General features: G+C 65.2%; 53 protein-coding genes (1 of these 53 cut by a window edge). 27 read left to right on the forward strand and 26 right to left on the reverse strand.

The window, feature by feature from the left end; genetic code table 11:
- Nucleotides 1–100 precede the first annotated feature (100 nt).
- From dnaA to JN302_RS00035, 7 genes are all read left to right on the forward strand, one after another.
- The gene (gene dnaA / locus JN302_RS00005; RefSeq protein WP_202309508.1) at nt 101–1,639 is read left to right on the forward strand and encodes a chromosomal replication initiator protein DnaA; all 1,539 of its coding nucleotides are present in this window, start codon (nt 101–103) and stop codon (nt 1,637–1,639) included.
- Between the two features lie 179 nt (nt 1,640–1,818).
- Nucleotides 1,819–2,937, forward strand: a complete 1,119-nt coding sequence (dnaN, locus tag JN302_RS00010; RefSeq protein WP_202309509.1) for a DNA polymerase III subunit beta — start codon at nt 1,819–1,821, stop codon at nt 2,935–2,937.
- 31 nt (nt 2,938–2,968) lie between these two features.
- The gene (recF, locus tag JN302_RS00015) at nt 2,969–4,102 is read left to right on the forward strand and encodes a DNA replication/repair protein RecF (protein ID WP_202309510.1); all 1,134 of its coding nucleotides are present in this window, start codon (nt 2,969–2,971) and stop codon (nt 4,100–4,102) included.
- A gap of 97 nt (nt 4,103–4,199) precedes the next feature.
- Nucleotides 4,200–4,961, forward strand: a complete 762-nt coding sequence (locus JN302_RS00020; RefSeq protein ID WP_202331175.1) for a molybdopterin-synthase adenylyltransferase MoeB — start codon at nt 4,200–4,202, stop codon at nt 4,959–4,961.
- A gap of 9 nt (nt 4,962–4,970) precedes the next feature.
- Nucleotides 4,971–5,456: a GNAT family N-acetyltransferase gene (locus JN302_RS00025; RefSeq protein WP_202331176.1), complete on the forward strand. Its 486-nt coding sequence runs from the start codon at nt 4,971–4,973 to the stop codon at nt 5,454–5,456.
- Nucleotides 5,453–6,712 (forward strand): aconitase X, encoded by a 1,260-nt coding sequence (locus JN302_RS00030; protein WP_202331177.1) that lies wholly within the window; start codon nt 5,453–5,455, stop codon nt 6,710–6,712. The genes JN302_RS00025 and JN302_RS00030 overlap by 4 nt, the downstream gene beginning before the upstream one ends.
- Nucleotides 6,713–6,717: 5 nt before the next feature.
- A complete protein-coding gene (locus JN302_RS00035) occupies nt 6,718–7,128 on the forward strand; it encodes an aconitase X swivel domain-containing protein (RefSeq protein ID WP_202334132.1) in 411 nt (136 codons plus the stop codon).
- A gap of 321 nt (nt 7,129–7,449) precedes the next feature.
- Here the strand turns inward: JN302_RS00035 and JN302_RS00040 are convergent, their stop codons facing one another.
- Entirely contained in the window at nt 7,450–8,451 is a 1,002-nt protein-coding gene (locus tag JN302_RS00040) for a 2-hydroxyacid dehydrogenase (protein ID WP_202309513.1), read from the reverse strand.
- 161 nt (nt 8,452–8,612) lie between these two features.
- On the opposite strand from JN302_RS00040, the gene JN302_RS00045 reads away from it, so the two are divergent.
- Entirely contained in the window at nt 8,613–9,221 is a 609-nt protein-coding gene (locus JN302_RS00045; protein ID WP_202331178.1) for an SH3 domain-containing protein, read from the forward strand.
- Between the two features lie 66 nt (nt 9,222–9,287).
- Here JN302_RS00045 and irrA read toward each other — a convergent pair whose 3' ends face one another.
- Nucleotides 9,288–9,713: an iron response transcriptional regulator IrrA gene (gene irrA, locus JN302_RS00050; protein ID WP_202309515.1), complete on the reverse strand. Its 426-nt coding sequence runs from the start codon at nt 9,711–9,713 to the stop codon at nt 9,288–9,290.
- A 229-nt stretch (nt 9,714–9,942) separates the two neighbouring features.
- Between irrA and fabA the strand changes: the two genes are divergently transcribed.
- The 4 genes from fabA (at nt 9,943) to JN302_RS00070 (ending at nt 14,181) form a co-directional block, all read left to right on the forward strand.
- A complete protein-coding gene (gene fabA, locus JN302_RS00055) occupies nt 9,943–10,458 on the forward strand; it encodes a 3-hydroxyacyl-[acyl-carrier-protein] dehydratase FabA (RefSeq protein WP_202331179.1) in 516 nt (171 codons plus the stop codon).
- Nucleotides 10,459–10,501: 43 nt separating this feature from the next.
- The gene (gene fabB, locus JN302_RS00060; RefSeq protein ID WP_202331180.1) at nt 10,502–11,722 is read left to right on the forward strand and encodes a beta-ketoacyl-ACP synthase I; all 1,221 of its coding nucleotides are present in this window, start codon (nt 10,502–10,504) and stop codon (nt 11,720–11,722) included.
- A gap of 12 nt (nt 11,723–11,734) precedes the next feature.
- A complete protein-coding gene (fabI, locus tag JN302_RS00065; RefSeq protein ID WP_202309518.1) occupies nt 11,735–12,547 on the forward strand; it encodes an enoyl-ACP reductase FabI in 813 nt (270 codons plus the stop codon).
- A 107-nt stretch (nt 12,548–12,654) separates the two neighbouring features.
- Nucleotides 12,655–14,181, forward strand: coding sequence for a putative bifunctional diguanylate cyclase/phosphodiesterase (locus JN302_RS00070; RefSeq protein WP_202331181.1), 1,527 nt, complete (start codon nt 12,655–12,657; stop codon nt 14,179–14,181).
- 12 nt (nt 14,182–14,193) lie between these two features.
- Here JN302_RS00070 and JN302_RS00075 read toward each other — a convergent pair whose 3' ends face one another.
- From JN302_RS00075 to rimP, 10 genes are all read right to left on the reverse strand, one after another.
- Entirely contained in the window at nt 14,194–15,210 is a 1,017-nt protein-coding gene (locus JN302_RS00075) for a class I SAM-dependent methyltransferase (protein WP_202309520.1), read from the reverse strand.
- Between the two features lie 318 nt (nt 15,211–15,528).
- Complete coding sequence (gene pnp / locus JN302_RS00080) at nt 15,529–17,676, reverse strand: polyribonucleotide nucleotidyltransferase (protein ID WP_202309521.1); 2,148 nt, start codon at nt 17,674–17,676, stop codon at nt 15,529–15,531.
- A 374-nt stretch (nt 17,677–18,050) separates the two neighbouring features.
- A complete protein-coding gene (gene rpsO, locus JN302_RS00085; protein WP_202309522.1) occupies nt 18,051–18,320 on the reverse strand; it encodes a 30S ribosomal protein S15 in 270 nt (89 codons plus the stop codon).
- 163 nt (nt 18,321–18,483) lie between these two features.
- The gene (gene corA, locus JN302_RS00090) at nt 18,484–19,578 is read right to left on the reverse strand and encodes a magnesium/cobalt transporter CorA (protein WP_202309523.1); all 1,095 of its coding nucleotides are present in this window, start codon (nt 19,576–19,578) and stop codon (nt 18,484–18,486) included.
- A 260-nt stretch (nt 19,579–19,838) separates the two neighbouring features.
- Nucleotides 19,839–20,795 (reverse strand): tRNA pseudouridine(55) synthase TruB, encoded by a 957-nt coding sequence (gene truB / locus JN302_RS00095; RefSeq protein WP_202314410.1) that lies wholly within the window; start codon nt 20,793–20,795, stop codon nt 19,839–19,841.
- A complete protein-coding gene (gene rbfA / locus JN302_RS00100; protein ID WP_202331182.1) occupies nt 20,795–21,205 on the reverse strand; it encodes a 30S ribosome-binding factor RbfA in 411 nt (136 codons plus the stop codon). The genes truB and rbfA overlap by 1 nt, the downstream gene beginning before the upstream one ends.
- A 351-nt stretch (nt 21,206–21,556) precedes the next feature.
- Nucleotides 21,557–24,103, reverse strand: coding sequence for a translation initiation factor IF-2 (gene infB, locus JN302_RS00105; RefSeq protein WP_202331183.1), 2,547 nt, complete (start codon nt 24,101–24,103; stop codon nt 21,557–21,559).
- A complete protein-coding gene (locus tag JN302_RS00110) occupies nt 24,100–24,750 on the reverse strand; it encodes an RNA-binding protein (RefSeq protein WP_202334133.1) in 651 nt (216 codons plus the stop codon). The genes infB and JN302_RS00110 overlap by 4 nt, the downstream gene beginning before the upstream one ends.
- Before the next feature lie 38 nt (nt 24,751–24,788).
- Nucleotides 24,789–26,381, reverse strand: a complete 1,593-nt coding sequence (gene nusA, locus JN302_RS00115) for a transcription termination factor NusA (protein WP_202309527.1) — start codon at nt 26,379–26,381, stop codon at nt 24,789–24,791.
- 51 nt (nt 26,382–26,432) lie between these two features.
- Nucleotides 26,433–27,068 carry a ribosome maturation factor RimP gene (gene rimP, locus JN302_RS00120; protein WP_202331184.1) on the reverse strand — a complete coding sequence of 212 codons (636 nt, stop codon included), beginning with the start codon at nt 27,066–27,068 and terminating at the stop codon, nt 26,433–26,435.
- 279 nt (nt 27,069–27,347) lie between these two features.
- Here rimP and JN302_RS00125 point away from each other — a divergent pair, with 279 nt between their 5' ends.
- Nucleotides 27,348–27,512: a hypothetical protein gene (locus JN302_RS00125; protein ID WP_202309529.1), complete on the forward strand. Its 165-nt coding sequence runs from the start codon at nt 27,348–27,350 to the stop codon at nt 27,510–27,512.
- A gap of 152 nt (nt 27,513–27,664) precedes the next feature.
- Here the strand turns inward: JN302_RS00125 and JN302_RS00130 are convergent, their stop codons facing one another.
- From JN302_RS00130 to JN302_RS00140, 3 genes are read right to left on the reverse strand one after another with little or no spacing between them, the layout of a single operon-like run.
- Nucleotides 27,665–29,182 carry a tripartite tricarboxylate transporter permease gene (locus tag JN302_RS00130; protein WP_202331185.1) on the reverse strand — a complete coding sequence of 506 codons (1,518 nt, stop codon included), beginning with the start codon at nt 29,180–29,182 and terminating at the stop codon, nt 27,665–27,667.
- The gene (locus tag JN302_RS00135; RefSeq protein WP_202331186.1) at nt 29,182–29,712 is read right to left on the reverse strand and encodes a tripartite tricarboxylate transporter TctB family protein; all 531 of its coding nucleotides are present in this window, start codon (nt 29,710–29,712) and stop codon (nt 29,182–29,184) included. Before JN302_RS00135 ends, JN302_RS00130 begins: the two co-directional genes overlap by 1 nt.
- Nucleotides 29,709–30,659, reverse strand: coding sequence for a Bug family tripartite tricarboxylate transporter substrate binding protein (locus tag JN302_RS00140; protein WP_202331187.1), 951 nt, complete (start codon nt 30,657–30,659; stop codon nt 29,709–29,711). The genes JN302_RS00135 and JN302_RS00140 overlap by 4 nt, the downstream gene beginning before the upstream one ends.
- A 466-nt stretch (nt 30,660–31,125) precedes the next feature.
- Here JN302_RS00140 and JN302_RS00145 point away from each other — a divergent pair, with 466 nt between their 5' ends.
- The 14 genes from JN302_RS00145 (at nt 31,126) to nuoG (ending at nt 45,509) form a co-directional block, all read left to right on the forward strand.
- On the forward strand, nt 31,126–31,626 hold the full coding sequence (locus JN302_RS00145) for an NADH-quinone oxidoreductase subunit J (RefSeq protein ID WP_202331188.1): 501 nt from the start codon (nt 31,126–31,128) through the stop codon (nt 31,624–31,626).
- Nucleotides 31,626–31,928 (forward strand): NADH-quinone oxidoreductase subunit NuoK, encoded by a 303-nt coding sequence (gene nuoK, locus JN302_RS00150; RefSeq protein WP_202331189.1) that lies wholly within the window; start codon nt 31,626–31,628, stop codon nt 31,926–31,928. The genes JN302_RS00145 and nuoK overlap by 1 nt, the downstream gene beginning before the upstream one ends.
- 4 nt (nt 31,929–31,932) lie before the next feature.
- Complete coding sequence (locus JN302_RS00155) at nt 31,933–33,396, forward strand: monovalent cation/H+ antiporter subunit D family protein (protein WP_202331190.1); 1,464 nt, start codon at nt 31,933–31,935, stop codon at nt 33,394–33,396.
- The gene (locus tag JN302_RS00160) at nt 33,393–33,647 is read left to right on the forward strand and encodes a hypothetical protein (protein ID WP_202331191.1); all 255 of its coding nucleotides are present in this window, start codon (nt 33,393–33,395) and stop codon (nt 33,645–33,647) included. Before JN302_RS00155 ends, JN302_RS00160 begins: the two co-directional genes overlap by 4 nt.
- The gene (locus JN302_RS00165) at nt 33,640–35,400 is read left to right on the forward strand and encodes a Na(+)/H(+) antiporter subunit D (protein WP_202331192.1); all 1,761 of its coding nucleotides are present in this window, start codon (nt 33,640–33,642) and stop codon (nt 35,398–35,400) included. The genes JN302_RS00160 and JN302_RS00165 overlap by 8 nt, the downstream gene beginning before the upstream one ends.
- Before the next feature lie 8 nt (nt 35,401–35,408).
- Nucleotides 35,409–36,884, forward strand: coding sequence for an NADH-quinone oxidoreductase subunit M (locus JN302_RS00170; RefSeq protein WP_202331193.1), 1,476 nt, complete (start codon nt 35,409–35,411; stop codon nt 36,882–36,884).
- Nucleotides 36,881–38,320 (forward strand): NADH-quinone oxidoreductase subunit N, encoded by a 1,440-nt coding sequence (locus JN302_RS00175; protein WP_202331194.1) that lies wholly within the window; start codon nt 36,881–36,883, stop codon nt 38,318–38,320. The genes JN302_RS00170 and JN302_RS00175 overlap by 4 nt, the downstream gene beginning before the upstream one ends.
- 155 nt (nt 38,321–38,475) lie before the next feature.
- Nucleotides 38,476–38,841, forward strand: a complete 366-nt coding sequence (locus tag JN302_RS00180) for an NADH-quinone oxidoreductase subunit A (RefSeq protein ID WP_202309540.1) — start codon at nt 38,476–38,478, stop codon at nt 38,839–38,841.
- Nucleotides 38,829–39,332, forward strand: coding sequence for a NuoB/complex I 20 kDa subunit family protein (locus tag JN302_RS00185; protein WP_202309541.1), 504 nt, complete (start codon nt 38,829–38,831; stop codon nt 39,330–39,332). The genes JN302_RS00180 and JN302_RS00185 overlap by 13 nt, the downstream gene beginning before the upstream one ends.
- A complete protein-coding gene (locus JN302_RS00190) occupies nt 39,329–39,892 on the forward strand; it encodes an NADH-quinone oxidoreductase subunit C (protein ID WP_202331195.1) in 564 nt (187 codons plus the stop codon). Before JN302_RS00185 ends, JN302_RS00190 begins: the two co-directional genes overlap by 4 nt.
- Nucleotide 39,893: 1 nt before the next feature.
- The gene (nuoD, locus tag JN302_RS00195; protein ID WP_202309543.1) at nt 39,894–41,108 is read left to right on the forward strand and encodes an NADH dehydrogenase (quinone) subunit D; all 1,215 of its coding nucleotides are present in this window, start codon (nt 39,894–39,896) and stop codon (nt 41,106–41,108) included.
- 17 nt (nt 41,109–41,125) lie between these two features.
- Nucleotides 41,126–41,638, forward strand: coding sequence for an NADH-quinone oxidoreductase subunit NuoE (gene nuoE, locus JN302_RS00200; RefSeq protein WP_202334134.1), 513 nt, complete (start codon nt 41,126–41,128; stop codon nt 41,636–41,638).
- Between the two features lie 4 nt (nt 41,639–41,642).
- Complete coding sequence (gene nuoF, locus JN302_RS00205; RefSeq protein WP_202309544.1) at nt 41,643–42,908, forward strand: NADH-quinone oxidoreductase subunit NuoF; 1,266 nt, start codon at nt 41,643–41,645, stop codon at nt 42,906–42,908.
- Nucleotides 42,909–42,938: 30 nt separating this feature from the next.
- Complete coding sequence (nuoG, locus tag JN302_RS00210) at nt 42,939–45,509, forward strand: NADH-quinone oxidoreductase subunit NuoG (RefSeq protein ID WP_202331196.1); 2,571 nt, start codon at nt 42,939–42,941, stop codon at nt 45,507–45,509.
- A 40-nt stretch (nt 45,510–45,549) separates the two neighbouring features.
- Here the strand turns inward: nuoG and JN302_RS00215 are convergent, their stop codons facing one another.
- The 11 genes from JN302_RS00215 to miaB all read right to left on the reverse strand — a co-directional run.
- Nucleotides 45,550–45,990 (reverse strand): CBS domain-containing protein, encoded by a 441-nt coding sequence (locus JN302_RS00215; RefSeq protein WP_202309546.1) that lies wholly within the window; start codon nt 45,988–45,990, stop codon nt 45,550–45,552.
- Nucleotides 45,991–46,035: 45 nt separating this feature from the next.
- The gene (locus JN302_RS00220; RefSeq protein ID WP_202309547.1) at nt 46,036–46,602 is read right to left on the reverse strand and encodes an NADH-quinone oxidoreductase subunit I; all 567 of its coding nucleotides are present in this window, start codon (nt 46,600–46,602) and stop codon (nt 46,036–46,038) included.
- A 30-nt stretch (nt 46,603–46,632) separates the two neighbouring features.
- Nucleotides 46,633–47,619 carry an NADH-quinone oxidoreductase subunit NuoH gene (gene nuoH, locus JN302_RS00225; RefSeq protein WP_202309548.1) on the reverse strand — a complete coding sequence of 329 codons (987 nt, stop codon included), beginning with the start codon at nt 47,617–47,619 and terminating at the stop codon, nt 46,633–46,635.
- Between the two features lie 305 nt (nt 47,620–47,924).
- Nucleotides 47,925–48,623, reverse strand: coding sequence for a tRNA (guanine(46)-N(7))-methyltransferase TrmB (gene trmB, locus JN302_RS00230; protein ID WP_202331197.1), 699 nt, complete (start codon nt 48,621–48,623; stop codon nt 47,925–47,927).
- An 18-nt stretch (nt 48,624–48,641) separates the two neighbouring features.
- Nucleotides 48,642–49,919, reverse strand: coding sequence for a methionine adenosyltransferase (gene metK / locus JN302_RS00235; protein WP_202331198.1), 1,278 nt, complete (start codon nt 49,917–49,919; stop codon nt 48,642–48,644).
- Nucleotides 49,920–50,130: 211 nt separating this feature from the next.
- On the reverse strand, nt 50,131–50,541 hold the full coding sequence (locus JN302_RS00240; RefSeq protein WP_202309551.1) for a helix-turn-helix domain-containing protein: 411 nt from the start codon (nt 50,539–50,541) through the stop codon (nt 50,131–50,133).
- Between the two features lie 136 nt (nt 50,542–50,677).
- Complete coding sequence (lnt, locus tag JN302_RS00245) at nt 50,678–52,270, reverse strand: apolipoprotein N-acyltransferase (protein WP_202331199.1); 1,593 nt, start codon at nt 52,268–52,270, stop codon at nt 50,678–50,680.
- A gap of 209 nt (nt 52,271–52,479) precedes the next feature.
- Entirely contained in the window at nt 52,480–53,538 is a 1,059-nt protein-coding gene (locus JN302_RS00250) for a hemolysin family protein (protein WP_202309553.1), read from the reverse strand.
- A gap of 29 nt (nt 53,539–53,567) precedes the next feature.
- Complete coding sequence (gene ybeY, locus JN302_RS00255) at nt 53,568–54,074, reverse strand: rRNA maturation RNase YbeY (RefSeq protein ID WP_202309554.1); 507 nt, start codon at nt 54,072–54,074, stop codon at nt 53,568–53,570.
- Nucleotides 54,075–54,086: 12 nt separating this feature from the next.
- Nucleotides 54,087–55,082: a PhoH family protein gene (locus JN302_RS00260; RefSeq protein WP_446720782.1), complete on the reverse strand. Its 996-nt coding sequence runs from the start codon at nt 55,080–55,082 to the stop codon at nt 54,087–54,089.
- 59 nt (nt 55,083–55,141) lie between these two features.
- On the reverse strand, nt 55,142–56,059 hold the 3' portion of the coding sequence (miaB, locus tag JN302_RS00265) for a tRNA (N6-isopentenyl adenosine(37)-C2)-methylthiotransferase MiaB (RefSeq protein WP_202309556.1). It continues 507 nt past the right edge of the window; only the last 918 of its 1,425 coding nucleotides appear in the window; the start codon falls outside the window, past its right edge; it ends in the stop codon at nt 55,142–55,144.

Genomic DNA, 56,059 nt, shown 5'->3' on the forward strand with positions numbered 1-56,059 from the left:
AAAGCGACGGCGGGCCAAGGTCTTGCGAGGAAAAAAGCCGGATACGCGCGGCGGAAGCGCCAAGCCGGCACGAAATGGTACCAACAACGGGGATTGCCAGATGCAGAGCGGCATTGAAAGGGAAGCCAAGGCGGCCTTTCCTTTTGAACGGGAATTTGTCGGAGAGTTCGATGCGGCGAACTCCGAAGCGGCCGAAAAGATCTTCGAACGCGTGAAGACCCAGTTGCGGGCCCGCCTCGGCGGCGAGGTCTATTCGAGCTGGTTTGCGCGCATGAAGCTCGCCGAAGCGTCCAAAGGGCTAGTCAGGGTCTCGGTTCCGACGGCGTTTCTGCGCTCCTGGATCAACGGCCACTATCTCGATCTCGTCACGGAAATCTGGAAGCAGGAACGGCCCGACGTCCTGAAGGTGGAGTTCGTCGTCCGCTCGGCCACGCGCGGCGCTCGGCCCGCGCCCGACGCCGAGGACACAGCGGCCCGCAAGGCGGCGAAGCCCCACACGGCCCTGGGATCGGGGACCCTGGCGAGCGCCCGGCCCGAACGGCCCACGGGCATGCGCCCGAATGCAGCCGAGACCGATGCGCGCCAGCGGCTGCTCGGCTCGCCCCTCGACGCCCGCTATACATTCCAGTCCTTCATCGAGGGCTCGTCTAACCGGGTCGCCTTCGCCGCCGCCCGAGCCGTGGCGGAGCAGGCGCCGAACGCGGTGCGCTTCAACCCGCTCTTCCTCCACGCCACCGTCGGCCTCGGCAAGACGCATCTGTTGCAGGCGATCGCGGCCGAGTCGCTGAAGCGCAACCCGCAGTCCCGGGTCGTCTACCTGACGGCGGAGTATTTCATGTGGCGCTTCGCCACCGCCATCCGCGACAATAACGCGCTGACGCTCAAGGAGCAGCTTCGCGACATCGACCTCCTGATCATCGACGACATGCAGTTCCTGCAGGGCAAGTCGATCCAGCACGAGTTCTGCCACCTGATCAACATGCTGCTCGACAGCGCCAAGCAGGTGGTGGTGGCGGCCGACCGGCCACCGGCGGAGCTGGAATCGCTCGAGCCCAGGGTTCGTTCGCGGCTCAACGGCGGCGTGTCGCTGGAGATGTCCACGCCCGACTTCCCCATGCGGCTGGCGATGCTCCAGCAGCGCCTGGCCGGCGCCAAGGCCGAGGACCAGTCGCTCGATATTTCCGACGAGATCCTGGGCCATGTCGCGCGCACCGTAACCGGATCGGGCCGCGAACTGGAGGGAGCCTTCAACCAGCTCCTCTTCCGCCAGTCCTTCGAGCCGCAGATCACGATCGAGCGGATCGACGAGATCCTCGGCCATATCTACCGTTCGGGCGAACCCAAGCGCGTCCGCATCGAAGACATCCAGCGCATCGTCGCGCGCCACTACAACGTCTCCAAGACCGAGCTTCTGTCCAACCGGCGCACGCGCACCATCGTCAAGCCGCGGCAGGTGGCCATGTACCTGTCGAAGGTCATGACGCCGCGCTCGCTGCCCGAGATCGGCAGGCGCTTCGGCGGCCGCGACCATACGACCGTGCTCCATGCCGTGCGCAAGATCGAAGACCTTTCAGGCGCCGACAACACTCTCGCGCAGGAGCTCGAGCTGTTGCGCCGGTTGATCACGGACCAGGCCTGACGACGACCGAAACTCCGTTATCCCCAGAAAGCCCGCGGAACGGCCTCAAGCCTATCCGCGGGCTTGCGTTCGGGGATGTTTTGCTGTCATTTTGCTTCGATTCTGTGCCATTCGCAGCCTTTCTCGGCATGGCCTATGTCCGGAAATGAAATGTCAGTCTGAAGCGAGATCGGCCCGTCATGCGTGTGGTCCTTGAACGTTCGAACCTCCTGAAGTCCTTGAACCACGTCCACCGCGTGGTCGAGCGGCGGAACACCATTCCGATCCTGTCGAACGTGCTGCTCGCGGCATCGGGCGCCAGCCTGGAAATGAAGGCCACCGACCTCGATCTCGAGATCACCGAGGCGACCGCGGCGGTCGTCGAACAGGCCGGCGCCACGACCGTGCCGGCGCATCTGCTCTACGAGATCGTGCGCAAGCTGCCCGATGGGGCGGAGGTGATGCTCAAGACCGACGAAGACGGCAACGCAATGTCGGTCGTTTCGGGCCGTTCGAGCTTCCGTCTGCAGTGCCTGCCGCAGTCGGACTTCCCGGAGCTCTCGGCCGGATCCTTCTCGCACATCTTCCGGCTCGAATCGCCCGCCCTGAAGGGCCTGATCGAGAAGACCCAGTTCGCGATCTCGACCGAGGAGACGCGTTATTATCTGAACGGTATCTACCTGCACACGCACGAGGCCGGCGGCAAGCTGAAGCTGCGCTCGGTGGCGACGGACGGCCACCGGCTGGCCCGCGCCGAAACCGACGCCCCGGCCGGCTCGGAAGGCATGCCGGGCATCATCATCCCGCGCAAAACCGTCAGCGAGCTGCAGAAACTGGTCGATGATCCGGATGTGCCGGTGACGGTGGAACTCTCCGAAACCAAGATCCGCCTCACGGTCGGCAGCGTCGTGCTCACCTCCAAGCTGATCGACGGCACATTCCCCGACTACCAGCGCGTCATCCCGACGGGCAACGACAAGCAGCTCGTCATCGACCGGCAGAGCTTCGCCGCGGCCGTCGACCGCGTCTCCACCATCTCCTCCGAACGCGGCCGCGCCGTGAAGCTGTCGATCGACGACGGCCAGGTGACCCTGGCCGTCAACAATCCGGACTCCGGCAGCGCGACCGAAGAGCTCGCGGCCGACTATTCCGCCGATGCGATCGAGATCGGCTTCAACGCCAAATATCTGCTCGACGTCACCGCCCAGCTCTCGGGCAGCGAGGCGAAATTCATGCTGGCCGATGCGGGCTCGCCCACCCTCATCTACGATACGGCTGACGACAATACGCTCTACGTGCTGATGCCGATGCGCGTCTAGGGCACACGCAACGTGACCGGCGGTCCGGCCCATGCCGGAACAACAGACCCATATAAGTAAGCTATCGCTTACGAATTTCCGGAACTATTCCGCCGTCACCCTGGCCTTGCGGCCTGGCGCGGTCGTGTTTACCGGCGACAACGGCGCCGGCAAGACCAATCTGCTCGAAGCGATCTCGCTGCTGACGCCCGGAAAGGGCATGCGGCGTGCCTCCTATGCGGAGGTCGCACGCGAAGGCGGCGGCAACGGCTTCGCCGTGCATGCCACGATCGAAGGACCGCTCGGCGCCTGCGATATCGGCACCGGTACGGCGACCGGGCAGGAATCCGGACGCAAGGTGCGTATCAACGGCGCGACGGCGAAATCGGCCGAGGAAATGCTGGACTGGTTGCGGGTGACATGGCTGACGCCGGCGATGGACCAGCTTTTCACCGGACCGCCGGGAGATCGCCGCCGCTTCCTCGACCGGCTCGTCCTGGCCACGGACCCCGGCCATGCGCAGCGCGCCATCGACTACGAGAAGGCGATGCGAGGACGCAACCGGCTGCTTGCCGAGGACGCGCGCGACGGCAGCTGGTTCGAGGCGATCGAAGCGCAGATGGCCGAGATCGGCACGGCCATCGCCGCGGCGCGAGCCGAGGCCGTGCGCCTGCTGTCGGCCATGATGGAGCGCCTGCCTGACTCAGGTCCGTTTCCGCGCGCTTCCGTTGCGGTTTCGGGCATCCTGGAAGACCGGCTCGGCGTCAAGCCGGCGGTCGAGGTCGAGGAAGAGTACCGTGCCTTGCTCCGCGAGGGCAGGTGGCGAGACCGCGCCGCCGGGCGCACGCTCGACGGGCCTCACCGTTCGGACCTGATCGTGCGCCATGCGCCGAAGGACATGCCGGCCGAACTGTGCTCCACCGGCGAGCAGAAGGCCCTGCTGATCGGCATCGTGCTGTCGCATGCGCGTCTGTGCGGCGAGGTCTTCGGCTCAGTGCCGATCCTGCTCCTGGACGAGGTCGCGGCGCATCTCGACGCCGGCAGGCGCGCCGCGCTCTTCGCCATACTGGAAGAACTCGACTGCCAGGCCTTCATGACCGGCACCGACCCCGTGCTGTTCTCCAGCCTGGAGGACAAGGGCCAGTTCCTGACGGTCGCCGGCGGCACCGTGTCCGAAACACGCTGACACATACATCAACGTCCTGAAAGGCGTCGCGTCGAATCGGATGTCGTTGTCCCGAAACCGGTTCCCACGTTCGGGCGACATGCTCTATGTTCGCCACATGAACAGCCCGACCGTCCTGTCATCAGAGGAACTCGAACGTTATGCGCGCCATATCGTGCTGCCGGAGATCGGCGGCCCGGGCCAGCAGCGCCTCAAACGCGCCCGGGTCCTGGTGATAGGCGCTGGAGGCCTCGGCGCGCCGGTGCTCCAGTATCTCGCTGCCGCCGGTGTCGGCACGCTCGGTGTGATCGACGACGACACGGTGTCGCTGTCCAACCTGCAGCGGCAGGTGATTCACGACACCGAAGCGCTGGGGGCGGCAAAGACGCAAAGCGCGGCAGCCGCGCTTCGGCGCATCAACCCCAACACGACGGTCGAGACGCATGAGATGCGGCTCGATGCGGCAAACGCCACGGGGCTCGTCGCGGCCTATGATCTCGTCGTCGACGGCTCCGACAATTTCGAAACCCGCTATCTGGTCGCGGACGCCTGCGCTGAGGCGCAGCGGCCGCTGGTCCATGCCGCCGTCGGGCGCTTCGACGGCTCGGTCACCGTGCTCAAGCCGTACGAAACCGATGCGACCGGCCGCCGGAACCCTTCCTATCGCGACCTCTTCCCCGAACCGCCGCCTGCCGGACTCGTCCCGTCCTGCGCCGAAGCCGGTGTGCTTGGTGCACTAACCGGCGTGATCGGCAGCCTGCAGGCCGTGGAGGCGATCAAGCTGATCACCGGCATCGGCGAACCGCTGATCGGGCGGCTGCTCCTCTATGACGGGCTCGGTGCCCGCTTCGACATCGTCCGCTACAAGAGCCCGGCCTGAGTGTCCGCCATGCAGACCGACGAGATCTCGATCGTTCCCCTGCCCGCGGGCTTCGAGCGCTGGGACGAACTGCTCGGCCTCATTCGCCGGTCCTTCGCCCCGATGGATGGGGTCATCGATCCGCCATCCTCCGCCCATCGGCTGACATCCCTGTCGCTCGAAGCCAAGGCGCGCGAGGAAACAGCCTTCCTCGCCACGGTCGCGGACAGGCTGGCAGGGTGTGTCTTCCTCGCCGATAAGGGCAGCCATCTCTATCTCGGCAAGCTCGCGATCGATCCGGCATTCCAGGGCCAAGGCGTCGGCCGGCGCCTGGTCGAGGCCGCGGAGGATCACGCCCGCAAGCTCGGCCGGACCGCGGTCGAGCTCCAGACCCGGATCGAGCTTGCCGCCAATCACACCGTCTTCGGCAGACTCGGCTTTCGCGAGACCGCGCGCACCGCGCATCCGGGCTACCGGCGGCCGACCACCATCACCATGCGCAAGGAACTCGGGTGAGCGTTGTCCTGACGGCGCAAGAGCAGGAAATCGCCGCCGGCCGCGACGGACCGGGAGCGGCCATGGCCATGCGCATCGTCGCCGACAGCGCCAGTCTTCTGGGTGCGCCGCGGCTGATTCCGATCGTATCGGCGCATATCGACGGTGCCCTCTATCACGGCGATTCGGGCACGCTCATCGCCGAGAAGCTGGTCGAAGGCGGCGCCAGGGTCGTGGTGCGTGCAACCCTCAATGTCGGGGCGCTCGACCTGACGGGCTGTTCCATGGTGCGGCTCGCCGAACCCGCGCGCGGCATGGCGCGCCGCATGATAGACGCCTACCGGGCCCTCGGCTGCGAGCCGAGCTGGACCTGCGCACCTTACCAGGCCGGGCATCGCCCTGCCCGCGGGAGCGACGTCGCCTGGGGCGAATCCAACGCCGTCGTCTTCTGCAACTCCGTGCTCGGCGCACGCACCAACCGCTACGGCGATTTTCTCGACATCGCCTGCGCGATAAGCGGACGCGCGCCCGACCACGGGCTGCACAAGCCCGAGAACCGGCGGGCGACGCTGGCCGTCGACGTCGGCGCCCTGCCCGCCGGATTCCTGCAGTCCGAGATCGCATGGCCCGTGCTCGGCAGCCTGTACGGCCGCGAGGTCGGCAACGCGGTTGGCGTGGTGACCGGGATCGGCCATGATCCGGGCGAGGACGCGCTCAAGGCCTTCGGCGCGGCGGCCGCGTCATCCGGCGCGGTCGGGCTCTTCCACATCGCCGGCGTAACGCCCGAGGCTCCCGACCTGGCCACGGCGCTGGGTGGCATGCCCCCCGAGGCCACGATCACGGTCACGCCGGCCATGGTCCTGGAGGCGCAGTCCAGGCTCTCGACCGCCGGACGCCCCGACAAGATCGATGCCGTCGCCATCGGCAGCCCGCATCTGTCGCTGACCGAATTCGACCGGCTCGAGGCGCAGATCGCGGGCCGGCGCCTCGCCGTGCCGCTCTATGCCTGTACCGGCCGGCACGTGGTGGCGCATCTCGACGCCGAAGGCCGCCGGCGGCGCCTCGAAGCGGCCGGCGTGATCGTCGTTGCCGACACTTGCGTCGTGGTGACCCCGATCCTCGCGGACCATCCCGGCGGCGTGCTGATGACCAATTCGGGCAAGTTCGCGCATTATGCGCCGGGGAATACGGGCTACGAGGTTCTTTACGGATCGCTCGCCGACTGCGTGGAGAGCGCCGTCTCCGGCCGGCCGGTGATCTCGGAGCGTTTCTCGTGACCGCCATGCGCGCCGATATCCTCGTGCCGGGGCCGCCCGCGGAAGGCGAAGGGCTCGCGCTTTCCGCGCCGATCAGCTTCTGGGGTGGGGTCGACCCGAAGTCCGGGCGGATCGTCGACGTGCGCCATCCGCAACATGGTGCGTCGATCGGGGGCTCCGTGCTCTTTCTGCCTGACACGATCGGCTCGTCATCGGCCTCGGCCGTGCTGCTGGAACTCGTCCATTCCGGCAAGGCTCCGGCCGCGATCGTCATGCATAAACCAGATGCGATCCTGCTTCTCGGGCTGATCGTGGCGCGCGAGATGGGATGGGCCGGACCGATCGCGCTCCGCCTCGATCGCGATGCCCATGGCCGGTTCGCCGGGCGGCGCGTTTCGGTCACAGCCGACGGGATGCTGGCTTTGTCCTCGCTGTGAGCTCTATCGGCGCAAAGGATCACGTCTTGATGACCCTCCTTGACGCCGGCAACGGCAGAGCCGATTTTCTGACGCATCGTCTCACCTTCGAAGACCTGCGCCGGCAATATCGGCGGATGGCATTTTTTCTCGGCCATGAGGCCGGTCGGGACATGCAACCCGGCCAAGAAATGTACCGCGCCCGAAAACCGGCCCGTCCTGTAAATTTCCAGTTGTTTACAGGACGAGAACCGATCCTCCAGGCACGAAAGCCAGGCGGGCCGAGGGGCCGCGTCAGCGATCGAGGTCAGGTGGATGCGTCAGCATCCTGTACCGTTGGCATCAGACCCGGTTGGGCAACACGCGGTCGGGTGGCCTGTGGCCGTCGAAGAAGGTGCGGATGTTGATGATCACCTTCTCGCCCATGTCGATGCGGCCTTCGATCGTGGCCGATCCCATATGCGGCAGGATCACCACCTTGCCTTTGGCGGCGAGCTTCAGGAGCTTCGGATTGACGGCAGGCTCGTGCTCGAAGACGTCGAGCCCGGCACCGGCCAGCTTGCCGTCCTGGAGCATCTGGATCAACGCGTCCTCGTCGATGATGTCGCCGCGCGCCGTGTTGACGAGATAGGCAGACGGCTGCATCAAAGCCAGCCGGCGGGCCGACAGGAGATGGAAGGTCGCCGGCGTCGAGGGGCAATTGACCGAGATGATGTCCATGCGGGCAAGCATCTGGTCGAGGCTCTCCCAGTAGGTCGCTTCCAGTTCGTCCTCGATCGCCGGGGCGACATGATGGCGGTTGTGGTAGTGGATCGACAGGCCGAAGGCCTTGGCGCGGCGGGCCACGGCGGTGCCGATGCGGCCCATGCCGACGATCCCCAGGCGTTTGCCCCAGATTCGCCGGCCGAGCATCCAGGTCGGCGACCAGCCGGCCCAATGGCCGTCGCCCTTGAGCACATTGGCGCCTTCGGTCAGGCGCCGCGGCACGGTAAGCAGCAGGGCCATCGTCATGTCTGCCGTGTCCTCGGTGAGCACGTTCGGCGTGTTGGTGACGGTGATGCCGCCCTTGGCGGCGGCGGCCACGTCGATATTGTCGACCCCGTTGCCGAAATTGGCGATCAGTTTCAGATTCGGGCCCGCTTGCGCGATCAGCGCCGCGTCGATCCGGTCGGTGATGGTGGGCACCACGACATCCGCCTCCTTGAAGGCGGCGACCAGTTCCGGCTGGCTCATCGGGCGGTCGTCGACATTCAGCCTGGCGTCGAAAAGCTCGCGCATGCGCGTTTCCACCTGGTCGGGCAGCTTGCGCGTGATGACGACCAGGGGCTTTTTCCTGCCGGCCATTGTTCCCTCGGTTCAGGACCTTGTTCAGACCTCTTTAACCAAGACCGGCCAAACTTGAAACCGGCCTCGGTGTGCCAGCCTGTGTAACAAGCGGCCGGGCCGAAGACAAAGAAAAAGGCGCCTCAACCGGGTGACGGTCAGCGCCGAGCGTGTGTAGAGGTATGAAGGTGTCTGGTTCATTCCGCATGGTTGTCGGCGCGACCCTGCTTTGCGCCGTCGTCGCCGCGCCGGGCATGGCTGCTCCGGAATCACCTGCCATTGCGGCCGCTTCCGGAGCGGCGGCACCCACTCCCCCGACGCCGCCGGCGAGCACACAGGATGTCCCCCGCGGCGCGAGCGGCCTGCCGCTGCCGCGTTTCGTCAGCCTGAAGTCCGGGCGGGTCAATTCGCGCATCGGCCCGGGCCTGAACTATGCCGTCGACTGGATGTATTTGAAGCCCGGCCTGCCGATGGAGATCATCCAGGAATACGACAACTGGCGCCGCGTCCGCGATTCCGACGGCGCCGAAGGCTGGATAAACCAATCGCTGCTGTCCGGACGCCGTACCGGCATTGCCGCGCCCTGGCAGCGGGGCAAGGACGCGCGGATCTCCCTGCTTTCCCGGCCCGAGGAGGGCGCCGGCACGGTCGCTGTGATAGAGCCTGGCGTTATCGGAACGATCCGCAGTTGCAACGGCGAATGGTGCGAGATGAGTTTCGCCGGCCACTCCGGCTGGCTGAGCCAGGGGCTGGTGTGGGGCGCCTATCCGGGCGAGACCATCAAGGACTGACGCCGGCCGCATCGAGCCGGGGCGGCTATACGAGCCTCTCGACGACGGGCGTCGCGATTGCGGCCGTCACCGCTTCGGCCGCAGCCTCACGACTATGTCGACGTTGACGATCTCCATGCCCTCGGGAGGCTCGGGCAGATTGACCACACGCACCGGGCCCTGCTCGATGTCGTAGACCTTGTTCTCGCCTTCGACGAAGAAGTGATGGTGGTCGGAGGTATTCGTGTCGAAATAGGTCTTCGCGCCTTCGACGGCCAGGATGCGCAGCAGGCCGGCTTCGGTGAACTGGTGCAGCGCGTTGTAGACCGTCGCCAGCGACACCGGCACGCCGGCGGCCAACGCCTCCTCATGCAACTCCTCGGCCGACAGATGACGATCGCCCTTGGCGAAAAGCAGATCGGCGAGCGCGACTCGTTGCCTTGTCGGCCTCAGCCCGGCATCACGCACGCGTTTTTCCACAGACACCACTTGCTTTCCTTCGAGCGGATGCATCTATCCGTATTGTCCCTCGCCTAGTCGGATCGACGACCAATTCCCGAGCAGATTATTCTCGACCCTTTGTGACATATATTCGGTCGTCGTCAGGCGATCAAGCGCGGCACGTTGACCGCCGCCGGCTCTCAATATAAGCGCAGACGGCGGTTTCCGGTGACGAACGGACTGTGCTAGGGAACGAGGCCAACAGGGCGTTGCGCCGCCCATCGCGACGGGGAAGATTTTGATGCCGGAACGGAAGAATGCCTTCGGCTACGAGGATTTGCTTGCATGCGGCCGAGGGGAGCTCTTCGGGCCGGGCAATGCCCAGCTGCCGGCGCCGCCGATGCTGATGTTCGACCGGATCACCGAGGTCCAGGAGGAAGGCGGCGAATTCGGCAAGGGGTTCATCCGCGCCGAGCTCGATATCCGGCCGGACCTGTGGTTCTTCCCCTGCCATTTCATCGGCGACCCGGTCATGCCCGGCTGCCTCGGCCTCGATGCGCTGTGGCAGATGAGTGGCTTCTTCCTCGGCTGGCTCGGCGAACCCGGCAAGGGTCGCGCCATTTCGACCGGCGAGGTCAAGTTCACGGGCATGGTGACGCCGGCGACCAAAAAGGTGGTCTACGGCGTAGACTTCAAGCGCGTCATGCGTGGCCGGCTCGTCCTGTCGATCGGTGACGGCTGGCTGCAGGCCGACGGCGAGACCATATACAAGGCCAGCGACCTCAGGGTCGGCCTGTTCAAGCAGGCAGCCGCCTGACGGCCCCGGGCCGCCGGCGCGCGTCGCAACCATGGAGTGATAGATGAGACGAGTAGTAGTCACCGGCCTCGGTATCGTGTCATCCATCGGCAACAACGCCGCCGAGGTCGAAGCCTCGCTGCGCGACGCCCGATCCGGCATCAGCTTCTCCGAGGAGTTCGCCGCCCACGGCTTCCGCTGCCAGGTCTGGGGAGCTCCGACGCTCGATCCGACCGAGCTCATCGACCGTCGCGCGCTACGCTTTCTTTCCAAGGGCGCGGCCTGGAACCATGTCGCGATGGATCAGGCCATCGCCGATGCCGGTCTTGCCGAGACCGACGTGACCAACGAGCGCACCGGCATCATCATGGGTTCGGGCGGCCCGTCGACACGGGCCATCGTCGAGGCCGCGGACATCACCCGCGAGAAGGGCGGTCCGAAGCGCGTCGGGCCCTTTGCCGTGCCGAAGGCCATGTCCTCGACGGCGTCGGCAACGCTCGCCACCTGGTTCAAGATCCACGGCGTCAACTATTCGATCTCGTCTGCCTGCTCGACCTCGGCGCACTGCATCGGCAACGCCTACGAGCTCATCCAGTGGGGCAAGCAGGACATGGTCTTCGCCGGCGGGCACGAGGATCTCGACTGGACAATGTCGAACCTGTTCGACGCCATGGGGGCGATGTCGAGCAAATACAACGACCGCGCCGCAGCCGCCTCGCGCGCCTATGACGTCAATCGCGACGGCTTCGTCATCGCCGGCGGTGCCGGCGTGCTTGTTGTCGAAGAGCTCGAGCATGCCAAGGCGCGCGGCGCCAAGATCTATGCCGAGATCGTCGGCTACGGCGCCACATCGGACGGCTACGACATGGTCGCGCCGTCGGGCGAAGGCGCGGTGCGCTGCATGCGCCAGGCGCTCACCACCGTTCCCGGCCCCGTCGACTACATCAACACCCACGGCACGTCGACGCCGGTGGGCGATTCCAAGGAAATGGCGGCGATCCGCGAGGTGTTCGGCGACAAGATGCCGAACATCACCTCGACCAAGTCGCTGACCGGACATTCGCTCGGCGCCGCCGGCGTCCAGGAATCGATCTATTCGATCCTCATGATGCAGGGCCGCTTCATCGGAGAGAGTGCCCATATCGAGGAGCTCGATCCGGAATTCGAAGGAATGCCGATCGTCCGCAAGCGCATTGACGACGCGCGCATCGACAGGGTGCTGTCGAACTCCTTCGGATTCGGCGGAACCAACGCGACGCTGGTGTTCCAGCGCTACGACGTCTGAGGCTCTTCACACATGGAAGCATTGATGAAAGGCAAGCGCGGCCTCGTCATGGGGGTCGCCAACGACCATTCGATCGCCTGGGGCATCGCCCGCCGGCTCGCCGACCATGGCGCCGCCATGGCCTTCACCTATCAGGGCGAAGCCTTCGGCAGGCGCGTCCGGCCTCTGGCCGACAAGGTGGGCGCATCGCTGGTCCTGCCCTGCGACGTCGAGGACAGCGCATCGATCGATCAGGTGTTCGAGACCCTCGACAAGGAGTGGGGCGGACTGGACTTCGTGGTCCATGCCATCGGCTTCTCCGACAAGAACGAGCTGAAGGGCCTCTATGCGGACACCAGCCGTGAAAATTTCGTCCGGACCATGGTCATCTCCTGCTACTCCTTCACTGAAATCGCCAGGAAGGCCGCCGCGCTGATGTCCGAGGGCGGCAGCATGATCACGCTCACCTATGCCGGCTCGGTCCGTGTCATGCCCAACTACAATGTCATGGGCGTCGCCAAGGCCGCCCTCGAGGCGAGCGTGCGCTACCTCGCCAACGATTACGGCCCGCGCGGCATCCGGGTGAACGGCATATCGGCTGGGCCCGTGCGCACCTTGGCGGGTGCCGGCATCTCCGATGCCCGCTATATGTTCTCCTATCAGCAGCGCAACTCGCCGCTGCGGCGCCCGATCACTCTGGAGGAGGTCGGTGGATCCGCGCTCTATCTCCTGTCGGACCTGTCGTCAGGCGTCACCGGCGAGATCCACTATGTCGATTCGGGCTACCATATCGTCTCGATGCCCACGCTGGATGAGTTGAAGAAGAGCGACGAAGAGCGCGACTGACAACCCGGAAAGCTCCAGCGAAGCTGTTGCCTAAAATTGAAGCAATAGGACGAAACGGAATTTAACAGGCGTTGCGTTAAGTCCCTCGCCAGTCGAAGGGATTTTTCATGCCGGCCCAACACCCCAACCGGAGCCCAGTCTTCCGGCTCATCACCATCGCGGCTTCGGGCCTGGGCAGTTTTGTGCTCGGCCTGTGGGCGTTGAGGCTCGGCTTCGGCGACGATCTCGCTGCCATGTCGGCCCCGGCGGTGGGCGCCGTCGTTGCAGCGCTTTGCGCCCTGGCTTCGGGCGGCGCGGCCTTCTCCTTCTTTGCCGGGGTCGACGAATCAAGAAGCTATGTCTTCAAGGAGACCCAGGTCGACAAGCTGACAGGCCTCAACGGGCGTACAGCCATGTTCGGCCGGATCGCCGAAGCCGTCTCGGCCTCTATCCGTACCGGCAGGCCCGCTTTCCTGATCGACATCGACATCGATCGCTTCCGGCAGATCAACGATTCCATCGGCTACGTGCAAAGCGACGAGTTGGTTGCCGCCTTCGCCGAGCGGCTCAAGGCAAGCCTGCCGGCCGGGGTCCAGATCGGCCGGATCGGTGCAGGCGAATTCGCCGTGATCCACCCCGACGGCGACGCCACCTTCAATCTCGAACGCGCGGTCGAGCGGCTGATAGAAAGGATGACGGAACCTTATCCGTTGAAGACGCATCTGCAGTCGGTCAAGGTCTCGGTCGGCATCGTCGCCATCCCGAAGGACGGCCGCGACCCTGCTTTGCTGCTGCGCCGTTCCAATCTGGCGCTGCAGCATGCCCGAATGACCGGCCTCTGCGGCTGGAGCAGCTTCCAGCCCGAGATGGGACAGGTGGCCGACTACCGCCAATGGATCGAGGCGGAACTGCACACGGCCTTCGAGCGCGGCGACTTCGACCTGCACTACCAACCGCAGCTCGATCTCATGTCGGGCCGCATCATCGGCTACGAGGCGCTGATCCGTTGGTCGCATCCGGAGCGCGGCATGATCCCGCCGATGGAATTCATCCCCATCGCCGAGGAGACCGGCATGATCGCGTTGATCGGCGAATGGGTCCTGCACAAGGCCTGCAGCGATGCCCGCCATCTGCCCGACGAGTGTTTCGTCGCAGTGAACATCTCGCCCGTGCAGTTCATGACCAAGGACTTTCTCGGCGTCGTCCGCAAAGCGATCGAGACCACCCGTATCAAACCCTCACGGCTCGAACTTGAAATCACCGAGACGGCCATGATGCAGGATCGCGACCGTGCCGCCGCGATCCTGAAGGCATTGTCGGAAATGGGAATTTCGGTCGCCGTCGACGATTTCGGCACAGGCTACTCGAATCTGAGCTACCTGATCGATTTTCCGTTCCACAAGCTGAAGATCGATCGCTCCTTCGTCAGCCGCATCGACACCGACAGCAGCACCGGCGCCGTGGTCTCGACGATCGTCGGCCTGTCGCGGGCGCTGGGCGTCCACACCATCGCCGAGGGTGTGGAGACCGAAAACCAGGCGACCCTGCTGCGCGCAGCGGGATGCGAAGTGGTCCAGGGCTATTTCTACGGAAAGCCCGCCCCGCTGGTCATCCGGCAGGGGATAGCAGCGGCGGCCCACCAGACGCTCCAATAGGACCAGACAAGGTCAGCGGCGGGCGGCCAGCACCTTGAAACCACCGTTGCGCGTGATTTCCCACCAGTCGGCGAAGTCCGCGCGCAGCGTGTCCTCGTAGGGCAGCGGACGATTGGCGACCAGGAAAAGCCGGCCGCCTTTCTTCAGCGCCCTGCCCGCTGCCCGAATGAGGTCCTGCCCGATGCCCGGATCGGCCGCCCGTCCCTGATGGAATGGCGGGTTCATGACAACAGCATCGTAGCGCTCGGCGACCGGTTCCGATGCGAGATCATGCCAGAAGAACCGGGCCGGCCGTCCGAGATCGGCCAGGTTGCGCTTCGCCGCTTCCACGGCTTCGAAATCCGCGTCGTAGAGGTCGATGGCGCGGATCGCCGGAAAGCGGCGAGCCGCCTCGGCCGCCAGATATCCCCACCCCGCGCAGAAGTCCGCAGCGGCACCGGACAGGTCGCCGGGGAGGTTCTCCGCGAGAAGGCGCGATCCCACGTCAACCCGGTCGTGGGAAAACATGCCCGGCATGGTGTGAAACCGTCCCTCCACAAGGTCCCCCTCGTTGCCGGCGCGCAGCGCGGAAACCAGTTCGGCCGGCTCTGCCGGACGGCGGAACCAGAACACAAGGCCGTGGTATTTCGGCTCCTGGCCATCGAGGGCGGCCAGGGCGGCGACGCGCTTGCGGAGGCTGGCTATGCCGTCGCCCTTGGCGCCCGCCACCATCACCAGGCCGCCAGGAGACACGCGCTGGACGGCCTCGGCGATGCGCGCCTCGTTCTCGCCGCGGTGGCGCCCACACAGCACCAGCGCCAGGGTGTAGTCCGTGCCCTCGGCTCTCGGCGCCACGCGATAGCCGGCGCTCTGGAGAGCGCGGAAGAACGGTCTGAAGCCCTGCACGGCCGTCAGCTCCGCCGAAAAGCCTTCGGGAAGCCGAAAACCGGGCTCGGCGCCGAGGAAGAGCACCCGTCCGCCGACACCAGGCACGGAAAGCATGCCTGCATCGAACGGGTGAAGAAGGGTCTTCAGCGAATCGCGGCTCATGGTTCCTGCCCGAAAGCGACCGCCTGAGGCGGCTCCAGGGATTGGACAGCATCCCATGCGCGCCTAAAAGGGCGCGCGGCGCTGTCATGTCTCAACGTGCGTCCCTTGCGCGCCCAAGGGCGCGCGCGGCGCTCTTATGTCAGTTCAAGGGCGTCCTTTGCGCGCCCAGTGGGCGCGCGGCGCTCCTATGTCAGCTCAAGAGCGTCCTTTGCGCGCCCAAGGGGGCGCGCGGCGCTCTTGTGAAAACGGGCGCGTCGCAGCGACGCGCCCGTTCGACGATCGGCCTTCAGTGGTCCGGCATTGCCGGACCGAAAAGGATCAGGCGGCGGTCTCTTCGCCTTCCTGACGCTTCTCCCTGGCGATCTCCTTGCCGGTCTGCTGGTCGACCACCTTCATGGACAGGCGGACCTTGCCGCGCTCGTCGAAGCCCATCAGCTTGACATAGACCTTGTCGCCTTCCTTGACGACGTCCGTAGTCTTCTGCACGCGCTCGTTGGCGAGCTGCGAGATATGGACCAGGCCGTCGCGCGGGCCGAAGAAGTTGACGAAGGCGCCGAAGTCCGCGGTCTTAACGACCGTGCCCTCATAGATCTCGCCGACCTCGGGCTCGGCCACGATGGTGTGGATCCACTTCTTCGCCGCCTCGATCTCCTTGGCGTTCGACGAAGCGATCTTCACCGTGCCGTCGTCCTCGATGTTGATCTTGGCACCGGTCTTCTCGACGATCTCGCGGATGACCTTGCCGCCGGAGCCGATCACGTCGCGGATCTTGTCGGTCGGGATGTGCATGACCTCGATGCGCGGCGCGAACTCGCCCAGTTCCTTGCGGCCTTCGGTGATGGCCTTGGCCATCTCGCCGAGGATGTGGAGGCGGCCGTCCTTGGCCTGGCCGAGGGCGACCTGCATGATCTCCTCGGTGATGCCGTCGATCTTGATGTCCATCTGCAGCGAGGTGATGCCATTGGCGGTGCCGGCCACCTTGAAGTCCATGTCGCCGAGATGATCCTCGTCACCGAGGATGTCGGAGAGCACAGCGAAGCGCTCGCCTTCCTTGATCAGGCCCATGGCGATGCCTGCGACCGGCTTGGCCAGCGGAACGCCGGCGTCCATCAGCGCGAGCGATGTGCCGCAGACCGTGGCCATCGAGGACGAGCCATTGGACTCGGTGATCTCCGAGACGACACGCAGCGTGTAGGGGAACTGCTCCGCGCTCGGCAGCATCGGATGGATGGCGCGCCAGGCGAGCTTGCCGTGGCCGATCTCGCGGCGGCCGGGCGAACCCATGCGGCCGGTCTCGCCGACCGAATAGGGCGGGAAATTGTAGTGGAGGAGGAAGGTCTCCTTGTACATGCCGGTCAGCGCGTCGACGAACTGCTCGTCTTCGCCGGTACCGAGCGTCGCGACCACGATCGCCTGGGTCTCCCCGCGGGTGAACAACGAAGAGCCGTGCGTGCGCGGCAGGATGCCGACTTCCGAAACGATGTTGCGGACGGTCTTGAGGTCGCGACCGTCGATGCGGGACCCGGTGTCGAGGATGTTCCAGCGCACGATCTTGGCCTGGAGCTCCTTGAACACGGTAGCGACCTGCTCCGGCGACCACTTCGGCGCCTCCTCGCCCTGCGGCGCGAAAGCTTCCTTGACCTTGGCCTTGGAGGCGTCGACCGCGGCGTAGCGCGCCTGCTTGTCGGTGATCTTGTAGGCCGCGCGCAGGTCGTCCTCGGCAATCTTCAGCATTTCGGCTTCGAGGTCGCCGTAGCTCGGCGGGGTGAAGTCGCGCGGATCCTTCGCGGCGACTTCAGCCAGCTTGATGATCGCCTCGATCACCGGCTGGAAAGCCTTGTGGCCGAACATGACCGCGCCGAGCATCACGTCTTCGGCCAGTTCCTGGGCCTCGGATTCGACCATCAGAACGGCTTCGCTGGTGCCTGCGACGACCAGATCGAGCTTCGATTCCGGCATCTCGTCGAGATGCGGGTTGAGAACGTACTGGCCGTTGATATAGCCGACGCGGGCGCCGCCGATCGGGCCCATGAAGGGCACGCCTGAAAGGGTCAGCGCGGCCGAGGTCGCGACGATCGAGAGGATGTCCGGATCGTTCTCGAGGTCATGCTGGACGACGGTGACGACGACCTGGGTGTCGTTCTTGTACCCCTCGGCAAAGAGGGGGCGGATCGGGCGGTCGATGAGCCGGGAAACCAGCGTTTCCTTCTCGCTCGGGCGACCTTCACGCTTGAAATAGCCGCCCGGGATCTTGCCGGCGGCATAGGTCTTTTCCTGGTAGTTGACGGTCAGCGGAAAGAAATCGAAACCCGGCTTAGGCTCCTTGGCCGAGACGACGGTGGCGAGCACGACGGTCTCGCCATAGGTGGCGAGCACCGCGCCGTCGGCCTGACGCGCGATCTTGCCGGTCTCCAGGGTGAGCGGACGACCGCCCCACTCGATTTCCACTTTGTGGTGATTGAACATGTCTTGTCCTTCATATGCGGAAAGGGCCGCGCGGACATGCCGTGCAGGTGCCCCTTCCCCTGGCTTCGTTCGGCCCGTCCCTCGAAGGTTCCGACCCTTCGGCGGACGATGCGCTGCTGCAGTTCGAAACCCGTCGGGGATGCGGACATGCCGCATGGCCGGAAGGTTCCGGGACAAGCCACGGGCAAGACAACGGGAAGTCCTGTTGGGAGGCGACAGACGCCCGGGCTTCCTGCAATCCTGCCCCATGACCGGTCCATGGGCGGCTCCGAAGGTTCCCCTGAATTCCGGAGCCGGGGCGGGCTGTGCAACTATGCCAGCCCGTATGCGCGACCGGCGGGCCTTCCCAGGGAAGACCCGCCGGCCGGTTTTTCTTAGCGACGCAGTCCGAGCTTCTCGATCAGCGTCTGGTAGCGCGCCTCGTCCTTTCGCTTCAGGTAGTCGAGAAGGCTGCGGCGCTGGGAGACGAGCTTGAGGAGACCGCGGCGGGAGTGGTTGTCCTTCACGTGTCCCTTGAAATGCTCGGTCAGGTTCTTGATACGCTCCGAGAGAATGGCAACCTGGACTTCCGGCGAGCCGGTATCGCCCTTGGCAGTTGCAAATTCGGTCAGCAGAGCCTGCTTGCGTTCGGCAGTGATCGACATCGGATGTTTCCCTTTCGATCTGGAGGAATGAAGTCGCCCGAGGCCGGGATGTCGTCCAGCCGGGGCCAATGGACATGACGCAACCTTGCGCAATGTTGCGGCGCGTATAGTCCAATTCGATCGGAAACGCCAGACCAATTCCGCAATTGGCCGAACAGCCCCCTCAGAGCCACTTTTTCCATCGGAACAGACCGACCAGCGCTATGGCGACCAGTGCCATGAAGCCGAGGGCGACAGGGTATCCGTAGTAAGCCTCCAACTCCGGCATGTTCCACGGCGAAGCTTCGGGATCGAAATTCATGCCCCAGATGCCTACCAGGAAGGTCAGCGGAATGAAGATCGACGAGACTATCGTGAGAAAGCTGATGACGTCGTTGGTGCGCGCCTGAATCAGCGACAGGTGCATGTCGATCAGGCCAGTCACGACGTCGCGATTGGTCTCGACGATCTCGATCAGCCGGATCGCGTGGTCGAGCGTGTCATTGAGATAGAGCCGCGTCTCGGGGTGGACGAAGCGCACATCCGCGCGCATGAGCCCTGCCAGTGCATCGCGCAGCGGCCAGAGAGCCCGCTTGAGCGCGATCATATCGCGCCGCAATCCATGGAGTTCCGCCAGATGACGCTTGTGGACGGTGCCGAGCATCTCGTCCTCGATGCGTTCGATGGAGTCGGCACGGGCATCGAGGATCGGAAAATAGCTGTCGATGACGGCATCGACCAGCGCATAGGCCAGATAGTCGGCCTTGCGTGTGCGCAGGCGCTGCGCCGTAGGGGCTTCGATGCGCTTGCGCACCGGCCCGAAGGGATCGCCTTCCCGCTCCTGAAAGGTCACGACGAAATCGTCGCCGAAGAAGAGCGAGATCTGCTCGTAGCGATGTGCCTCGGGGTCGTCGATCATGTTGACGACGACATAGGCATGGTCATCGAAGAAATCCGCCTTGGGACGCTGGCCGGTGTTGACCGTGTCCTCCAGCGCCAGGGGATGCAGCCCGAATATGGTGCCGATGTCCCGGATCAGGTCGACATTGCCGAGTCCGATACAGTCGACCCAGACCAGAGGCCATTCCGCCCGCAGGCGCCTGATGTCGTCGATGCTGACGTCGTCGAAGAAGCCGACGCCATCAGGCGCGAGCGCGGTCAGGCAGAGCGTCGGCTGCGGCGCGGCGGGATCGGCGACCAGCGTTCCCGGCGCCGCCCCCACCGGCGACCGCTTGACCCTGTTGCGCAGCCGCCTGTTCGACGCCTTCGATCTGGCCATTTCTCATCGTCCCCTTGATCGGCGCAGACGATAGAGGGCCGCGCGTCCATTCGGACGCGCAAAAAACGCTCTCTATCATTTTGAATCTACGCATCGTGCTTTCCGAAAATCGAGTACGATTTTCGGGCCGATGCTAGAGCATGTCTCCCGAAAGTGTGCAGCGGTTTCGGGGAAAAGACATGCGCCAGATCAAGAACCTACCGCGTGTCGCGTGAACCCTTTTCCACGCGACGCGCTGTAGGCCAGGATTGGAGGGGTGCTCAACCGGTAAAGACCCGCTTCGGCTTGAACATTCCGGCCTCGATCGCACCGATGGCGACCAGCTTGCCCCGTGCCGTGGCGCAGGCCTCTTCGACCTCGACCGGCGCGTCGCGACCACGGATGATGACGGGATTGCCGAGCCTGATCCTGGCCGCCTGGTCGTCGCTCACCGACACCTGGGGCAGGCAGTCGAGGGCGGCGCCGGTGTCGACAAGCAGCGCGTCCAGCGCATCGAAGGAGCGCCGGCCATCCTCGCCGTCCGCCGCGGGCCTGCCCTGTTCGGCTGCGGCCTCGAGTTCGGCGAGCGTGACGAGATCCTCCGGGGTGAAAGGCTCGACCTCGCTGCGGCGGAGCTCCGCGATATGGCCGTAGCAGCCGAGATCGCGTCCCATGTCGCGCGCCAGCGAGCGGACATAGGTGCCCTTGCCGCACTCCACCTCGAAGACGGTTCGTTCGCCGCCCTCCATGGCGACGATATCGAGCCTGCCGATCTCGACCTCGCGCGGCGGAATGGCGACCGTCGCGCCCTCGCGAGCAAGGTCGTAGGCGCGCTCGCCGTCGATCTTGACGGCCGAGAACTGCGGTGGCGTCTGCTCGATCACCCCGGTGTATCTTGGCAGGAGCGCCCTGATCTCGGGCTCGGTCGGACGCTTGTCGGAGGTCTTCGTCGCCGGCCCCTCGAGGTCGTCGGTGGTCCGCTCCTCGCCCCAGGCGACGGTGAAGCGATAGACCTTCGCTCCATCCATGACATAAGGCACGGTCTTGGTCGCCTCTCCCAGCGCGATCGGCAGCATGCCCGAAGCGAGCGGATCGAGCGTGCCGGCATGCCCGGCCTTTTCGGCCTGGAATAGCCATTTGACCTTCGAGACGGCTTCGGTCGATCCCATGCCGACCGGCTTGTCCAGCACCAGCCAGCCGGAAATCGGCCGTCCTTTCTTTTTGCCTCGGCGGGCCATCATGACTCCTCTTTGCCGTCGTCGCCGTCGAGATCGCGCGCCACTTCGGGCGAACGCAGAAGCTCATCGATCCTGGCGAAATTGTCGTAGCTCGTATCCAGCCGGAAGCGGAACTCAGGCATGTATTTCATCTGGCGCAAGGCCGGCGACATGCGCCCGCGGATGAAACGTGCGCTCCGGTTGAGCGCGGCGACCACCGCATCGTCGTCCCGCGCTCCCAGCGGCGACACGAAGGCGGTAGCGATCTTCAGGTCCGGCGACATGCGCACTTCGGAAACCGAGATCACCGTCGCCTCGATCAGATCGTCGCGGACTTCGCCACGCTGCAACATCTCGGACAGAGCGTGGCGGACCTGCTCGCCCACGCGGAGCTGACGCTGGGAAACCGTGCCCTTGCCGCCTGCTTTCATCGTCCTTGCCCTCTCAAATCCCTCAGCTTCCCTAGCGCAGCGGTGCGACCGGCCTGTTCCCTTACACCATGCCGCTGTGCCCCGGTCGGCGTCGCGCCCGCTCGAAAGTCCGGAGGCGAACTCGACCACCTTCCAACTCTATGCCGATCATCTGCCCGTGGCGAGCCGCACCCGCCCGGCGTCGCGGATCGCCGATACGACATGGGAGCTACGACGGCACCGAGCAAATCGGCGCTGCCGCTCCAGCTCTATTTCAATGTCCGATTGTCCCCGGCCGTCGTTGCGTCGGGGCTTGTGCCCCGCTCCACGCGAGACGCCGGCGTCGTGCGACACCGGCGTCTGAGCGACGTCCTAGAGCGTACGGGTGATGTGCTCCACGCGGAAGCACTCGATGATGTCACCCTGGCGGATGTCCTCGTAATTCTCGAAGGCCATGCCGCATTCCTGACCGACCGGTACTTCCGCCACTTCGTCCTTGAAGCGCTTCAGCGTCTTCAGCTTGCCTTCGTGGATGACCACGTTGTCGCGGATCAGGCGGACGCCCGCGCCGCGCTCGACCTTGCCTTCGGTGACGCGGCAGCCCGCGACCTTGCCGACCTTGGTGATCGAGAAGACCTCGAGAATTTCGGCATTGCCGAGGAAGGTCTCGCGACGTTCCGGCGACAGCAGGCCCGACATCGCCGCCTTAACGTCATCCACAAGGTTGTAGATGATGTTGTAGTAGCGGATCTCGATCCCGGCATGCTCGGCCGCCTGGCGTGCCTGGGCATTGGCGCGGACATTGAAGCCGATGATCGCCGCGCCCGAGGTCTCGGCGAGAGACACGTCGGTTTCGGTGACCCCGCCGGCTCCGGCATGAACGATGCGGGCGCGCACCTCGTCGTTGCCGATCTTCTCCAGGGCGGCCGTGATCGCTTCGATCGAGCCCTGCACGTCGCCTTTGATGACCAGCGGGAATTCCTTCACGCCGTTCGCCTGCATCTGCGACATCATCTGCTCGAGCGAACCACGCTGGCCGGCATGCTTGGCGACCGCCTTGTCGCGCGCCTTGCGCTGGCGATACTCGGTGATCTCCCGGGCACGCGCCTCGTTGTTGACGACCGCGAAACGGTCGCCGGCACGCGGCGTGCCCTGCAGGCCGAGAACCTCGACAGGCATCGCCGGCGGCGCCTCGGCGATGTGCTCGCCGCGGTCGTTGACCAGGGCCCGGACACGGCCCCATTCGTTGCCGGCGACGATGATATCGCCGGGCATCAGCGTGCCGGTCTGCACCAGCACCGTCGCCACCGGGCCGCGGCCCTTGTCGAGCTTCGCCTCGATGACCACGCCCTCGGCCGTACGGTCCGGGTTGGCCTTCAGGTCGAGGACTTCCGCCTGCAGCAGGATCGCTTCGAGCAGTTTGTCCAGATTGGTGCCCTTTGTCGCGGAGACCTCGACGTCGAGCGTCTCGCCACCCATCTCTTCCACCACCACTTCATAGCGAAGCAGTTCGGTCCGCACCTTCTGGGCGTTGGCCGCCGGCTTGTCGATCTTGTTGATCGCCACGATGATCGGGACCCCGGCGGCCTTGGCGTGATTGATGGACTCGATGGTCTGCGGCATCACGCTGTCGTCGGCGGCGACCACCAGGATGGCGATGTCGGTCGACTGAGCGCCGCGGGCGCGCATCGCCGTGAAGGCCGCGTGGCCGGGCGTATCGATGAAGGTGATCTTCTGGCCGTTCTTCTCGACCTGATAGGCACCGATATGCTGGGTGATGCCGCCCGCCTCGCCGGCAACGACATTGGCGTTGCGGATGGCGTCGAGCAGCGAGGTCTTGCCGTGATCGACATGGCCCATGATGGTGACCACGGGCGGACGCGACTTCAGGTCCTCCGGACGGTCGGCGATGTCGAACAGGCCTTCCTCGATGTCGGACTCGGCGACGCGGCGCACCGTGTGGCCGAATTCGGAAGCGACCAGTTCAGCCGTGTCGGCGTCGATCACGTCGCCGGGCTTCATGATCTGGCCCTGTTTCATGAAGAACTTGACCACGTCCACGGCGCGTTCCGACATGCGGCTCGCCAGTTCCTGGATGGTGATGGTTTCGGGCAGGGTTACTTCACGCACGATCTTCTCCCGCGGCTCCTGATGGAGCGCGCGCTTGAACTTCTCCTGGCGCCGGCGCATGGCCGACAGCGAACGCGCACGGGCGTCTCCGTCCTCGGAGGACAGGGCGCTGTTCAGCGTCAGCTTGCCGCGGCGGCGGTCGTCGTCGCCCTTGGTCTTGGCCGGACGCGCGACCTCCGGGGTGGCGATGCGCCGCGGCGGCGGGGCACTGGCGGCGCGCTTCGGCTTGTTCGCTTCCTCGTCGTCGGCAACAGTCTCGGCCGCGGCGGGCACCCGGCGGCGTGCCTCCTCCTCGGCACGGCGGCGGGCTTCCGCCTCGGCCTTCAGCCGGGCTTCCTCCTCGGCCTGGCGACGAGCCGATTCCTCGCGCTCGCGGCGACGACGCTCTTCTTCCTCGGCACGGCGACGCGCTTCCTCGGCGGCACGCTGGCGCTCTTCGTGCTCGCGGGCCTTGGAGCCCTCGAGAGCGCGGCGGCGCGCCTCCATTTCGCTGCTCGACAGATCGGTCAGCACCAGGCGCTCCGCCGGAGCGGGCCGCGGGGCCTCCTGAACCGGTGCTGCGACGGCGACCGCCGGCTTCGGCCTGAGAGGCTGGACCACCGCCGGCTCCTGCCGTTCGCCCGGCATCGAGAACTTGCGCTTCTTGGTCTCGACAACCACGGCCTTGCTGCGGCCATGCGAGAAACTCTGGCGCACGGTGCCCTGCTCCATGCCCGGGCGCTTCAGCGTCAAGGTCTTCTTGGTGTTGACGCTCAACGTCTTGTCGTCACCCGATTTCGTATCGCTCATTCCGTGTCCTCTGCGGCTTTCTCGTCGTCGGCAACTGCCGCAAGTATTGCCACTTCATCCGGGGATCCGCCCCGGTAGCGGTCGAGCGCAGCCATGCGCTTCAAGGCCGCCTTCCCCGCGTCGCCCGCGAGAACGGCAGCATGTATCACATTTGTGCCCCCCAATGCCAAACCCAATTCGTGTTCCGAAAAAAGTTTGTAGGCGACGATAACGGGGCCTCCGGCATGCACCACGGCGCGCCTGGCCTGCGTGATCTTGCGCACCCCGTCGTCTGAGGCCTCGCCGGCATGCAGCACGGCGGCGGCCTTGCCGCTGCGCACGCTGCTTTCCACCTTGGCGGCGCCGAGCGCGACCATGCCCGCCTTGCGGGCGAGCCCCAGCGCGCCGAGCGCCGATTTCGCCATCAGCCCGTCGATCAGCTCGCCGAGCTGCGGCGGCACGACGACCTCGGCCTTGAGAGCGCGCGCGAAGAGCTTCCTGCCGACCGCGAGGTCGACATGGGTCCGGTCGGCGGTGACCCAGCACCCCCTGCCGGGCAGGTTGCGCTTCAGGTCCGGGACGACGGTCGAATCCGGTCCGACGACGAACCGGATCAGCTCATCGGGCGTTGCGCTTTTGCGCGTAACGATGCAGGTGCGATCGTTCATCTCTTCCAAGAGCGCCTCCGGACCGGTCCGCGCTCATGTCAGGCGTCAGCCGCTTCGGCGGCTTCCTGCTCTGTCGCGAGGTCGTCCTCGGAGATCCAGCCCACCTTGAGGCGCGCGGCCACCACCATCTGCTCGGCATCGGCACGGGAGACGCCGTGGCTGGCGAGCACGCCAGGATAGACCTTGGTCTCGCCGTCCTTGCGCTCCTTCCAGCCGACGAGGTCGTCGACGGCATAGCCGGCGAAGTCCTCGACCGACTTCACGCCGTCCTCGCCGAGCGTCACCATCATGGCCGTGGTGATGCCGGGAATCTCGCGCAGCTCATCCTCGACGCCGAGTTCCTTGCGCTTGGCGTCGTGCTCGGCCTCGATCCGGTCGAGATACTCGCGGGCCCGCGACTGGATCTCGCTCGCCGTATCCTCGTCGAAACCGTCGATCGACGAAATCTCGTCGGCGTCGACATAAGCCACTTCCTCGACGCTGGCGAAGCCTTCGGAGGCGAGCACCTGGCCGACCATCTCGTCGACATTGAGCGCTTCCATGAACAGCGTCGAGCGCTCGACGAATTCCTTCTGGCGCCGCTCGCTCTCTTCCTGCTCGGTCAGGATGTCGATATCCCAGCCGGTGAGCTGCGAGGCGAGACGCACGTTCTGGCCGCGGCGGCCGATGGCGAGCGACAGCTGGTCGTCGGGCACCACCACCTCGATGCGCTCGGCATCCTCGTCGAGCACCACCTTGGCGACTTCCGCCGGCTGCAGCGCGTTGACGATGAAGGAGGCGGCCTGCGGCGACCACGGGATGATGTCGATCTTCTCTCCCTGCAACTCGCCGACCACGGCCTGCACCCTCGAACCGCGCATGCCGACGCAGGCGCCGACCGGGTCGATCGAGGAGTCGCGCGAAACGACGGCGATCTTGGCGCGGGAGCCGGGGTCGCGCGCCACGGACTTGATCTCGATGATGCCGTCGTAGATCTCGGGCACTTCCATGGTGAACAGCTTGGCCATGAACTGCGGATGGGTGCGCGACAGGAAGATCTGCGGACCGCGCTGCTCGCGGCGCACGTCATAGACATAGGCGCGGACGCGGTCGCCATATTTGAAGTTCTCGCGGGGGATCAGTTCGTCGCGGCGGATGATCGCCTCGCCGCGGCCGAGATCGACGATGACGTTGCCGTATTCCACGCGCTTGACCGTGCCGTTGACGATCTCGCCGATGCGGTCCTTGTACTCGTCATACTGACGGTCGCGCTCGGCCTCGCGCACCTTCTGCACGATGACCTGCTTGGCGGACTGCGCGGCAATGCGGCCGAAATCCATCGGCGGCAGTTGCTCGGCGATGAAATCGCCGACCTGGGCGTCGGGATTGCGAAGTCGGGCGTCCGCCAGCGATATCTGCCTGGCGAAGTCCTCGACGTCGTCGACGACCTCCATCAGCCGCTGCAGCTTCATCTCGCCGGTGTTCGGGTTGATGTCGGCGCGGATATTGGTCTCCTGGCCGTAGCGCGAGCGCGCCGCCTTCTGGATCGCATCCGCCATGGCGGCGATGACGATCTGCTTGTCGATCGCCTTTTCGCGCGCGACCGCGTCGGCGATCTGGAGCAGCTCCAGCCTGTTTGCACTGACTGCCATCTTGGTCTCCCTATGCAATTCCCGGCGCCGCGCGGCTGCCCGGGTGCAGCGTCAATTGTCCGTTTCGGTTTCGTCTTCGGTTTCGGCTTCAGTTTCTGGGGGCTCGCCGCGGCGCTTCCTTGCTTCCTGGCGCGCCTTCTTGTCCTTCTTCAGCGCGTCCCTGATAAGATCGTCGGTGAGCACGAGCCGCGCTTCGGCGATCGCCTCGTACGGAATCCGCACCGTCGGCTCGTCTCCATAGGCCGGCTGGTCGCGCTCGATCAGCACGGCCTCGGCGTCGGCCTCGGCGATCCTGCCGCGGAAACGCTTGCGATCGGCGACGAGGATGGAGGTCTCGATCTTGGCGAGATGGCCGGTCCAGGTCACGAAGTCCGACTTGCGGACCAGCGGCCGGTCGATGCCGGGCGACGAGACTTCGAGATGATACGCCTTCTCGATCGGATCTTCCACATCGAGCGCCGGCGAGACGGCCCGGCTGACCTCCTCGCAATCCTCGACGGTCATCGTGCCGTCTTCGCGCTCGGCCATGATCTGCAGGGTCAGGCCGTTTTGCCCGAACAGTCGCACGCGCACCAGGCGGAAGCCGATGCCGGCGAGCACCGGTTCGACGATAAGCGCCACACGCGCATCGATGCCGCTTTCGCGGATGATGCGATCGTCGTGTTCGCTCCTGTCAGTTTCAGTCATCCGTTCTCCGCGCAGCCGCCTGGGCGGCCGTATTAACAAAAAAGAGCGGGACCGGGTGGACCCACTCTTCGTCTAACCGACCAAGAATTTAGCTATGAGATAGCGGATGAGCGCCGGGTTTTCAAGTCCGGCCGGTCTTCTTTCGAAAATCCGGGCTCATCCCCCGCGTGCAGCCGGCTTGATCAATGCGCCACCGGCATGGCAGCCCTGCGCGCCGACCCCTGACGTCCGATGGGGACAATACTTATCTGCCGATGAACAGATCCAAGGAAAAAGATCATGTCGAATCACAACAGACGCACGACCTTCGCTGAGATCATCACCATCATGGGCGATGCACTTGCAGCCGCCGCTTCGGTCCGTCAGGGACGCCAGCCCGACGCCGGCAATCTGCGCGGACTGGGCATCGACCCCGAGCAGTACCGCCAGATCGGCCGGCTCTGACGACCGTTCTCGTACAAACGGCCCGGATGCTGACGCGTAAGTGCGCCGCCTCGGTCGCCGGCGCGGCCCCTCAGGGTTGCCTGGCTGCGCGCCAACGGGCGTGCGCCACGCGGTCGCGCACTCCAACAGCCGATCTTCGTCAACCGTTGGTATCAGTCCTCCGACGACGCGAGCTGCGTCAACAGCCTGGCCTTGCCGCGCGCACGCAGATAGAGCGGCAGCAGCACAGCAGTCAGTGCCAGGATCCAGAGCACGATCGCGATCCAGGAATGGAACAGGACGCTCGGGTCGCCCTGGCTGATGGCAAGCGCGCGCCGCAATTGCTGTTCGGCCAGCGGCCCCAGGATCAATCCCACCACGACAGGCGCGATCGGATAGCCGAAACGGCGCAGGAAATAGCCCATCAACCCGAAGGCGAGCAGCAGGCCGAGTTCGAAGGTCGACGGATTGGCGCCGATCGTGCCAAGCGTGGCGAAGACCAGGATGCCGGCATAGAGCCAGGGCTGGGGGATGGCGAGCAGCCGCACCCATAGCCCGACCAGCGGCAGGTTCAGCACCAGCAGCATCAGATTGGCCACCAGCAGGCTGGCGATCAGCCCCCAGACCAGGGGTGCATTGGTGACGAAGAGCAGCGGTCCCGGCTGCAGGCCGAATTGCTGGAAGCCCGCGAGCATGATCGCCGCCGTCGCCGTCGTCGGCAGGCCGAGGGTCAAGAGCGGGACAAGCGTGCCGGCTGCCGAGGCATTGTTGGCGGCCTCGGGGCCGGCCACACCCTCGATCGCGCCCTTGCCGAACTCCTCAGGTTTCGCGGCAAGCTGCTTTTCCAGCGAATAGGACAGGAAGGTGCCGATCTCGGCGCCGCCGGCCGGCATCGCGCCGATCGGGAAACCGACGGCCGTTCCACGCAGCCACGGCTTCCACGACCGCGCCCAATCCTCCCTGTTCATCCAGACCGAGCCGCGCACCGGTTCGATCTTCTGCTCGCCGCCGACGCGGCTGGCCGCCACGCTCAGCGCCTCGCCGACGGCGAACAGCGCGACGGCGAGCGTCGTCACCTCGATGCCGTCGAGCAGATCGGGGACGCCGAAGGCGAGGCGCGCCTGGCCGGTCTGCAGGTCTATGCCGACCAGTCCGAGCGCCAGTCCGATAAACAGCGCGGTCAGGCCGCGAAGCGTCGAATCGCCGAAGGCGGCCGACACCGTCATGAAGGCCAGCACCATCAGCGCGAAATATTCCGCGGGACCGAAGGACAGCGCAATGCCGACCACCCAGGGCGCCAGGAAGGCGAGCCCGATCGTGGCGAGCAGCCCGGCGACGAAAGAACCGATCGCCGCCGTCGCCAAGGCCGGTCCGCCGCGACCGGCGCGCGCCATCTTGTTGCCTTCCAGCGCCGTGACGATCGAAGCGCTTTCGCCCGGGGTGTTGAGCAGGATCGAGGTGGTCGAGCCGCCATACATGCCGCCGTAGTAGATGCCGGCGAACATGATCAGCGAACCGGCGGGATCAAGCTTGTAGGTGACGGGCAGCAGCAAGGCCACGGTGAGCGCCGGGCCGATCCCCGGCAGCACGCCGACGGCGGTGCCGAGCGTCACCCCGATCAGCGCGTAGAGCAGGTTTATCGGCTCCAGCGCGACGGCGAGGCCTTGCCAGAGGAGTTCGAATGTCGCCATCAGCCGGCACTCCCGAACAGACCGCCGATCGCGCCTGCAATCGTCGTCAGCGCCTGCTCGAACGGTCCCGACGGCAAGGCGAGCGACAGACCGCGAGCGAAGATCAGCCAGACGAGGCCGGACAAGAGTATGCCGAGCGGCACCGTAAACCAGAGCGGCCCTCGACCGAAGCCGCGCGCCGTCGCGGCGAAAAGCAGGCCCGTCGCGATCGAAAAGCCCGCAAGCTTCAACAGCAGCATCTGCGCCGCCAGACCGCCGACGATCCAGACGATCGGGGCAATCGCCTGCTCCTCGCGTTCGGGGAAATCACCCCGAAGCGCGGCGAAGACGGTCCATATGGCAAGGATGAACAGCGCGGCTGCAATTATATAGGGAAATGTCGTCGGGCCGATACGGGCGTAGTTCACCGCACCGCCCATCGTCGCGGTGCTCCAGGCGATCACGACCGCGACCAGAGCGAGAGCACCCGCCACGACGAGCGCAGCCCGGTCCGCCCGGACTGCCGGGCGCGGCTCGCCGTCGTCGCTCATTTGACGAGGCCGATATCTTTCAGGATCGATGACGTGGCCTGGACATCCTTCGCGAGTTGGGTGCGGAAGTCGTCGCCGGCCAGGTAGGTATCGGCCCAGCCTTTGTCGGCGAGGGCCTTCTGCCAGGTCGCCGATTTCACCATCTTGTCGATGTCGGCGGTGACGGCCGCCGTCTGCTCGGGGCTCAGGCCCGGCGCGGCCGCAACCATGCGCCAGTTCTGGATAGAGACGTCGACGCCGCTCTCCTTCAGCGTCGGAGCGTCGACGCCGGGGATCTTCACGTCGCTGGAAACTGCCAGCAGCCGGAGCGTTCCGGCCTGAACCTGGGATGCGAACTCGCCATAACCGGAAATGCCGGCGGTCACCTGGCCGCCGAGGATAGCCGCCAGCGCCTCGCCGCCGCCGGAGAATGCGATGTAGTTGACCTTGGTCGGATCGACCCCGACAGCCTTGGCGATCAGCGCGGCCGCGATATGGTCGGTACCGCCCGCCGAGCCGCCGCCCCAGGAAACCGAGCCGGGATCGGCTTTCAGTTTCTCGACGAGCCCGGCCATGTCCTCGATGTCCGAAGCGGCGGGAACGACGATCGCCTCATATTCGCCGGTGAGGCGGGCGATCGGCGTGACCTGGTCGAGGGTGACGGGCGAATTGTTGGTCAGGATCGCACCCACCATCACATAGCCGCCGACGATCAGCTGCGAGGGATCGCCGCTGGCCTGGTTCACGAACTGGGCGAGGCCGATGGTGCCACCCGCGCCGGGCACATTCATCACCTGCACGTTGCCGGAGATCTTTTCGTCCTGGAGGGCGGTCTGCATCGAACGCGCGGTCTGGTCCCAGCCGCCGCCGGGCGCGGCCGGCGCCACGATCTTGTAGTCGGCGGCGAATGCCTGGCCTGACAGGGCCATCCCGGCGATGCCGACGATCGCGAAAAGCAGTTTCCGCATGATTCCTCCTCCATCGCCAGCCGCCTGCGGCGAGATAAGCGTTGTGCCGCCGGGCTTGTCAACAGGGCGGTGCTCGGGAAGAAGACGTCGGACAGACTGGCGACCGCGGCCGCGCATGAGACGCTCCGCCCGCATATCCGTGTTATCCCTGTGAACACCAAGGCGGAATGGAAAGCGGCGGGCGTCGTCAGCCGACATCCGCGCCTCAGATCCCGGCGCGTGCAGGTGCAGACACCGTCGCGGCGCCCGATCGCCTTGTGGCCGCATATGTCCGCGCTGCCGCATCAGGCTTCGATCATGCCGCCTATGACACGGCCAGAATCGCGCCCACGCGGCGCCAAACCACGACAATCTTGAGAAAAATCCGATATTAGGGCACAGTTTGCGAACGCGTCTGAAGTGCGCAGCTATCTCAAACCCGGCCGTCTCGCGCCGAGTGAGAGCTCGTGTCGGAAGGTCGGCGTCGATGGGTCAGGGGTTCTTCCTTCTGTTCGCTGCGGCGTCCGTGATCACGGCCCTGACCGTGGTCCTGGCGCGGAACCCGGTGCACAGCGCCTTGGCGCTGATGGCGTGTTTCCTGCAGATTTCGGCGATCTTCGTCCTGCTCGAGGCACCGTTGCTGGCGGTCATCCAGATCTTCGTCTATGTCGGAGCGATCATGGTCCTGTTCCTGTTCGTGATCATGATGATCGACGTGCGCGAAGCCGTATTGCAGCGGTTCGTGCCGGGCAGCAACCTGCCGGCCCTGGTGATGCTCGTCCTGCTCGGGGTCGAGATGCTTGTGCTGGTGCTGTGGAGCGACCGCTTTTCGGTCACAGAGCCCGTCGCCGCGAGCAGCGGCGGCGAGATCAGGCAACTCAGCACGACACTTTTCGCCGACTATCTGCTGCCGTTTGAAGTTGCCTCCGTGATCCTGCTGGCGGCCCTGGTCGGCGCCATCGTTCTGGCGCGGAAGGAGCCGGGGTGATGGTGCCGCTCTGGTGGTATATCGCGCTCGCAGTGGTCCTGTTCGTGATCGGAGCGGCGGGCGTGCTGCTCAGGCGCAACATCCTGGTCGTGCTGATGTCGCTGGAGCTGCTGCTCAACTCGGTCAACATCAATTTCATCGCTTTCGGGCACTACTACGGCGACTTCCGCGGTCAGATCTTCGCGATCTTCGTCATCGCGATCACCGCGGCGGAGGTTGCCATCGCCCTTGGCATACTGGTCGCCCTGGTGAGAAACAAGGCCACCCTCAAGGTCGACGACGTGACCATATTGAAAGGATAGCAGCTTGGACCCGGTGATATCGATCCGGCCGCTACTTGCCGTTGCCGTCGCGGTTCTGGCGGCACTTGCAGTTCTCCTTCTCAACAATCGCGAGAGGCTCCGCGATGTCGTCTCGCCAGTGGCGGCGCTCGCCATGTTCGCAATTGTCGCTTCGATGGCGCCCACGGTGCTGGCGGGCCGTACGGTCGATCTGCGCCTGTTCGAGGTTCTGCCGGGGATCGACTTCGCATTCCGGGCCGATGCGCTCGGCATGGTGTTTGCCACTGTCTCGTCGCTGCTGTGGATCGCCGCGGCGTTCTATTCCATCGGCTATATGCGGCACTTGAACGAGCACGGGCAGACCCGGTTCTTCGCCTGCTTCGCCACCAGCCTCGCGGCGGCCGTCGGAGGGGCCTTCGCGGCCAATCTGTTCACCCTGGTCATCTTCTACGAGGTGCTCAGCCTCGTTACCTATCCGCTTGTCTACCACCACGAGGACGAGGAGGCATGGGCGGGCAGCCGCAAGTACCTCGTCTATCTGATGGGCGCGTCGAAAAGCGTGCTTCTCGCCGCGCTGGCTCTGACTTACCAGATTGCGGGGTCGCTCGACTTTGTGGCGGGAGGGCTGCTGGCGCGGGCCGATGCGTCGGCAGCCCTGCTGACGGTCGTCTATTTCTGCTATCTCTTCGGTTTCGCCAAGGCGGCGGTGATGCCGATGCACGCCTGGCTGCCCGCCGCAATGGTGGCGCCGACACCGGTCAGCGCGCTCCTGCATGCGGTGGCCGTGGTGAAGATGGGCGTGTTCTGCGTGCTGCGGGTGGTGTTCCATGTGTTCGGCGTGGGGCTGATGGATGGGCTGGGGCTCGGCATCGCCACGGCCTATCTGGTCTCTTTCACCATCCTGATGGCTTCCGTCTACGCCCTGACGCGGGACGACCTCAAGGCGAGGCTCGCCTATTCGACGGTCAGCCAGCTTTCCTACATCGTGCTTGGCGCGGTCCTCTTGTCGCCGGTCGCGATGGTCGGAGGAATTGTCCACATTGCGGCGCATGCATTCTCCAAGATCACCCTCTTTCTGTGCGCCGGATCGATCTACTGCGCGTCCGGCAAGCGCAACATCAGCGAGATGGCAGGCATCGGCCGCAGGCTGCCCTGGACGATGGGAGCGTTTTTTGTCGCCTCGCTCAGCATGATCGGGATACCGCCGACCGCAGGCTTCGTCAGCAAGTGGTACCTGGCGCTGGGTTCGGTGGAGGCTGGGGAGATCGCGTTCCTGATCGTGCTCCTGGTGAGTTCGGTCCTGAACGCCGCCTATTTCCTGCCGGTCAGCTACGGTGCCTTCTTCGGGACGGAGGCAGCGGAGAGCCCGACGCCGGTCCGTGAAATTCCGATGGTGGCGATCCCGTTGGTCGCGACCGCCATCCTGTCGGTGTCCATGGGCATCTTCCCCGACTATTTCCTCTCACTGGCGGAAGGAGTCGTCAGATGATCAGGCGCATGGTCGATTTCTTCGGCGACGAGCAGTATGCGAGGCAGCGTCGCCGGCTGTTCTATCTGGTGCTCCTGCTGATCGTCATCGCCGACTTTCTGGTCCCCCGCGCGCACGCCGAATATTTGTGGGAGCGTCTGCCGGGCTGGTCGGCCGCCTATGGCTTGGGCTCCTGCGTGCTGCTGATCTTCGTTTCCAAATTCCTCGGCCATCAGGGCGGACTGATGCGGCGCGAGGACTATTATGATTGACTTCGTCCATCCCGCCCTGCTGTTCATTCTCGGCGCCCTGCCGATCCCGTTCCTGAAAGGGTCGATCCGCAAGGCCTATCTGCTCCTGATCCCGGCGCTCGCGATCCTCGCCGTATTCACGATGCAGCCGGGCAGCTACGGCGCGGCGCGGTTCATCGGGCAGGAAATCCTGATAGCGAAGGTCGACAGGCTGAGCATCGTCTTCGCCACCGTTTTCACGATCATGGCGCTGATCGGCATGGTCTACGCACTGCATCTGACGCGCGCCGGCCAGCATGTGGCGGCGTTCGTCTATGTCGGCAGCGCCCTCGGCGTCGTCTTCGCCGGCGACTACCTCACCCTGTACCTGTTCTGGGAAGGCATGGCCTTTGCGTCCGCCTATCTGGTCTTTGCCCAGGGCGGCGGGCAGGCGATCCGCGCCGGGTTCCGCTATCTCATGGTCCACATCACCGGTGGCGTCGTCCTGCTCGGCGGCATCGTTCTCCATGGGCTCGCCAGCGGCTCGCTGCTCTTCGGCCCGATCGAGGGAGGGATGGGCGTCGCCGTCTACCTGATCCTTGCCGGGTTCATGCTCAACGCCGCCGTACCGCCGCTCAACGCCTGGCTGACCGACGCCTATCCGGAGGCGACCGTCACCGGGGCGGTGTTCATGAGCGCCTTCACCACCAAGACCGCCGTCTATGTTCTGGCGCGGGCCTTTCCGGGGACCGAACTGCTGGTGTGGCTCGGCGCAGTGATGGCGCTTTACGGCGTCGTCTACGCAGTGCTGGAGAACGACTGCCGGCGGCTCCTGGCCTATCACATCGTCAGCCAGGTAGGCTACATGGTGGCGGGCGTCGGCATCGGCACCGAAATGGCTCTGAACGGGGCGACCAGCCACGCCTTCGCGCATATCCTCTACAAGGCGCTCCTCTTCATGGGCGCGGGGGCGGTAATTTACGTCACCGGACGGCGCAAGCTCACCGAACTCGGCGGGCTCTACCGGACCATGCCGCTGACCGTGGCGCTCTACATGATCGGCGCCTTCGCCATCTCGGCGTTTCCGTTTTTCTCGGGCTTCGTCACCAAGTCGATGGTGGTGGCCGCCGCCGGACAGGACCACCGCGCGCTGGTGGTGCTTATGCTGACGATGGCGTCGTCGGGGACGTTCCTGCACACCGGGCTCAAGCTCCCATATTACATGTTCTTCGGCACGGACCGGAAGCTGGAGGCACAGGAGCCGCCTCGCAACATGCTGGTTGCGATGGCCATGGCGGCGGTGCTCTGCATCGCGATCGGGGTGTTCCCCCAGCCGCTTTATGCGCTTCTGCCCTATCCGGTCGATTTCGAGCCCTACACCGGCGCCCATGTCACCGAGAGCCTGGGTATCCTGATGTTCACGGCATTGGGCTTCGTCCTCTTCCTCAGGGCGCTGGACCCCGAGAACACGATAAGCCTCGACACCGACTGGTTCTACCGCAAGGGCGCGAGGCTCTTCATGTGGGTCGCCGAAAGGCCGCTGGCCAGCTACGAGAAGGCCGTGAGCGACCTGTCGGAGACCGCGGCGCTGCCCTTCCTGCACCGGACGGCACGGGCCGGGCTGCGGACCGATCTCAACGGCGTCGACGCCGTCGTGAACGGCATCGCTCGCTCGATCCTTCACGGCGGCGGGGTGCTGCGGCGGCTCCAGACCGGCGTCGTGACCCATTATGCGCTGGCGATGATCGCCGGCGTGATCGCTGTCATCGCTGTCTTCGCCGTGGTGTGGCAGTAGGGGGTGCGATGGCGTTCCCGCTGCTCAGCCTCATCGTGTTCCTGCCCGCCGCCGGCGCGGCGTTTCTGATGTTTCTGCGCAGCGACGACGCGGTGCGGTGGACGGCGCTGGCCGTCACAGTCCTCGACCTCGCACTCTGCATCGCGATGCTGGCCGGCTTCGACACCACCACCCATGCGATGCAGTTCACCGAGACGCGACCGTGGGTGCCCGCGCTAGGGATTACCTACGCGCTCGGCGTCGACGGGATCAGCGCACTCTTCGTGTTCCTCACCGCGCTCCTGGGTTCGATCTGCGTGCTCGCGTCCTGGGTCGCGATCGACCGCAAGGTGAAGGAGTTCATGGTCAGCCTTCTGGCCATGCAGGCGCTGATGCTCGGCGTGTTCTGCGCGCTCGACCTGTTCCTGTTCTACGTATTCTGGGAAGCGATGCTCATCCCGATGTACGTGATCATCGGCGTCTGGGGTGGTGACGGCCGGGTCTACGCGGCGTTCAAGTTCTTCCTCTACACATTGGCCGGCAGCCTACTGTTCCTGATCGGCGTCATCGTGCTCTATTTCCAGGGCGGCGAGACCTTCGACATCCGAGCCCTCACGGAGCAGGATTATCCGTTTCGGGTCCAGTCCTGGCTGTTCCTCGCCTTCCTGATCGCCTTCGCCGTCAAGGTGCCGATGGTCCCCGTGCATACCTGGCTGCCGGACGCTCATGTGCAGGCGCCGACGGCCGGCAGCATCATCCTCGCCGGCGTGCTCCTGAAGATGGGCGCCTACGGGTTCCTGCGGTTCTCGTTGCCGATGCTGCCGGAGGCGTCGGTTTATTTTTCATTGCCGATGCTGGCGCTTTCGGCACTTGCGATCGTCTATGGCGGGTTGCTCGCTCTGGCGCAGGACGACCTGAAGAAGCTGGTGGCCTATTCCAGCATCAGCCACATGGGCTTCGTGACCCTGGGGATCTTCGCGCTGAACCTCCGCGGCCTCGAGGGCGGCATCCTGCAAATGTTCAATCATGGCGTGACGACGGGCGCGTTGTTCCTGTTCGTCGGCCTGATCTACGAACGGACCCATACCCGCAGCATCGCGGATTACGGCGGGCTGATGAAGGCGGCGCCGGTCTATACGACATTTCTCGCGCTGTTCACCCTGTCGTCGATGGCGCTGCCGGGGACGAATTCGTTCGTGGGCGAGTTGCTGGTGCTGTCGGGCGGGTTTGCGGCCAATCTGGCCGTCGGCGCCGCCGCCGTCGTCGGGGCATTGCTGGGCGCGGCCTATCTGCTCGGCATGTATGGGAAGGTCGCGCTTGGTCCTGCCCGCGCCGGCGCGCGGTACAAGATCCGCGACGTGAACGCACGCGAACTGGCGGCGATCGTGCCGCTGGCCGTCTTCGTGCTCTGGGTCGGACTTTATCCGAGACCCTTTCTCGACATCATCGACGCTTCGGCGAAGCATTTGCTGTCGCAAGTGCACGCGAGAGGAGGCAGCCGATGACCGCCGCCGCGCTGCTCCAGTCGATCCTCGCGAGCATGCCCGAGATCGTGGTGATCACGGGCGCCTGCATTCTCCTGATCCTGGGACAATTGGTCCGGAAAGGGCAGGAACATCTGATCGGCTGGGCTTCCGCCGCGGTCGTGCTGCTTGCCGCCCTGGGGACACTCATGCTGTCGGGCGACGTGTGGCCTGCCTATACGGGCATGTTTGTCGCCGACCCCTTCTCGGCCTTCTTCAAGGCCGTGTTCTACCTGGCCACCGTTCTGACATTCCTTCTCTCGCGAAAATATGCGCAGATCGAAGGGATCGGGAGCAGCGAATACTATGTGCTGCTGCTCTTCGCGCTTGCGGGGATGATGATCATGGCCTCGGCGATCGACCTCCTGTCGATCTATGTGGGCCTCGAACTGATGGCGCTCTCCACCTATGTGCTGACCGGCTTCCTGCGGCAGCAGCGGCGGTCGAACGAAGCGGCGCTGAAATATGTGGTCCTCGGGGCGGTATCGAGCGGGATATTCCTTTACGGCGTTTCGCTGGTCTACGGGCTTACCGGCACGACGCAGCTCGACGGGATGGCTGCTGCGGTGACCGGCGATCCGCTCGATCCCGGATTGCTGTTGGCGGTCGTCTTCATCGTCGCGGGACTGGTCTTCAAGGTCGGCGCGGTGCCGTTCCATATGTGGGTTCCGGACGTCTATGAAGGCGCGCCGACGACGATCACCGCCTTCATGTCGGTGGGCCCCAAGGCGGCGGGGTTCGCGGTGATCCTGCGGGTGTTCCTCAATCCGCTGGTGGCGGCCTCGGACGCCTGGATCATCGTCGCCATCATCGCGGTCGCGACGATGGCGCTCGGCAGTTTCGTCGCCCTGGTGCAGGACAATTTCAAGCGCCTGCTGGCCTATTCCAGCATCGCTCATGCCGGCTTCGCGATGTTCGGCGTGGTGGCCGGCGGCGCGGACGGGATCGCCAGCGTGATGCTCTATCTGTTGATCTACACGTTCATGAACCTCGGCATCTTCGGCACCGTCATCATGATGCGGAACGGCGACTTCTCGGGCGAGCCCATCAAGGACTACGCCGGGCTTGCCAAGTCGCATGGCGGGCTGGCGTTACTGATGCTGCTCTATCTGTTCTCGCTGGCCGGCATTCCGCCGACGGCCGGCTTCTTCGCCAAGTTCTATGTGCTGGTCGCCCTCGTCGAGCGGGGGTTCGTCACGCTGGCGGTGATCGCGGTGCTGCTGAGCGCCGTCGCCGCCTACTTCTACATCCGCATCGTCATGGTGATCTACATGCGCGAGCCGGAGCGCGCATTCGACCCCGCGCTGACGCTCCCGGTGCGTGCCACGCTTGCCTTGACCGCTGCCGGCACCATCGGGATCGGCCTGTTCCCGGCGTGGTTTCTGAGGCTCGCCCAGCAATCCGCGTCCGGCGGCTGATCGATTGGATTTGCAATGATCGGGCCGAGCGAATACTCTCGGTAGTGCAGGAAAGAAAGGCACAAGTCGCTTCCCGGGGGCCCGCGTCACCGGCCTCGAAGCGAGCCGGTCGCGACCTGAGCAGAACCCTCGGTAGGTGACCGGGGTAATGCGACATGACTGGAATGGAATTCCTGCCGGTTCTTTTCATGGTCGCCGGAATTGTTCTGGTGGCGATGGCGACCTTGTTTGTCTCCTCCCTGCTGCGCCCGTCCCATCCCTATCCCGCGAAGAACATGCCCTATGAATGCGGCATGGATCCGGCGGGCGAGGCAGCCGGGGGGCGCTTCAGGGTGCAGTTCTTCATCCTCGCGATCCTGCTGGTGGTCTTCGATGTAGAGACGATGTTCCTCTTTCCCTGGGCCGTCGTCCTCAAGGAAATCGGGCTGGTCGGCTATGTCGAAATGTTCGTCTTCATCCTGTTGCTTGTCGTGGGCTTCGCCTACGCCTGGCTGACGGGAGCGCTGGAGTGGGAGGAATGAGCAACGCGATCCGTGACAGCGTGCTGTTCACCACGGCCGACAATGTGATCAGCTGGGGTCGAAGGTCTGCACTGTGGCCCGAGACTTTCGGCATTGCCTGCTGCGCCATCGAGATGATCTCGGCGGGATGCGCGCGCTACGATCTCGACCGGTTCGGCGTGGTGTTCCGGCCGTCGCCGCGCCAGTCCGACGTGATGATCATCGCCGGCACCGTGACGCGGAAGTTCGCACCCGTCGTGCGCCGGCTCTATGACCAGATGCCTGAGCCGCGCTGGGTCATCGCGATGGGCACCTGCGCGATCTCGGGCGGAGTCTACAACACCTACGCAGTGGTGCAGGGGGCGGAGACCTTCGTGCCGGTGGACGTGCATGTGCCCGGCTGCCCGCCTCGGCCCGAGGCGCTGATGCATGGGTTCCTTCTGCTTCAGGAGAAGATCAGGAAATCCCGGGCGCTGGCCGGGACGCGCCTTGAAAGGGTCGCGGCGCCATGAGCGTGGAGACGCCTTTCAACCGCGCCCCGATCATAGAGCGCTTCGGGGGGGCGATCGAGGATCTTGGCTTTGCGCACGGCGTTCATGCCTTCGCCGCTCCGCCTGAAATGGTCGTCGAGCTTTGCCGGTTCCTGAAGGACCACCCGGCGCTGCGGTTCAATTTCCTGTCCGACATCTGCGGGGTCGACCATCACCCCGGGGCGCCGCGATACGAGGCGGTGTACCACCTCTATTCACTGCCCAACAAATGGCGCGTCCGGATCAAGTGCCGCCTCGGCGATCCGCCGCGGATCCCGTCGGTGACAGGGGTCTGGCGTACCGCCAACTGGCATGAGCGCGAGGCCTGGGACATGTACGGGATCATGTTCGAGGGCCACCCCGACCTGCGGCGGATCTACATGTGGGAAGGGTTCGAGGGCTTTCCGCAGCGCAAGGACTTTCCGCTCCGGGGCTACAAGGACGAGTTGAACCCGTTTGGCGCCGAAGGCACCCCGCCGACGCAGCCCGACCTCGCCACGAGAGACATACCGCCGGGCGCACAATCCCACGACGGGACTTGAGATGACCGAAGTCACGGAACTGACAAGGCCGGAAGGCGAAGAGCTCGACACAAAGGAGGTTCTTCTCAACCTCGGCCCGCAGCATCCCAGCACCCATGGGGTGCTGCGGCTCGTGCTCGAGCTGGACGGCGAGCATGTCGCGCGCGTGGACCCCCATATCGGCTACCTCCACCGCGGCACCGAAAAACTTGCCGAGAGCTTCACCTACACCCAGATCTTCCCCCTGACCGACAGGCTCGATTACCTCTGCCCGCCCTCGAACAACCTGGCCTTCGCGCTGGCCGTGGAAAAGCTCCTCGGCATAGAGGCGCCCGTCCGGGCGCAGTATATCCGCGTGCTGATGGCCGAGCTGGCCCGGATCTCCGGTCATCTCCTCATCACCGGCGCGCTGCCCATGGACCTGGGTGCCATGACCGCGCTGCTATACGCCATGCGCGAACGCGAAATGATCATGGACCTTCTGGAGATGATCAGCGGGGCACGAATGCACACCTCGTTCTGCCGGGTCGGCGGTGTGCGCGAGGACCTGCCCGACGGCTTCTTCCCCAAGATCAGAGAGTTCTGCGACATCTTCCCGAACCGGATACGCGACTATGAACGGTTGGTCGAGGACAACCGGGTGTTCCTGAAGCGCACACGCGGGATCGGCGTGATCTCCGCCGAGGACGGCATCGATCTTGGCTTGAGCGGCCCGAACCTGCGGGCCTCGGGCGTCGACTGGGACATCCGTCGCGACGAACCTTACGAGATCTATGACCGGCTCGACTTCAACGTCGTCATCCGCAACGAGGGCGATTGCTACGCGCGCTGGCAATGCCGGGTCGAGGAGATGCGCGAGAGCGTCCGGATCATCGAGCAATGCCTCGAGCAGATGCCGGAGGGGCCTTTCCAGATCGACATGCCGACGATCGCCTTCCCGGTGGACAAGGACAGGGTGCACTGTTCGATGGAGGCGCTGATCCAGCACTTCGACCTGTCGGCCTATGGCTTCGAGGTGCCGAAGGGCGAAGTCTATTCGGCGATCGAGGCGCCGAAGGGCGAGCTCGGTTTCTATATCATCAGCGACGGGTCGCCAAAACCGTTCCGGATGAAGGTGCGGGCACCGTCCTTCGTCAATCTTCAGGCACTGTTCGGGGTCAGCAATGCGCGCTACCTGGCGGACATGATCGCCGTGCTGGGCAGCCTCGACCCGGTGATGGCGGAAGTGGACAAATAGAAGTGGATCCGGACGCGATGAACATGCGCGAAAAGATCGAGGCGGCGGCTGCGCGGTACCCGGACCAGCGCTCGGCGATCATGCCCGCGCTGCTGATCGCGCAGAAGGAACATGGCCATCTACCCGGCCCGGTGCTGGAAGAAGTCGCAGACATCCTCGGCGTCGAGCGGATTTGGGTCTACGAACTGGCGACCTTCTACACCCTGTTCCATACCGAGCCGGTGGGCATGTTCCACCTGGAACTCTGCGACAACGTCTCTTGCATGCTGCGTGGGTCCGAGCACCTGCTGAGGCATCTGGAAGTGGTGCTGGGGATCAGGAAGGGCGACACGACCCCGGACGGACTGTTCACCCTTTCGACCGTCGAATGCCTGGGTGCTTGCGAGATGGCGCCGGTGATGCAGGTCGGCGACGACTATCACGGCGATCTCGACATCGCGCGGGTCGACGCGCTTCTGGAGTGTCTGCGGGCGACGGCGGGGCTGGCGACCGGCGCCGATCGCGCAACGCCGGCAGCCCCCGGAGTGTAGCGCCATGTTCGAACCGGTGCTTCTCAGGAACGTGGACGTGCCCGACGGCCATCTGCTGGCGACCTACGAGGCCGGCGGCGGCTATCAGGCGCTGGCGAAGGCGTTGCGCGAGCACACGCCCGACGAGATCATCGGCCTCATCAAGGAGTCCAATCTGCGCGGTCGCGGCGGAGCCGGATTCCCGACCGGTATGAAGTGGAGCTTTGTGCCGAAGCGGGCCGACAAGCTGAAATATCTGTGCTGCAACGCCGATGAGGGCGAGCCCGGTACCTTCAAGGACCGGATCATCATGGAGCGTGACCCGCACCAGCTGATCGAGGGCATGGCGATCAGCGCCTACGCGATCGGCGCGGAAACAGCCTATCTCTACATCCGCGGGGAATACGTGCTGTCGATCCGGCGGCTGGAGCAGGCGATCGCCGAGGCCCATGCCAAGGGGTACCTGGGAACGGGGATCCTCGGCTCGGATTTCAGCTTCGCCGTGCACATCCATTGCGGCGCCGGCGCCTATATCTGCGGCGAGGAGACCGCGATGCTCGATTCGCTCGAGGGCAAACGGGCCCAGCCGCGTCTGAAACCGCCGTTTCCCGCAGTCGAGGGGCTCTACGCCAGCCCGACCGTGATCAACAACGTCGAGACGCTGGCCTGTGTGCCGCATATCGTGGCGCGGGGGCCGGTCTGGTTCCGCGGCATCGGCCCGGACAAGAGCCCCGGCCCGAAGCTCTATTGCCTCAGCGGGCAGGTGCGCAAACCGGGCCTCTACGAGCTGCCGATGGGCATTTCGCTGCGCGAACTGGTCGAGGACCACGCCGGCGGGCCGTTGCCAGGGCGCAAGATCAAGGCCGTAATCCCCGGCGGGGTCTCGGCGCCGGTGATACCGGAGCGCGGGCTGGACGTCGGGATGGACTTCGATTCCCTGGCCGCCGCCGGCTCGATGCTCGGCTCGGCCGGGGTGATCGTGATCGACGACTCGACCTGCATGGTAAAAGTCGCCACCCGGATAATCGAGTTCTTCCACCATGAATCCTGCGGCAAGTGCACCCCGTGCCGCGAGGGCCTGAACTGGGTCGTGAAAGTCCTGCGCCGGGTCGAAGCTGGGCAAGGCGCGCCGGGTGACCTGGATCAGCTGGAGGCGCTCTGCAAGGGCATCTTCGGCAACACGTTCTGCGCGCTGGGCGACGGCGCGGCCATGGGGCTGCGGGCGGCGCTGGAGCATTTCGAGCATGAGTTCGCCCTCCATATCGAGGAGCGGAGGTGTCCGTTTCACTGAGGAGCGCTGAGAGTAGGCCGTAAGGAAGTCATGGTTAGCATCACGATCGATGGGCAAATGCTGGAAGTGGAGCAGGGGTCCACGGTGCTGCAGGCCGCCGAGCGTCTGGGTATCGCCATCCCGACCTTCTGCTACATGAAGCGGCTGCCGGCGCTGGCTTCCTGCCGCATGTGCCTTGTCGAGGTGCAGGGGTTGCGGAGACTGCAGCCCTCCTGCGCGACCGCGGTCGCCGAGGGCATGGTCGTACGGACGAACACGCCGCTGATCGACGAGACGCGCTCCTCCATGCTCGACATGCTGCTCGCCAACCACCCGCTCGACTGCCCGATCTGCGACAAGGGCGGCGAGTGCGAGCTTCAGGACATGGTAATGGCATACGGCCCCCGCGAAAGCCGGTTCCGCGATGCCAAACGTGTGTTCCACTCCAAGGACATCCGGCTCAGCCCGGTCATCATCATGAATGTCAACCGCTGCATCCAGTGCCAGCGCTGCGTCCGGATGTGCGAGGAGGTCGTCGGTGCGGTCGCCTTGGGCACCGTCGAAAAAGGCATGGATACGGCCGTCACCGGCTTCGAAGGCAGCCTCGCGAGTTGCGACCAGTGCGGCAACTGCGTCGAGGTCTGCCCGGTCGGCGCGCTGATGAGCTTTCCCTATCGCTACAAGGCGCGGCCCTGGGATCTGGCCGAGACCGACTCGGTGTGCCCGCATTGCGGCACCGGTTGCCAGTTGACAGTCGGCGCGCGCAGGGGCGAGTTCATGCGGGTCCGCTCGAAGTGGGAGAACGGGGTCAACCGCGAAACGCTCTGCGTGCGAGGGCGCTTCGGTCTCGATTTCATCGAGGGCCGGGACCGGGTCAAGCGGCCGATGATCCGTCGTGACGGAGCCCTGGTTCCGGTTTCCTGGGACGAAGCGGGGGACTACTTGCGGCAACGCCTGTCCGATGTCGGGAGCAAGGCTGCGGGCGGGCTCGCCTCGCCGCGTCTCCCCAACGAGATGCTCTATCAGTTCCAGAAGCTGATGCGGACGGTGTTCCGAACCAACAATATCGACTGCTCGGCGCGCTGGTCCACGCCCTTCGATGCGCTCGGCCCCTTGATGGCGGGCTTCCATTCCCGCGCGCCGCTGGAGGAGGTGATCGGCAACGATTGCGTGCTTGTCGTCGGTGGCAACGTTACCGAGGAAAATCCGGTCACCGAATACCTGCTGCGTGACGCCGCACGCCAGCGGCACATCGGGCTGCTCATGCTCTCGACGCGGCCGTCGCGCCTCGACGCCGACAGCAGGGCGGTCGTTCGGGTCCCGCCAGGCGGTGAGACGGCGAGCCTCGCCGCGGTGGTGGCCGGTCTGGCCGCGGCGGCAGGTCGGGCCCTTCCGGGCGAATTGTTCGCGGACATCGGCGCGACAACCGGCAGTGAGGAGCCGGACCGTCTCGCCGCAGCGCTGCTGAAAGGCCGAAGCATCACCACGCTTGTCAGCGCCGACCTGCTGAGATCACACCAGGCTCGCGCAACGCTGCAGCAACTCACCAACCTGCTGCAGCTTCTCCGCGCACTCGGCAAGGGCGTGGCGATGCAGTTCCTCTTCGACCGCGCCAATCAGATGGGCGCCTGGGACATGGGGGTCCTGCCGGCGGCGCTGCCGGGGCTGCGCCCGGTGGGCGATGACGTGGCGCGCGGAATTCTCGAAAAGGCCTGGGGCACCGAAATCCCGCCCGAACCGGGCGCGGATTTCGACGCCATGCTGGAACTCTGCGACGGCGGGCGGATGGGCGCGCTCTACGTCGTCGGAAGCGACCCGCTGATGGCCTATCCAGACCGGGAATTCGCAAAGCGGGCGCTTGCCGGCGCCGATCTTCTGGTCGTGCAGGACACGTTCATCACCGATACGGCGGGTCTGGCCGATGTCGTCCTGCCCGCGGCGGGCTACGGCGAAGAATCCGGCACGTTCACCAACAACGAGGGCCGGACCCAGACGATCCGCAAGTTCCGCGAGCCCGCCTTCGAGGCGCGAGGCAATCTGGCGATCTTCGACTTCGTCGCGGCGCTGCGCAACCGGGCGCTGGGGCTGTCACTGCAAGGCGAAATCTTCGGCGAGATCGCCCGGCTGGTTCCGGCCTATCAGGGACTGACGCAAGACGGCCTCGGGACCGACGGAGCATTCACCGGAACGGCCCCGTCGCCGCAGGCCGGTGAGTTCTTCGCCCCGCCGCCTGCCCCGATCGCGGCCGACGGGCTCATGCTGGTCACCGGCAACGGCCTGTTCCACAACGGATATCTTTCCGAACGCTCGGAGATACTGAATACCGTCGCTGACGCCCCATATGTCGAGATGAGCGAGCGAGACGCCCGGCAGCTTGCCCTTTCGGATGGCGATCTGGTGGCGGTGCGATCCGCCCGGGGCGAGCTGACGGCGGAACTCAAGGTCAACAGGCGCTTTCCCCCGGGCCTCGTGTTCGTGCCGGAAAATTACAGAACCTTGCGTCTCAACAGCCTGATGCGGCGGGGCGAATACCCATGTCCGGTGGAGGTTCGCAGGGCGCACGCGGCTTTAGGGATCGGCGCTGCCGCGCAACCTGAAGCGCTGCCAGAGGTTCCGGGCTGAGGCGGTTCCCACCTGCAGCCTGCCGATGGATCCAGGATCGTCAGTGATAGCCGGTTCCGGCGATGTAATCGTGCAGCGCCTCCTCGTTGCGTATCAGTTCCTCGAGCCGGTGCTTGACCAGATCGCCGATGCTGACCACGCCGACAGGGGCGTCGCCATCCATGACCAGCACGTGGCGCGTCCGCCGCTCGGTCATGATCGCCATCACGAACGGCAGCCCATCCTGTGCCGAACATGTCGCCACGCTGCGGTTCATGATGTCGGCGACCTGCATCATGGGCGCCTCGACTCCGTAGTCGGCCACGGCATTGCAACAGTCCCGCTCCGACAGCGTACCCAGGTATTTCCCGGGCGAACGGCTGACGACCACGAAGCCGATGTTGTGTTCCCGAAACAGCCGCAGGACTTCCACCATCGTCTGATTTGGAGTGACCGATACGACCTCGGGGGCCTTGGCCTTCAAGATTTGGCATACAAGCATCTGAACCTCCTCCCTGCTCGCTCCGGCTTGACGGCTGGCGCGCGTTCAAGTTCGGCGGATATTCCGCCACCAGTTGTATCCCTCCGGCTCGCTCGTCTCGACCAGCACGTCCCGTTCGGTGTTCAGACGCGCGGCCACCACGCCGCCGCCGGTTGCCGCCTTGCCCGGCTTGGCGAGCAGATCGTCACGTCCGACGACCAGGTCACGCGAGGAAAAGCTCGAGAACTCATACTGTTGGCCAAGGGCGATCGCGTCCGCGGGGCAGGCGTCCTCGCAGAGCCCGCAGAACAGGCAACGGGCCATGTCGATCTCGAATTTTGCCGGGCGTCGGTTGCCCTTCTCGTCCTCGTAGGGGACGACTTCAATGCAATAGCAGGGACAAATCCGCGCGCAGAGTTCGCAGGCCACGCATTTGATCTCGCCCTCTTCGTCGCGCTTGAGGAAATGATGCCCGCGATAACGGGAATAGGGCAGCCACTTTTCCTTGTCCGGATACTGCATGGTCACGGATCTGGAGAACATGTAGCCGAAGGTCAGCGCCAGCGCGCTCCCCAGATCGGCGAAGAACGCCCAGCCGATCCATGTTCCACTTCTATCCGGTGCGTGCGACATCGCCGCCTCGCTACCGAGCCGCTACGGCCCTTAAAGGAAAGCAACACCGGTTATGATTATGTTCGCGAGTGACAGCGGAAGCAAGACTTTCCACCCGATCGCCATGAGTTGGTCGTAGCGGTAGCGCGGGAAAGTGAAACGGAACCACATGAACAGATAGAGGAAGAACGCGACCTTTAGCGCAAACCAGAGAAGCGGCGGCAAGGGGATCAGCACGCCGTTCCAGCCGCCGAAGAACAGGATCACCGCCAGTACGGACACGAGCAGCATGATCGCGTATTCGCTGACCATGAAGAATGCGAAGCGGATGCCGCTGTATTCGGTATGGAATCCGGCCCCCAGATCGCCCTCCGCTTCCGCCAGGTCGAAGGGAATGCGCTGCGCTTCGGCCAGCCCGGCGACGAAGAACACGAAGAACCCTACCGGCTGGTAGACGATATTCCAGACATCGGCCTGCGCCCGCACGATGTCGAGCAGGCTCATGGACTGCGCCAGCATCACCACGCCGATGACCGCGAACCCCATGGGGATCTCGTAGCTGATCATCTGCGCGCAGGTCCTCAGGCTGCCCAGGACCGCGTATTTGCTGTTCGCGGCCCAGCCGCCGAAGATGACGCCATAGACCTCGATCCCGATCACCGCGAAGACGAAAAGGAGCGCCACGTTCATGTCGGAGACGTAGAGCGTGATCTCGGCGCCGAGGACCGAGACGGTCTCGCCGAAGGGGATCGCGACGAACACCACGAAGGGCGGGGCCAGCGCCAGGATCGGCGCCAGTTTGAACAGGAAACGGTCGGCCTCGGCCGGGATGTGGTCCTCCTTGGTCAGGAGCTTGATCCCGTCCGCCACCGGCTGCAGCAGCCCGTGCCACCCCACGCGCATCGGCCCCATCCGTTGCTGCATGTGCCCGGCGATCTTGCGTTCCAGCCAGGTCAGCGGCAAGGGCAGCAGCAGCAGGATCGCAATCAGCAACGCGACCTTGAAGACGATCAGGCCAATGGCGACGACAAGTTCCATGATCCGCGGCTACTTGTTCATCGGGTTGAGACCCGCGGCTGCACACTGAGCGCTTGCGCGATTGTCGGGCCGCACGGGAACGACAGTTTCCCAACGGCGACGCGCCTCGCCAAGATATCACAGTGCTATCGTCGCTGGCTATGCTGTGCCATGGGTGGATCAGTCCAGGCGCTGTCATGTTGTTTGCAGATACACGCGCTGGCACCCTGCGGCGCAGATGGCGACTGACCACGGTCGATGCAGGACCGATGCTCGCCGTCCGGCATCGTTGCGCCGCCCATCTTCTCAACAAGGATCGGGAGGCGTTATCTTCGGACGAATGTCAGATAGGCGGGCCGCCGGCCTTCGCGGATCGCCTTGGCTTCGTAGCGCGTGCCTGGCCAGCCTTCATAGGGCTCGTGCCAGTCGCTCGACCATGCGGCCTGCCATTCGAACGCACCATGAGCACGGCAATGGAGCAAGGTCCAGTTGACGTAGCTGTCGATGTCGGACGCGAAACGGAACAGTCCGCCCGGCTTCAGCACGCGGGCGAAACGCGTCAGATTGGTCTGGCCGACGAAACGGCGCTTCCAATGGCGTTTCTTCGGCCATGGGTCCGGATAGAGAAGATCGATCCCGGAGAGGCTGGCATCCGGCAACCAGTCGAGAAGCCGGGTCGCGTCGTCGTCATGGACGCGGATATTCGGCAGCGGCCGTTCGTCGAGGGCCATCATCAGTTTGGCCATGCCGTTGACGAAGGGCTCCACGCCGATGAAGCCTGTGTCGGGATGGCGTGTCGCCTCCGACAGAAGGTGCTCGCCGCCGCCGAAGCCTATCTCCAGCCGGACGGAAGAAACCTCGGCGGAGAACAGTTCCCCCAGGCGCGCCGGGGCCGGTACGCCGAGTTCCACCCTCAATCGAGGCAGACCGGCTTCGAGAGCCGCCGCCGGAAGTGCGCGGATCGTCTTGCCGCGACGGCGGCCGAAGAACGCCTCCGTTGACCGGCTGCGCCGTTCGGCCGTCATCGCTGGTCATGCCTCCGATCAGGCTGCCACGGCCTCCCTGGCGATCGCATCCTTGAGCGCCTTCGCCAGGTCCGTCCGTTCCCACGCGAAGGAACCGTCACGCCCCGGCTTGCGGCCGAAATGGCCATAGGCGGTGGTCTTGGCATAGATCGGCTTGTTGAGATCCAGATGCCGCCGGATGCCCGACGGCGACAGGTCCATCACTTCGCGCAGCGCCCCTTCGAGCGTCGCCTCGTCGACCTTGCCGGTGCCGTGCAGATCGACATAGATCGACAGCGGCTGGGCCACGCCGATCGCGTAGGAGAGCTGGATGGTGCAGCGGTCGGCAAGCTTGGCGGCAACGACGTTCTTGGCGAGGTAGCGCGCGGCATAGGCCGCCGAACGGTCCACCTTGGTGGTGTCCTTGCCGGAGAAGGCGCCGCCGCCATGGGGTGCCGCACCACCATAGGTGTCGACGATGATCTTGCGGCCGGTGAGGCCGGCGTCGCCGTCGGGGCCGCCGATCACGAACTTGCCGGTCGGATTGATGTACCAGGCGCAGTTCGAAGCGATCTTCAGGTCGCCCAGGGCCTCGCGGATATAGGGTTCCACGACGCTGCGGACCTTCTTGGAATCCCAGCCCGCGTCGAGATGCTGGGTCGACAGCACGATCTGGGTGACCTCGGCGGGCTTGCCCCCGACATAGCGCACCGTGACCTGGCTCTTGGCGTCGGGTCCGAGCTTGCCTGCATCGCCCCTGCCGGCGCGGCGGGCGCCCGAAAGCAGTTCGAGCACCTTGTGGCTGTAGTAGATCGGAGCCGGCATCAGATCCGGCGTTTCGCGGCAGGCATAGCCGAACATGATGCCCTGGTCGCCGGCGCCCTCGGCATTGGCGTCCTGGGCCTTGTCGACGCCCTGCGCGATGTCGGCGGACTGGGCATGCAGAAGGACGTCGATCTTGGCGGTCTTCCAGTGGAAGCCGTCCTGTTCGTAACCGATGTCGCGGATCGCGCGGCGCGCCACCGAACGGAACTTCGAGGGATTGATGACCGGATGCCCCTTCCCGTCCTGAAGGATCTTGCCGTCCTTGTCCTTCTTCAGCAGCGTGTGCGGCACACGCACCTCGCCGGCGATGACGACGCGGTTGGTGGTGGCGAGCGTCTCGCAGGCGACGCGCACATCCCACGGGTTCATGCCGGCCTTTTTGGCCTCTCGATAGACCAGATCGACGATTTCATCGGAAATGCGGTCGCAAACCTTGTCCGGGTGGCCTTCCGAGACGGATTCGCTGGTGAAGAGATAGTCTTGCCGCGACACGGGTGTCCCCTCTTGAAAAAGGACCGACAGAAGCGTCGATCCAAGGCGGTGGACGGTGTAGCCAATGCCGATCGATCCCGTCAAGACGGGACCGTCAAGGGAACCATGACATATCGTCCGGGCGAAGCACAATCCTCGCCCGCGCAAGGCTGCGAGGCCGCATGGTTTCGTGCAGTGATGTCGCCGCCCCCGGAACCGAACCGGGGTACGGCTATTCGACGTCTTCCTCGGCCAACGCCTTGACCAGATCGATGATCTTGCGCCGTACCTTCGGCTGCGAGATCCGGGCAAAGGCGCGGTTCAGCTGGATGCCTTCCGTGCTGTTCAGAAAATCGACCACGAAGGTCGTGGCATCCTCCGCGAGTCCCTTCGCTTCGCCAATTTGGCCCGGGGCATCCTCGAAGAAGAAGGACACGGGCACGCTCAGTATCGATGCGATGGCCTGCAGCCTGCTCGCGCCGACCCGATTCGTGCCTTTCTCGTATTTCTGGATCTGCTGGAAGGTAATGCCGAGGTTTTCACCGAGCTTCTCCTGACTCATCCCCAGCATATTGCGGCGGAGCCTGATACGGCTTCCGACGTGCACGTCGATCGGGTTAGGCTTCTTCTTATTTTCTATCATTTTTTCCTCGCCGTTTTCGCGGCTTGTCTATGTTTTGCGCCCCTGTCCATCGGCTCCGAATCCATCGCCCAATCTCATCGCGACCGACCGACACGAGGTAAAGCCAATATAATATGAATTTCTAATATATGCACTGTCAATCGACACGTAGCCGTTGTCTCGCCCACAACCCACAGGCAATCGCAGCAAGCAGGATGACAACTGCGAAGCCGTTGGTCGAAGGCCTCCCCAAGGGCAAACCATAGGGGGCCTCAATTTCCACCGAAAGGTCCAAAGTTCCGCGAGCGTTAATGGCGAGTGCATCGAGGACGCGACCCTTTGGGTCGACGACGGCGGAGATGCCGCTGTTGGCGGCGCGCAGCAGCGTCCTGCCGGTCTCGACGGCGCGGATCTGGGCCTGGCGGAAATGCTGATACGGACCCGGCGTGTCGCCGAACCAGGCATCATTGGTGAGATTGACGATCAGGCTGGCACCGGTCACGCCGGAGGATACGAGTTCCGGGAAAATGATCTCGTAGCAGATAAAGGGCGCGGCCTTCTGCCCGCCGGGAAGCGCGATCGGATGACGCTCGCTTCCGGCCGAGAAGCTCATCGGCATCGGCACGATGCTGTCGATCCCGAGACGCGCGAAGAGATTTTCGAACGGCAGATATTCGCCGCCCGGCACGAGATGTATCTTGTCGACGGCGTCGACGATCTCGCCGGCCGAGTTGATCGCCACGACGGAGTTGTAATAGCGCGGACCACCCGCCGCGCCGCGCCCGTCCTCCTCGCGGACGGCACCGGCGATCAGCATCTGGCCGTCGCCGAGAAGCTCGCCCATGGCGACCAGCGCGTCGGGACGCTCCGCGAAGAGGAAGGGAACCGAGGTCTCGGGCCACAGGATGAGCTGCGGTGCGGGCGCGCCGGCTTCCGGGGGGCGTGCCGAAAGCTGCAGCAAAGCCCTGAAGATGTCGTCCCGCGCCTTGTCGTCGAGCTTCTGCGCCTGGTCGATGGAGGGCTGCACGATACGGACGGCGAGGGTCTGCCCCGCCCCGGCATCCGCGCTGGCAAGCCGCCAGTAGCCGAAGCCCGCATGCGCGGCGATCAGGATCGCGGCGAGCGACAAGCCGAACGCCCTGTGCCGTTTGCCCGCAAGCAAGGCAGGCATGGCGAAGACGAAGACGGCGAGCGCATTCACACCAGGGGTGCCGATGACCGACACCGACTGCATGAGAAGCGGCACCGGCATCGCCGCATAGCCGACCGGATTCCAGGGAAAGCCGGTGAAGAGGAACGTGCGCAGCCATTCGATGACGCCGAAGGCTGCGGCGAGCGAGGCGATCCGCCCTATATCGTCGGTCCAGAACAGCCGGGCGAGCGCCGTCGCGGCGCCATAGAAGACGGCGAGGATCGCAGGCAGCAGGAGGACCGCGATGGGGATCGCCCAAGCGAAGCTGTCCGCCTCGACCAGCATCGCGGTGCCGACCCACCAGAGCCCGAACACGAAATAGCCAAAGCCGAACCACCAGCCGATCGCGAATGCCGGCTGGAGCCGGCGCAGCAAGGTTGCCGGCGCCTCGACGGTCGCCCCGTCGAGCAACCAGACCAGCACGGGGAACGAGACGAAGCAGACCGCGAAGAAATCGTAGGGCGCGACGGACAGGACCGCGAAGCCGCCCGCCAAAAACGCCGCAAGCGTGCGGCGCCACCCCCAAAGCAATATCGTCCTGCCGGCAAGGCTTTCCATGCGGCTGCCCAAGTAACGAGAATCACCCGGATATGGGTGTATCAGGCCGGGGAGCCCGTTCCAACGCGCCAAGCCACTCGGCCGCCGGCACCGAGGAACCCGGCGGCTGCAGCCTATCTCCCTGTATAGCCTTCGGATTTGGCGCCGGCCTTCGGCCCGGGCCTCAAGAGAGACCGTGCGGCCTTTGGTCTCTGCACGCTACGCGGACGTCAGCCCTCGTTGGAGACGGCCTGGGCGGCGCGCCGGCGCCGTTCGGCCTTCTGGTCGCTGACGATGCGCACCCGCTTCACGCGTCTCGGATCGGCGTCGAGCACATGGAATTCGAAGCCCGGGATCGGATGCACGACCTCGCCCCGGGCCGGCACGCGACCCAGCGTGTTGAAGATCATACCGCCGATCGTATCGACGGTCTCGCCATGCTCGCCAGGCTTGAACGCCTCGCCGATCATCTTCTCCACATCCTCGATCTCGGCCTTGCCGTCGACGATGAAGACACCTTCCCCGGCCTGGGTGATCAGCGGCTCGTCGTCGTCATGCTCGTCCTCGATGTCGCCGACGACCATCTCGACGATGTCTTCGAGCGAGACCAGCCCGTCCGTACCGCCATACTCGTCGATGACCAGCGCCATCTGTGTGCGCGAGGCCTGCATTCGCGCCATCAGGTCGGACGCAAGCATCGAAGGCGGCACGAAAAGCACGGTGCGCATGAGGTTGAGCTCGCCGATGGTGCGGCTCAGGTCGACATTGGCCAGGTCGAGCACCTTGGGCGCCGTCTCGGCCTTCTTGGACACGCGGCCCCGCTTGACCCGGGCCTGCTTGGTGATGTGGGCGACGACGTCGCGGATATGGACCATGCCACGGGGGTCGTCGAGCGTCTCGGCATAGACCGGCATGCGCGAGTGGCCCGATTCCTCGAAGACATTGAGCAGGTCGCCGAGCGTGATCGAGATCTCCACGGCCTCTACGTCGGCCCGCGGCACCATGACGTCCTCGACCCGGACCTCGCGCAGCCGCAGGATGTTGTTGAGCATGGCCCGCTCGCCGGCGGAGAAGTCGGCTTCGTCGGACCCGCTTTCGGCCAGGGCGTCGGCGAGATCCTCGCGCAGGTTGGAGCCGTTCCGTTGACGGAAGAAGCCCATCATGCGTTCGAGCAGCGTAGGCCGATCGGCCTGCTGCCCGGCGGTACTACTCGGGCCCTCGTCCTTCTGGGCCGACGCCTTGGTCTCACCCGCTTCGGGGGCCGCGGCAGTCTTGAGATTTTCGTTCATCGTCGTCCGGCTTGATGCGCCTCTTCCTGTTAAGCATAGGGATCGGGAATGGCAAGTCTCGCCAATGCCCGCCGTTCCATGGCCTCCATCGTCTCGGCCTCGTCCTCGGTCTCGTGATCATAGCCGACGAGATGGAGGAAGCCATGGATGACCAGGTGAATGAGATGGTGCTCGAACGGCTTCTCTTCGAGGCCGGCCTCGCGGGAAATCGTTTCGGCAGCCAGGACTATGTCGCCGAGCATCGGGGGCAGCGGGTCGCCGGGCCGCACCGGAAAGGCCGGAAAGGACAGCACGTTGGTCGGCTTGTCCTTGCCGCGCCAGCCAGCATTGAGCTCGCGGATGCCGGCGTCGTCGGAAAACACCAGGCTGAGTTCCGAGGGCTGGACGGCAGAGACGCCGGCCTCGGTCAGCACCGCATCGATCGCCCTGCGGGCCAGTCGTTCGAGCTCGCCCTCGGGCGGCCACACACCCGCCTCGACCAGGAGATCGATGGCGACAAGCGGTACGGCTTTCGCCGCGGCGGTCGTTCCAGTCATGACCGGATCATATCAGTTGTCCGTCGCTCCGAGCCCGCGGGCCATCTTGGCGTCGCGATCGTAAGCGGACACGATCTCGGCGACGAGCGGATGACGGACGACGTCCTTCTCGTTGAAGCGGACGGTGACGATCCCCGCGACGCCGTCCAGCACGCGCAGTGCCTCGACCAGGCCGGACTTGGTGTTCACCGGCAGGTCGATCTGCGTGGGATCGCCGGTCACGATCATGCGCGAGTTCTCGCCGAGCCGGGTCAGGAACATCTTCATCTGCATCGGCGTGGTGTTCTGCGCCTCATCGAGGATGACGGCGGCGTGCGCCAGCGTGCGGCCGCGCATGAAGGCGAGCGGCGCGATCTCGATGACGCCGGCGGTGATCGCCCGCTCCACCTTGTCGCCCGGCATCATGTCGTAGAGCGCGTCGTAGAGCGGCCGCAGGTAAGGGTCGACCTTCTCCTTCATGTCGCCCGGCAGGAAGCCCAGCCGCTCGCCCGCCTCGACCGCGGGACGCGACAGGATGATGCGCTCCACCAGGCCGCGCTCGAGCAGCATCGCGGCATGGGCGACGGCCAGATAGGTCTTGCCGGTACCCGCCGGGCCGATGCCGAAGACCAGCTCCGAGCGTTCCAGCGCCCGCATATAGGCGTCCTGGTTCAGCGAGCGCGCATAGATCGTCTTCTTGCGGGTGGCGATCTGGGCCGCCGCCATCCGGCCCTTGCGCTCCAGCGTCGGCAGGGTCAGCTGGTCGTCGGCCGCGATCGCCATGCGCACCGCCCCATCGACGTCCGACTGCGCCAGATCCGCCCCCTTCTGCAGGATGGCGTAGAGGTGATCGAGCGCGCGGCGCGCCTGCTCGGCCGTCGTCGGACTGCCCTTGATGGTGAGCTGGTTGCCGCGCGAGCGGATGTCGACACCGAGCTTCTGCTCCAGCCGGGCGAGATTCTCGTCGAACTGGCCGTAAAGGGCGCTGGCGAGCTTGTTGTTGTCGAAGGTCAGAACGATATGCGCCATGTCCGATGCCCCGGAGGACACGTTCTTCAGTTCGGTAGCGCTCAACCGCCTCTCCTCAACTACGACCGCGTCGGCGCGGCCTGATCGGCGAACAGGCTGTTGGGGCCCGCCCGCATGATTCGCACCGACACAATGTCACCGATTTCACCGGCCTTTTCATCAACAATCACCGGCTGCAGCCAGGGCGAGCGGCCGACCCGCTGGCCGGGCTGGCGGCCGGGTTTTTCGATCAGGGTCGACATGGTTCTTCCCACCAGGCCGGCCGCGAATTCCTGCTGATGCTCGGCGAGCAGCGCCTGAAGCCGCTGGAGGCGCTCGTCCTTCACATGCTCCGGGACATGGTCCTTCATCTCGGCGCCGGGCGTGCCCGGACGCGGCGAATATTTGAACGAGAAGGCCTGCGCATAGCGCACCTTTCGCACCACGGCGAGCGTCTCCTCGAAATCGGCATCGGTCTCGCCGGGAAAACCGACGATGAAGTCGCCCGACATGGCGATGTCGGGGCGCGCGGCGCGAATCCGGTCGATGAGCCTGAGATAGTCGGCGGCTGTATGACGGCGGTTCATCGCCTTCAGCACGCGGTCCGAACCGGCCTGCACCGGCAGGTGCAGATAGGGCATCAGCGCTTCCAGGTCGCGATGCGCCGCGATGAGCTCGTCATCCATGTCACGCGGATGGCTGGTCGTGTAGCGCAGCCGCGCCAGCCCGGGGATCTCCGCGAGGCGATGCAGCAGGCGGCCGAGGCCCCATTCCTTGCCGTCCGGCCCCGCGCCGTGCCAGGCGTTGACGTTCTGTCCGAGCAGCGTCACCTCACGCACGCCGGCGGCGGCGAGCCGTTCAGCCTCGGCCAGGATCTGCGACACCGGCCGCGAAACTTCGGAGCCCCTCGTATAGGGAACCACGCAGAAAGTGCAGAACTTGTCGCAGCCTTCCTGCACGGTGAGGAAGGCGGTCACGCCGCGCCTGGCGACTTCCGA

This window comes from Mesorhizobium sp. L-8-3, assembly GCF_016756615.1.
Lineage (GTDB): Bacteria > Pseudomonadota > Alphaproteobacteria > Rhizobiales > Rhizobiaceae.

What these genes read in the sequence shown, in the direction of transcription:
- fabA (WP_202331179.1), top strand. Translation starts at nt 9,943, where the DNA reads ATGCCGGAACGGAAGAATGCCTTCGGCTACGAGGATTTGCTTGCATGC.
- JN302_RS00190 (WP_202331195.1), top strand. Translation starts at nt 39,329, where the DNA reads ATGAGCGTGGAGACGCCTTTCAACCGCGCCCCGATCATAGAGCGCTTC.
- JN302_RS00110 (WP_202334133.1), bottom strand. Translation starts at nt 24,750, where the DNA reads ATGAACGATCGCACCTGCATCGTTACGCGCAAAAGCGCAACGCCCGAT.
- JN302_RS00220 (WP_202309547.1), bottom strand. Translation starts at nt 46,602, where the DNA reads ATGTCGCACGCACCGGATAGAAGTGGAACATGGATCGGCTGGGCGTTC.
- fabB (WP_202331180.1), top strand. Translation starts at nt 10,502, where the DNA reads ATGAGACGAGTAGTAGTCACCGGCCTCGGTATCGTGTCATCCATCGGC.
- dnaA (WP_202309508.1), top strand. Translation starts at nt 101, where the DNA reads ATGCAGAGCGGCATTGAAAGGGAAGCCAAGGCGGCCTTTCCTTTTGAA.
- JN302_RS00130 (WP_202331185.1), bottom strand. Translation starts at nt 29,182, where the DNA reads ATGGCGACATTCGAACTCCTCTGGCAAGGCCTCGCCGTCGCGCTGGAG.
- irrA (WP_202309515.1), bottom strand. Translation starts at nt 9,713, where the DNA reads ATGCATCCGCTCGAAGGAAAGCAAGTGGTGTCTGTGGAAAAACGCGTG.
- truB (WP_202314410.1), bottom strand. Translation starts at nt 20,795, where the DNA reads ATGGCCCGCCGAGGCAAAAAGAAAGGACGGCCGATTTCCGGCTGGCTG.
- JN302_RS00180 (WP_202309540.1), top strand. Translation starts at nt 38,476, where the DNA reads ATGACTGGAATGGAATTCCTGCCGGTTCTTTTCATGGTCGCCGGAATT.
- rbfA (WP_202331182.1), bottom strand. Translation starts at nt 21,205, where the DNA reads ATGAAAGCAGGCGGCAAGGGCACGGTTTCCCAGCGTCAGCTCCGCGTG.
- nuoF (WP_202309544.1), top strand. Translation starts at nt 41,643, where the DNA reads ATGTTCGAACCGGTGCTTCTCAGGAACGTGGACGTGCCCGACGGCCAT.
- JN302_RS00140 (WP_202331187.1), bottom strand. Translation starts at nt 30,659, where the DNA reads ATGCGGAAACTGCTTTTCGCGATCGTCGGCATCGCCGGGATGGCCCTG.
- nusA (WP_202309527.1), bottom strand. Translation starts at nt 26,381, where the DNA reads ATGGCAGTCAGTGCAAACAGGCTGGAGCTGCTCCAGATCGCCGACGCG.
- JN302_RS00125 (WP_202309529.1), top strand. Translation starts at nt 27,348, where the DNA reads ATGTCGAATCACAACAGACGCACGACCTTCGCTGAGATCATCACCATC.
- JN302_RS00250 (WP_202309553.1), bottom strand. Translation starts at nt 53,538, where the DNA reads ATGAACGAAAATCTCAAGACTGCCGCGGCCCCCGAAGCGGGTGAGACC.
- JN302_RS00165 (WP_202331192.1), top strand. Translation starts at nt 33,640, where the DNA reads ATGATTGACTTCGTCCATCCCGCCCTGCTGTTCATTCTCGGCGCCCTG.
- JN302_RS00040 (WP_202309513.1), bottom strand. Translation starts at nt 8,451, where the DNA reads ATGGCCGGCAGGAAAAAGCCCCTGGTCGTCATCACGCGCAAGCTGCCC.
- rimP (WP_202331184.1), bottom strand. Translation starts at nt 27,068, where the DNA reads ATGACTGAAACTGACAGGAGCGAACACGACGATCGCATCATCCGCGAA.
- nuoH (WP_202309548.1), bottom strand. Translation starts at nt 47,619, where the DNA reads ATGGAACTTGTCGTCGCCATTGGCCTGATCGTCTTCAAGGTCGCGTTG.
- lnt (WP_202331199.1), bottom strand. Translation starts at nt 52,270, where the DNA reads ATGGAAAGCCTTGCCGGCAGGACGATATTGCTTTGGGGGTGGCGCCGC.
- JN302_RS00175 (WP_202331194.1), top strand. Translation starts at nt 36,881, where the DNA reads ATGACCGCCGCCGCGCTGCTCCAGTCGATCCTCGCGAGCATGCCCGAG.
- dnaN (WP_202309509.1), top strand. Translation starts at nt 1,819, where the DNA reads ATGCGTGTGGTCCTTGAACGTTCGAACCTCCTGAAGTCCTTGAACCAC.
- pnp (WP_202309521.1), bottom strand. Translation starts at nt 17,676, where the DNA reads ATGTTCAATCACCACAAAGTGGAAATCGAGTGGGGCGGTCGTCCGCTC.
- nuoK (WP_202331189.1), top strand. Translation starts at nt 31,626, where the DNA reads ATGGTGCCGCTCTGGTGGTATATCGCGCTCGCAGTGGTCCTGTTCGTG.
- JN302_RS00025 (WP_202331176.1), top strand. Translation starts at nt 4,971, where the DNA reads ATGCAGACCGACGAGATCTCGATCGTTCCCCTGCCCGCGGGCTTCGAG.
- recF (WP_202309510.1), top strand. Translation starts at nt 2,969, where the DNA reads ATGCCGGAACAACAGACCCATATAAGTAAGCTATCGCTTACGAATTTC.
- JN302_RS00260 (WP_446720782.1), bottom strand. Translation starts at nt 55,082, where the DNA reads ATGGCGCATATCGTTCTGACCTTCGACAACAACAAGCTCGCCAGCGCC.
- JN302_RS00075 (WP_202309520.1), bottom strand. Translation starts at nt 15,210, where the DNA reads ATGAGCCGCGATTCGCTGAAGACCCTTCTTCACCCGTTCGATGCAGGC.
- JN302_RS00170 (WP_202331193.1), top strand. Translation starts at nt 35,409, where the DNA reads ATGGCGTTCCCGCTGCTCAGCCTCATCGTGTTCCTGCCCGCCGCCGGC.
- corA (WP_202309523.1), bottom strand. Translation starts at nt 19,578, where the DNA reads ATGGCCAGATCGAAGGCGTCGAACAGGCGGCTGCGCAACAGGGTCAAG.
- nuoG (WP_202331196.1), top strand. Translation starts at nt 42,939, where the DNA reads ATGGTTAGCATCACGATCGATGGGCAAATGCTGGAAGTGGAGCAGGGG.
- trmB (WP_202331197.1), bottom strand. Translation starts at nt 48,623, where the DNA reads ATGACGGCCGAACGGCGCAGCCGGTCAACGGAGGCGTTCTTCGGCCGC.
- infB (WP_202331183.1), bottom strand. Translation starts at nt 24,103, where the DNA reads ATGAGCGATACGAAATCGGGTGACGACAAGACGTTGAGCGTCAACACC.
- nuoD (WP_202309543.1), top strand. Translation starts at nt 39,894, where the DNA reads ATGACCGAAGTCACGGAACTGACAAGGCCGGAAGGCGAAGAGCTCGAC.
- nuoE (WP_202334134.1), top strand. Translation starts at nt 41,126, where the DNA reads ATGAACATGCGCGAAAAGATCGAGGCGGCGGCTGCGCGGTACCCGGAC.
- JN302_RS00145 (WP_202331188.1), top strand. Translation starts at nt 31,126, where the DNA reads ATGGGTCAGGGGTTCTTCCTTCTGTTCGCTGCGGCGTCCGTGATCACG.
- JN302_RS00240 (WP_202309551.1), bottom strand. Translation starts at nt 50,541, where the DNA reads ATGATAGAAAATAAGAAGAAGCCTAACCCGATCGACGTGCACGTCGGA.
- rpsO (WP_202309522.1), bottom strand. Translation starts at nt 18,320, where the DNA reads ATGTCGATCACTGCCGAACGCAAGCAGGCTCTGCTGACCGAATTTGCA.
- ybeY (WP_202309554.1), bottom strand. Translation starts at nt 54,074, where the DNA reads ATGACTGGAACGACCGCCGCGGCGAAAGCCGTACCGCTTGTCGCCATC.
- fabI (WP_202309518.1), top strand. Translation starts at nt 11,735, where the DNA reads ATGGAAGCATTGATGAAAGGCAAGCGCGGCCTCGTCATGGGGGTCGCC.
- JN302_RS00045 (WP_202331178.1), top strand. Translation starts at nt 8,613, where the DNA reads ATGAAGGTGTCTGGTTCATTCCGCATGGTTGTCGGCGCGACCCTGCTT.
- JN302_RS00070 (WP_202331181.1), top strand. Translation starts at nt 12,655, where the DNA reads ATGCCGGCCCAACACCCCAACCGGAGCCCAGTCTTCCGGCTCATCACC.
- JN302_RS00215 (WP_202309546.1), bottom strand. Translation starts at nt 45,990, where the DNA reads ATGCTTGTATGCCAAATCTTGAAGGCCAAGGCCCCCGAGGTCGTATCG.
- JN302_RS00020 (WP_202331175.1), top strand. Translation starts at nt 4,200, where the DNA reads ATGAACAGCCCGACCGTCCTGTCATCAGAGGAACTCGAACGTTATGCG.
- JN302_RS00135 (WP_202331186.1), bottom strand. Translation starts at nt 29,712, where the DNA reads ATGAGCGACGACGGCGAGCCGCGCCCGGCAGTCCGGGCGGACCGGGCT.
- JN302_RS00035 (WP_202334132.1), top strand. Translation starts at nt 6,718, where the DNA reads ATGCGCGCCGATATCCTCGTGCCGGGGCCGCCCGCGGAAGGCGAAGGG.
- JN302_RS00160 (WP_202331191.1), top strand. Translation starts at nt 33,393, where the DNA reads ATGATCAGGCGCATGGTCGATTTCTTCGGCGACGAGCAGTATGCGAGG.